Raw genomic sequence first — 57671 nt, forward strand, 5'->3', positions numbered from 1 at the left:
CGCTTTTAAACTTATTACGCCCCAAAGTATAGATATATCAGGTAATGCTATACCAGTACCTGGCTATACGTTGCCAAATCAAGCTTTTAAGTGCCCAAATGCAATAGGTTCAGGTGAAGCAAAGTTCAATCATTCAGAACTTGATGGCCAGTTTACCTGGGATGCTCCCTGCAGAAAGGGAGAATACATTTATGCCGTGGCTGTAGAAGAATGGCGGGATGGCATAAGGTTGAGTGAGATAACCTACGAAATGCAAATCCTGGTTTTTGATAGTGGCAATTCGTGGCTTGAATTAATTAAAACTGAGAATCAGAAGTATAGCGCGGAAGGTTACTTAATAGTCAAAGCAACTGACGAAGTTAAGTTTCAGATGGACTACAACTATATGAACCCAGATAAATACTATGTAACCGGAAAAGGGAATTATTTTACAAGCGAATTATCACATGTGCTAAATGTGCCTGTAACCTACGATATCATAAATTACTACCACGGGGCAAAAGGGACATTCTCTTTTAAACCAGATAAAAGCCTGATAAGAGATCGCCCTTATTTTGTTAATTTTTATGGAACTGATGGCAGCCACTTCTATACTAAGTCTATAGGAATTATTATTCGTGATGATCAACCCATTATAAAGCTAGAGGGACAAAACAAATACACGAAGACGGATGAAGGTTATTTTGTATTCCCGACAACCAATACAGTAAAGCTTGGCATGTTTGCTGAAAATATGGATGGTTACGTACAGGCATTAAGTGTAGAAAGTACATTGACTGCTAAAGCCGAGAAATTTAATTTTACTGTTCGGGATACGACTGATGGTAAAGTTGGGGAATTGATATTTAAGCCAATTATTTACCAAACAAGTTACACTCCACAAACTATAACGTTTAAAGCAACTTACAACCCAGCCCGCATAGCCGGAGGAGGGTCAGCCGCAGCCGGTGAGCCGATTGTTAAAGAAATGAAGCTACAGGTTATAGTTACACAACAGCAACCAACAGCTACTCCTGAAGAACTGGCTGCAGCAACTTACCTTATCTACCCGAACCCGGCGCGGGACAAGTTTACCGTTCAGGCAGAAGCACCTGCAACGCTGCACATCTATAGTTTGCAGGGCAAGCTGTTACTGGAGCAGCAATTACAACCGGGCACTACTGAGGTCAGGAAGCCAGAAAACGCAACTACTGGTTTGTACTTTTATAGTTTAACTACCCAAAGCGGGCATAAAAAAACCGGCAAACTGGTGCTGCAATAGAACCAGTTTGCCGGTTTACTCAACTATAAACTATAGTTAAAACTTTTATTTCCCGGTCATATAATTCAGGGTTAGACCAAGCAGGGTTTTAACGCCTAGCTTCATGCCGCTTTCGTCAATGTAAAAGTCCGGGGTGTGGTGGGCTGGTGCGGTGGCCGGGTCCTGGCCTTTTTTCATGCCGCCTACAAACACAAACAGCCCGGGAATCTTCTGCTGGTAATAGGCAAAGTCTTCGGCGCCGGTCATGGCGTTCATCAGCAACACATTGTCTTTGCCAGCTATAGTTTGCAGGGTTGGCAGCATTTTCTGGGTCAGGCCCGCATCGTTAAAGGTTACCGGTGCCATCTCAGCTATAGTTACTTCGGCGGTGGCGCCGGTACTTTCGGCAATTTTGGTAGCGGTCAGTTTTATCTTTTCGTGTATCTGTTTCTGCATCTCGGGGTTCAGTGAGCGGATAGTTCCTTCCAGCAGCACTTCCTCGGGAATGATGTTATTCCGGACACCACCGTGTATGCTGCCTATTGTTACAACTGCGGCATCTTCAGTCAGATCCAACTGCCGGCTAACTATAGTTTGCAGGCCATTTATGATCTGTGCCGATGCAACTATAGGATCTACTCCAGCCCAGGGGCTTGCTCCATGCACCTGTTTGCCTTTCACTTTTATCTTCAGCAGATCAGCACTCGCCATAATTCCGCCGGGTCTGTACTTCAGTTTTCCAACTTCGGTCTGGGAGTTAATATGCAACCCGAATATTACTTCCGGTTTTGGTCCTTTGCTCAGCACGCCTTCTTCCACCATCAGCGAAGCGCCGCCTTTCTCCCCTGCCGGTGCGCCTTCTTCGGCAGGCTGAAAGATAAACTTAACGGTTCCCGGCAGGTCCTTTTTCATTCCGGCCAGCACTTCGGCAGCACCCAGCAACATGGCCACGTGGGTATCGTGACCGCAGGCATGCATCACACCCACTTCCTGACCATTGTAAGTACTCTTTGCTTTGCTGGCATAAGGCAGGTTCGCACGTTCTGTTACCGGCAAACCATCCATATCGGCGCGCAGGGCAACTACTGGCCCGGGCTTTCCGCCTTTCAGCACGCCCACCACTCCGGTATGCGCTACGCTCGTCTCAACTTCAATGCCAAACCGTTTAAGTTCGGCAGCTATTTTTTCAGCGGTTTTTACTTCACGGTTGCCCAATTCGGGATGCTCATGAAAATCGCGTCGCCATTCAATTACTTTCTTTTCTGTTTTGTCGGCCATCGAGTTGGCTTTGGCCAGCAGTTTTGCATCCTGGGCGATGGCAGGCAAGGCCAGCAATCCGGCGCCAACTATAGTTAGTAAAGTTTTATGCATATGGGTAGGTTTATAGTTCTGGGTACTACGTAGAAATATAGTGATTTTATAGTTCAAAACTATAGTTGCCCATCATCACGCCAACTTAAAACCAACTTCTGCCTCGCTCTTTATCGTAGTATAAAATATGCTCCAAAAGTGGAAAGAGATTGTTCGTAAATTAAAAGAAGACATTTATACCCTGTACCTGGCTTCGCGGGACCCACGCATTCCGTTTCTGGCGAAAGTTGTGCTGGTGCTTACAGTTGCCTACGCCTTCAGTCCAATCGACCTTATTCCTGATTTTATTCCTGTGCTGGGTTATGTAGATGATCTGGTTTTGCTGCCAATGGGTATCTGGCTAACTATAAAACTAATGCCCGCAGATGTGCTGGACGAGTACAGGCAAAAAGCACGACAAATGCTGCAACAGCCCCGCCAGGTAAACTATACTATGGCTGCGATTATCGTAATTATATGGCTGCTGATCGGCTACTGGGCATACCAGGCCTTTGTTTCACGTATTAAATAAAGCGGCTAAGGCCATGCTACCTTATTAAAAACATAAAGTAAAGTATATCTTTACATCAAATTATATCTATACCTAAGATGACGGACGAGAACAAACACACTCAGAAGCTATTCTCGGAATTTACAACTGCTACGGCAGCTGCCTGGGAAGAGCGCGCCCGTAAAGATCTGCGCGATACGCCACTGGAACAACTCACCTGGCACACCTACGAAGGCCTCGACATTAAGCCCTATTATACCAAAGAAGACATACAGCAACTGCCGGCCACACAGCAGAAACCAGGCAATTACCCTTATCTGCGCGGCACAAAAACAGATGCAAACACCTGGCTTAACATACAGGAAATTAAAGTAGAAGACAATGGCAGAACGGCTATAGATAAAGCAGCTGATGCCATAGCACGCGGCGCTGACGGTGTTCACTTTATTCTTGAACAACCTGACCACTTTGATATAGTTTACCTACTGGGCAAAGTAGACCTGAACACATGTTGCATCAGCTATACCTTGCAAAACAAGCCTGAGCAGTTCCTGAACCGCCTGCAAAGCAAGCTGAGCGCCAACCAGGTTACAAGCCAACGCCTGAAGGGTTTTGTAAAGTATGACCCCATGACAGCCAAAGGCGAGCTGACAAGAGAGGAAAACAGGGCCATTTTAGAACTACTGAACCTGACCAAAGAAAGCCCTGAATTTTACGGCATCACCATCAGTGGTACTAATTTCAGCAGCATTGGGGCATCTGCAGTTCAGGAAATTGCTTATACATTGAGCGCTGCCGTAGCGTATCTGCACCGCTTAACAAATGCCGGGCAAACGGCAGAAGTAGTTTTGCAGAACATGCAGTTTCATATGGCTGCCGGCACAAATTACTTCTTCGAGATTGCCAAACTACGGGCCCTGCGCCTGCTCTGGGCAGCTATAGTGAAGGCTTATGATGCAGATCCGCAACTGGCATCCAAACTACGCATTCATAGCAGCACCTCAAGCTGGTACCAGACAACTTTAGACCCGTACGTGAACATGCTGCGCGTAACAACCGAAGCTATGTCTGCCGTAATTGCCGGTGCCGATTCGCTCACCGTTTCTCCTTTCGACAGCACATTTAAAGCGTCGGACGAGTTCTCAGAGCGTATAGCCCGCAACGTTTCCATCATTTTAAAAGAAGAAGCTTACCTAGACAAAGCCATTGACCCTGCAGCCGGCTCTTACTACCTGGAGTCGCTTACAGATCAGTTGGCAAACCAGGCCTGGAGTCTGTTTAAAGAAGTGGAAGCCAAAGGTGGTTTTGAAGAAGCATACGAGAATGGCTTTATACTTAGCTCCATTACAGAAGTAAGCCGCCGTAAATTCCGGGACATTGCAAATGGCCGCATGGTGCTGGTTGGCACAAATAAATACCCGAACCCAAAGGAGAATATAGACTTTGACCCGGAAGAACTGATCCAGAGCGAAGCTTTTGATACGACACGCGCCGCTTACCCAACAGAGGTAATGCGCATGGCTACCGAACTGCATCTGCGCAAGCGTCAGCGTCGTCCTAAAGCTATAGTTGCCATTATCGGCGATAGCGAGAAACGCCATGTAAATGCCACTTTTGCCCAGGAGCTTTTCAGTTGCGCCGGTTTCGAGACGCAGCTACAGCACTATAGTTCCGTGGAAGAGGCATCCGATAAATTACAAAGTACCGCTGCCGAAGTGTTGGTTGTGGCCTCATCAGAGTCGGCTTATGTACGCGAGTTTGGCCCGCGCATTCGGAACCACCATGCCAAGCCAACTTTAATTCTGGCCGACAACCCGCAGCACATGAAAGACGAAATGGTTGCCAATGGGTATGACGAATTTATCTTCGAGGACTGCGACATGAAGAGTATTCTCGAACTGGTTCATAAAAAACTACATGGCAACAATGGCCAGTAACCTGAGACTGCTTTACTTAACGTTGCTGCTTATGGCTACCACAACTATAGTTTCGTCGTTTACCATACCTAAAGGCGATGCCGTGCAGGAAGTAAAACAGGCACTGGAAGGACAGATTGCTGCCTGGAATAAAGGCGATCTGGAGACTGCGATGGGCTTCTACTGGAACTCACCGGAAATGCTCTGGATAAGCAAAGGCGGCACCGAAAAAGGTTATCAGGAAGTGTACGACATGTTTCTGCAGGACTTTACGGACCGCAGCAAAATGGGTGTTTATAGTTACGAGCCGCTGCACATTGAGCAGGTATCTAGAGAAGCCGTATTCTTTGTTTTCCGTTGGAAGATTGAGCTGGATGGTAAGCGCCTGATGGGTGGTGTATCGTCGCAGGTCTGGAAAAAGCTGAACGGGCGCTGGGTTGTAACCTCTGAGCACGCGAGTTAGATAAATGTCTGAATTATGAATAATGGAATAACAGAATCAGAAACAACTAATCAGTTATTCAATCATTCAGTAAATCAAAATTGAATTATGAAGCCTGACTTTTCGAAAATAGACATAAGGACATTAGCTGCAACAGGAAACGGCCACGAAGCGCCTGCTGATGCTAAGGTCTGGAAAACACCGGAGCAGATAAAGGTAAAAACCTTTTATAGTTCGGAAGATGCCGCCCACTTTGAGCACACCGATTTTGCTGCCGGCCTGCCTCCCTATTTGCGTGGCCCCTACAGCACCATGTATGTGCAAAAGCCCTGGACCATTCGCCAGTATGCCGGTTTCTCTACCGCCGAAGAATCCAACGCCTTCTATCGTCGCAACCTGGCAGGCGGGCAAAAAGGCCTTTCAGTAGCGTTTGACCTGGCTACGCACCGCGGTTACGATTCCGACCACCCGCGTGTAGTTGGTGATGTGGGCAAAGCTGGTGTGGCTATCGATTCAGTGGAAGACATGAAGATCCTTTTCGATCAGATTCCGCTGAACGAAATGTCGGTTTCTATGACGATGAACGGTGCTGTGCTGCCCATCATGGCGTTTTATATAGTTGCCGCCGAAGAACAGGGCGTAAAGCCGGAGCAACTTTCCGGAACTATCCAGAACGATATCCTGAAGGAGTTTATGGTGCGCAACACCTACATTTACCCGCCGGAGCCAAGCATGAAGATCATCGCCGATATCTTTGCTTATAGTTCTAAAAAGATGCCGCGCTTCAATTCTATTTCTATTTCGGGTTACCACATGCAGGAAGCCGGTGCTACTGCTGATATTGAACTGGCTTATACTTTGGCTGATGGTTTAGAATATGTGCGCACCGGTTTGCAGGCAGGTATGGACATTGATGATTTCGCGCCGCGTCTGTCGTTCTTCTGGGCGATCGGTATGAACCACTTTATGGAGATCGCCAAGATGCGTGCGGCCCGTATGTTATGGTCAAAACTTATCAAGCAGTTCAACCCGAAAAATCCGAAATCCTTAGCCTTAAGAACACACTGCCAGACTTCCGGCTGGAGCTTAACCGAGCAGGACCCTTTCAACAACGTAACCCGAACCTGTGTTGAAGCCTTAGCTGCTGCGCTTGGTGGAACACAAAGCCTGCACACTAACGCCCTGGATGAAGCTATTGCCCTGCCAACTGATTTCTCAGCCCGAATTGCCCGTAACACACAGATCTACCTGCAACAGGAAACCAACATTACCAAAGTAGTTGATCCGTGGGGTGGCTCCTATTACGTGGAAGCTTTAACACACGAGCTGGCTCAAAAAGCCTGGGCGCTGATTGAAGAAGTGGAAGAACTGGGTGGTATGGCAAAGGCCATTGAAACCGGTCTGCCAAAAATGCGCATCGAAGAAGCCGCAGCCCGCAAACAGGCCCGCATCGACTCCGGCAAAGACATTATAGTTGGTGTAAACAAATACAAGCCAAGCCAGATACAGGAAATCGATATCCTGGATATTGATAACACGGCCGTTCGTGAATCGCAGCTTCGCCGATTGGCAAGCGTAAAAGAAACACGCAATGCAGCCGCTGTTGCCAATGCTTTACAGGCCTTAACCAACGCTGCTGAAACCGGCGAAGGAAACTTACTGGACCTGGCAGTAGAAGCCGCACGCCACCGCGCTACGTTGGGCGAAATATCCGACGCACTGGAAAAGGTGTACGGCAGACATAAAGCAGTAATCAGAGCCATATCAGGAGTGTACTCAGCAGAAATAACCGACGACGAAAACTTCGAACGCGCTAAAAATTTAGCTGATCAGTTTGAAGAACTGGAGGGCCGCCGACCACGCATTATGGTGGCCAAAATGGGTCAGGATGGCCATGACCGCGGCTCCAAAGTAATTGCCACCTCCTTTGCCGACCTTGGCTTTGACGTGGATATAGGCCCATTATTCCAGACGCCAGCCGAAGTAGCCATGCAGGCCGCTGAAAACGACGTGCACGTGGTAGGTGTATCTTCATTGGCAGCCGGTCACAAAACCCTTGTACCACATCTGATAGAAGAACTCCGCAAACTAGACCGCGACGATATCATGGTTATAGTTGGTGGCGTTATCCCGGCTCAGGACTACGACTTCCTCTTTAAAGCCGGTGCAGCAGGTGTATTTGGCCCTGGAACTATCATCTCGGTAGCAGCTCAGAATATTCTGGAGAAGCTGATCTCCAGAGTTTAGGAGTTGGGGAGTTAGAGAGTTTAGGAATTAAAGAATTACAGAAAGCCGCAGTTGATTAAGTTCATCTGCGGCTTTTTGTTTCCTGGCGCCGGTATCCAACCGGTGACGCACAGTAGGTCGTTATCCAAATCAAAATAACTGCCAACATTAGCAGGCTATAGTTGTTGTAGGGTACAAATAGCGACTTATAATTATAACTATAGCACTCCGCAAAATAAACCTGAGTAACTTGCCAAATTAAATTACAGAGTTTCATGAAGTTAAAACACATACTTATACTTGCCGCAATTGTACTGGTAGGCTGGTTTATTTACGATTCCTTTTCGCTGCCTAGTGTAGATGACCTGGAAGGAGATTTTAAAGAAGTAGCATTTTACAGGAACGAGAACAATACCGGTCCAATCGTCAGGGTGTATGCCGTAACGGTAGCTGATACTTTATGGCAGCAAATGCGTCAGTACGGAGAGTTTATGCCCCACACCAAATATGGCAATACCAAAGTTTACTTCTTTTTAGAGGGTAGCCCCGTACCCGATAAGGTAGTTGCTGGTGATCAGAGTTTTGAAGCACAATACCAGGAATTTGCTGTAGCCAAATACGAAAAAGAGTCGATGGGGCAGGTTTCGTTTGTGCAATACCCTTTCCGCTAGTATACTTGTCGGTTTGCTTCGGGTCTGCGTAACAGGAGATTAATGTTTTATTAATTTCAGCGCAGCATGAAGCAAACCTGTTATATCCTGAAACTATACCTTTTACTGGTTTTGCCTTTTAGCCTCACCCTGCAGCCTGCTCAGGCGCAGCAACTATACTACCCTGCACAAGATCTGGGTAAGTTGTTTGAGCAGGTGCAATTACAACGTGTTTTCCCCGATTCCAAGACCTTCCCGGATTGTGTTCCGCTATCTGACCCTAAACAAATAGTACAGGCATATGAACAGCAAAAGCAGCAACCCGGCTTTGAGTTAAAGGCATTTGTACTACAGCATTTCAGGTTGCCACAACAGCCCGATACCAGCTTTACTACCAACAAAACGCATACTGTAACTGAGCACATAGAGCGCCTGTGGCCGGAACTTACCCGACAGCCGGGCGAATACTCAGGGTCGCTTATAGTATTGCCGCATGCTTATGTTGTGCCCGGAGGCCGTTTCAGAGAGATATATTACTGGGATAGCTTCTTTACTATGCTGGGCCTGCAGACGAGTGGAAAAACGGAGCTGATCCAAAACATGGTCGATAACTTTACGCACCTCATCCAAACAACAGGCCACATACCCAACGGCAACCGAACCTATTACCTCAGCCGCTCTCAGCCACCCTTTTATGCGCTTATGCTACGCGTGCTGGCCCAGCAGAAAGGACGCGGGATACTGCTAAACTATAGGTCTGCTCTTAAAAAGGAATATGCTTTCTGGATGGATGGCGCCGAAAAACTTACTGTTGCCAACCCTGCGCACCGTCGCGTGGTTTTAATGCCTGATGGGAGTATCCTCAACCGTTACTGGGACGATAATCCTCAGCCCCGCCCTGAATCATACCTGGAGGATGTAGAACTGGCAAAGAAGGCCGGAAGACAACCGGAAGAAATTTACCGCGAAATAAGAGCCGCTGCAGAATCTGGCTGGGATTTTAGTACGCGCTGGTTTGCTGACGGAAAAGATATCAGCACCATACAAACCACCAGCATTATTCCTGTAGACCTCAACGCGCTGCTATTCCACATGGAGCTGACCCTGCAGGAAATGGCCCTTTTAGCTGGTAATAAAACGGAAGCTCGCCAGTACGAAAAACTGGCCAAAGCACGCCGCGATGCCGTTCTAAAATACAACTGGAACGCTGAACACGATTTCTTCTACGACTATAACTATAAAACCAACACTACGACTAACATCCCCTCATTGGCAGCAGTTTACCCGCTCTATTTTAACATGGCAAAGCGCAAACAGGCAAAACGGGTGGCGCAAAAGATCAAAGCTGATTTTATAAGCCCGGGCGGAGTGGTAACCACACTGAACCAGAGCGGGCAGCAATGGGATGCCCCAAACGGCTGGGCACCATTGCAATGGATGACGATACAGGCACTCCGCAACTATGGCTTTACCGACGAAGCAGCCACTATAGCTACCAGTTGGGTACAGCTTAATACAGACGTTTACCAGGAAACCGGAAAGCTGATGGAGAAATATAACGTGGAAAACCTGGGCCTGCCGGCTGGTGGCGGAGAGTACCCTAACCAGGACGGTTTTGGCTGGACCAACGGCGTATTGCTCAAACTGATCTCCTTATATCCTGAACTGCAGAAAATTACAGAAGCCGAACCCGAACTTCAGCATTAACTATAGTTTAAAAGTTAGCGAATCAATCAGTTAACCATACTGTAGCATCCCTGAAACTATAACCTATCCGCCCGCTCCCGACGTACAACAGACATCATCAAACGCAATAAACTATGAAAACAGCACGCATAATATTAATGGGATTTATCTTTTGTGGGGCTACTGTGCTTCTATCTTCCTGTGGAACAAAAAATGGTGAAGGCGACGATCATGCCACTCAAAACGAGAATATCGGGAATGGTAGCACGGAAAATGATATGTCAGGCGACACCACAACTATGGGAGACACAACTACAACCATGTAGTCAAATGCCTTAACAAACACTTAACACGAAGTACTATGAACAAGAAAATATATGCAATAGCTGCCGCCTTTATCACATCCACCATGTTGCTGGCATCGTGTGGTGAGACTGGCGAAAATTCTGATATGCCCCCTGAAAGCACTACTGGCAACACACAGGAAACCGGCGTGGAAGGCTCCGGCGATATGCCCGGCACAGGTGCTGATGATTCTACGCAATATATGAACGAAGCCATAGGAGACGACAACGCTTCTTCCGGCGACAGCATTAAATAATACGATGAGTTATTAACCACAAAAAAGGACAAGCTTAATGCCTGTCCTTTTTTGTTTCTGAATCTGGCACTACGTTTGCAACTGCCACGTTATAGCAAAAACGCATACAGTTCATGATCAGATTAAAACACCTTGCTGCAGCTTTTATACTTTGCTGCACAACTATAGCCGCACAGGCACAAGGCGAGCAAAATAACTGGTACTTTGGCAAAAGTGCCGGCATCTCGTTTAATGGCGACTCGGCAGTAGCAGTAACCAATGGCAGGCTGATAACCGAAGAAGGCAGCGCCACCATTTCTGATAAGAATGGCAACCTGCTGTTTTATACCAACGGCATCACCGTCTGGAACCGCAACCATAAAGTAATGCCAAACGGCAATGGCTTGCTGGGCGGAAACTCCTCCACCCAATCGGCACTTATAGTTCCTAAGCCGGGCTCCGAAACCATCTACTACATTTTTACAACTGATATTCAGGCACAATCTGACGGACTGCGCTATAGTATAGTAGATATGAGTAAGGATGAAGGCAACGGCGACCTCGTGTTTAAAAATACCTTTATGATCGCCCCAACCACCGAAAAACTGACTGCTGTACGACACAGCAACGGCAAAGACTGGTGGGTGATCGCGCACCGCTGGAACAGCAATGCCTACATGTCTTTCCTGGTATCGGAGGAAGGTGTGGATACGATGCCGGTGATGAGCAATGTGGGCACGGTGCATGGCGGCTCTAACCGTAAAGCCATCGGGTATCTGAAACCATCTCCGGATGGTACAAGACTGGCAGCAGCCCTTTGGAACGACGACAGTAATTTTGAGCTTCTCAGGTTTGACCGCAGCACCGGTAAAGTATCTGACCCGATCCTGTTTAAAGGATTTTCGGAAGCGTATGGTATTGCTTTTTCTCCGGATGGCAGCAAACTATACGGCGGCACCAACAACAAAGCAACCGGCAAAGGCCAGATCGTGCAGTTCGACCTGAGAGCCGGCGGCCCGGAAGAGATCATGAAATCGGCAACTATAGTTGCTACTTCCGGCAGCCCAACTATAGGTGCACTACAACTTGGCCCCGATGGCAGAATTTATGCTGCCCGCAAAGACAATATACACTTGGGCGTGATCTTTAACCCGAATGCAAAAGGCAAAGCCGTGCAGTACAAAGACAATGGTTTTAAACTGGCCGGCAGGAAAAGCGACCTCGGTTTGCCCAACTTTGTGCAGGATGTAAAAAGATAAATTGCCAACTATAAAAACAGAAAGGCCAGCCTTAACCGGGCTGGCCTTTCTGTTTAACTATAAACTATAGTTTGATTAGATGATCTGAGGTTTCCCGATCTTGAAACGTAAAAAGCCCATGGCTACTGAAGCTCCCGGGTTATTTTTAGTGAACGGAGCTGTTACGTCGCGCATACCAATACCAAACTCATACACCGGCGACGTGATCGCGAAGCCAAAAGGAATGTTTAGTTTGTCGCCGGCACCTGACGATACGCCAGAGCTTAAGCGGAATACCGGAATTGGAGAAAAGTCGACACCTAAGCCCACAAAATCTGATGCGATGTTGCCTGGTGCTTTGTTAAGCGGTGCTACGTAATCTACACCAACTTCTACGCGCTGCCCTATTTTAACACCGGCACCAAAACGGAAACGGGTTGGCAGATTCACTTTCATTTCGTTTACCGGCGTAAATACCAGGGCACTGTCAACTATAGCACGGGCCATTTTACCGGCATCTTTCCAGAAATCATTGTTGTTGGCACCGTCTTCTGCCATCTGCGACAATGTAAAGCCCTTATCCTGACCTTCGAGCAGGTTTTCCGTCCATTTAATATTACCCAGGTCGGTTACGGAGGCGCTTACTTTTACAATTTTGATGATCTCGGCAGATAAACCTAAATCAACACCGTGGCCACGCCCAACCGGATTCAGCAATCCATCAGCACTATCATAGTTAAACTTCGGGTCGTCCAGGTAATCGTCGTAGTTAGCATCGAGCACCGGCGAGAAGGCATTGTAAGCTTTCACTTTGCCACCTTTCGCGCTGAACTCATATAAGCCCAAACCCTGCAGGTACTTATATCCGAAACCACCATAGATATTTACTAAAGGCAGCTCCATAATTTTGCGGCCATAGGCAAAGTTCCACTCATTTACCCACGACATTTTAATTTCAGAACCATCAAAGATCTCAGAAACAAAAAGCGTTTTGTTCGGGTCTACGTTGTCAAACATCGAGGCATCCTGACCTAAGAAAAGCAACTCCGAAAAGTTTTTATTAAAGCCTGCGTGGCCCAGCATACGCTGTCTGTTACTCACCGCAAAGCCACCAATTTTAGGCACACTCACCGAAATAGCCAGGGTATTTACATCAGCACCAAGGTTAAGCACATTGTCGCTGGTAAAGGCGCGGGCAAGCTCTATACGCTCTTCCATACCGATAGAAGTATCAGAAGCAAGCTTCATAGCACTTTTCAGGGTTTTGCGGGTAAAAGCCTGCGAACTATAGAACGCACCAAATTCGGCTACTGTAAATGAAACCAGCGATGTGCTGCGGCCTAGGTTAGCCGGGTTAATACCGATTGCCTGGTAATCGTGCACAAACGTGTTCTGCACACCGCCACGGCTCACCACCGAGTAACTGCTGCTCTCAGACTGCGCAAGCGCGGTAACCTGCCCTGTCAGCAAAGTTGCTGCAGCCAAAAGTACCTTTTTCATAAAAACGGTCAGATAATAATTAATGAATATAGATATTGAGGTTTAAAGACTGCCAAGTATTTTCTAAAACAGAAACCACTATAGCTTAAGCTCTTAACCGAGCCCGCCTTAAACACCAGCCCGCAATTTCAGTTTTTTTCCTGAATATCAGAATATAGTAACGTTAAATTATAGTGTAATAAGAATTTATACCGGGCTTCAGGCTACGGGTATGATGTACCACACATTCTGTTAACTTTGTATAGCAAGGCGGCAGCTTTAAACTATAACCTATGGCCAAACGATTTTCTGCTGATATTTATGTAAACGGTATTCTGAATGGAGACCGCGTGCTGTTGAGCCGTGCCATTACGCTGATAGAAAGTAAGCTGCCACAAGACCAGGAACTTGCCCAGGAAGTAATTGCCAGGGTATTGCCCCATTCCGGAAATGCGGTACGGATAGGAATTACAGGTGTGCCAGGCGTAGGTAAAAGTACGTTTATAGAAGCCTTTGGAAATTATGTAATTGAGCATGCCGGTAAAAAGCTAGCCGTTTTAGCCATAGACCCAACCAGCCAGCGCACCGGCGGCAGTATTTTGGGTGATAAAACCCGCATGGAATCGCTTTCTATAAATCCGAAAGCTTTTATTCGTCCTTCGCCGGCGGGCAAGTCGTTGGGAGGCGTAACCAAGAGCACTCGCGAAACTATAATTCTGTGCGAAGCGGCCGGTTTTGATGCCATTATAGTAGAAACTGTAGGTGTTGGCCAATCTGAAACTGCCGTGCATGCTATGGTTGACTTCTTTTTGCTGCTGATGCTGGCCGGCGCCGGCGATGAGTTGCAGGGTATCAAGCGAGGTATTATGGAGATGGCTGATGCCATTGCCATTACCAAAGCCGACGGCACCAACGCCAGCAAAGCCAAATCTGCCCGCGCCGAGTACCAGAACGCCCTGCACCTCTACCCCATGAGTGCCTCCGGCTGGTTACCCAAAGTATCCACCTGTTCCGCCCTGCAACAAACTGGCTTAGATATCATCTGGCAAACTATAACCGACTACCTTCAATTAACGCAGGGAAACGGTTACTTCGAAAAAAAACGCCGCGACCAAAACCTGCAATGGATGTACGAAGCGATACGCCAGGGTTTGGAAGAGAATTTCTATGCACATCAACAGGTTAAGCAGCAACTTGCAACTATAACTGACCAGGTAAAGCTAGGTCAGAAATCCGCCTTCGCTGCAGCGCATGAGTTGTTGAAGTTAGTGTAGTATATTTCCTCGTTTGTCATTTCGACGTTAGGAGAAATCTATCTTAGCTTATAGTTGAAGTTGAATGTCATTGATATAGTGCTATAGCTAACTATAGTTACAACCTGAACTAAGCCTTTTCTTTCATAGCCTACTTTAATCCTGGGAGCTCTACCAACCTATCGTTTCAATTTATCTTTGGTGCCCTCACGGCCGGGAGGCCCCGTCTTCGGGCATCGCGCGGTGTACATTCCTTTTGTTCGTTCCTCACAATGCCTGGCGGCACCAGAAATCTACAAGGCGCTCAACCCGAAGACTGTGAAATTTCTCATAGTAACCAGCATCTATAGTTTGAAAAGATAAGCTCCGAGATTTATCGTGGTTGTAGTTCCGTAGGGACAGATAAACCTGTCCTGCTCGTAGACTGGAACTATAAAACAATAGGTGCAAACTATAGCTATAGCCGAAATTCCCCTCTGGGAGGGTTAGGGGTGGTTAGACCACGGTACCTTTAAAACTATAGCCTAGAAACAAACAAAAGCTGCGCACACTCCCAGGCCTTATCCTCTAAACCTCAATCCAGACTAAAATAAAAACAGCCAGCCCATTTCTGAACCAGCCGTCTCTGTATCAATAAGTATCTTTTATCTCGCTTCTTCCAAGGTAACCTTTGCCCATTTACAAATACCTCCGAGCGGCGGGTTAAACTTGTATACACTCACCTTCACCGACTGTATAAAGGGAAACTTGTCATATACTTTGTCGATAATGCGGTGACCGAGGTGCTCCAGTAACCTTGCTGGTACTCTCATTTCTTCCAGCACCAGCGCATAGAGCACTTCATAGTTTACTGTTTCGTGCAGGTCATCAGATTCAGCGGCGCGGCGCAGGTCGGTGTTTATTGTCAGGTCAATGCCGTACTTGTTGCCGATCTTCTGCTCTTCGTCGTAAAACCCATGGAAGGCAAAGAATTCCATGCCCTCCAGTGCGATTTGCCCCATTCCTGCTTAAATTTCGTCGAAGAAAGAACTACCACCCTGCTTAACAGCTGCTCCGTTAGTAGCATAAGCGTTACGTGAAGGCTCTGTTAGCGGCGGCTGAATTTCCGGCTTGTCCGGCTGAACCGGCTTAATTTCAGGCACAGGCTTCTCAATGTCTGGCGCTGGCACACGACCCGGGTAGTCAGGCTTTATAGGCTCAACTTCAGGTGAGGGCACATTAGGCATTGGCGTTACCGGGTTCGGAATTTCAGGGTGCGGTTGGGTTACGTCTGGTGCCGGATCGCCAAGCGGATTGTATTCTTTGCCGTTATTTTTTACTGCAATCGGTGCATTAGCTGCCGTAGAGACAGGTATCTGCTGCTGTATAGTTTCGGTTGTGATATCCATATCTTTCAAGGTTTTCAGCAGCTCTGTATTATCTATGTTTACATTAGCCGCTCTTGAAAGCATACTGTTTACTGAACTCTTTGGTTTAGCTTTTGTGCGTTCTACTTTATCCAGCGCATCGTTAGCAAGGTTCTTCAGGTCACGAACGAGGGTATCCAAATAGCCTTCCATTCGCTGGTATTCCTGCTCCAGGCTCTTCACTTCTTCCTGCATCTCGCCTACCATTTTCTCGGTCTGACGGGCAGCATCCTCCAACGTCTGGCGCGCCTGGTTGCGGGCTTTGTTCAGCAGCTCATTCGCCTGAAGCTCGGCTTCACGGGCACGCAATTCAGCTGATTTGGTAGCCTGCTCCAGTATGTTGTTACCGGTGTCTTCGGCAGTTTTAAGCGTTTTGTATAGCGATGATTCCACTTCACGCAGCTTCTGGGTTTCGCGGTTGGCGGCGTCCAGCTTCATACGGAGGTCTTTATTTTCATCCATCATTTTCTCCCACTGCTGCGACAGCGTAAGCAAAAATGCGTTTACTTCATCCTTATCCAGTCCTCTAAAAGCCTTCTCAAACGTTTTCTGCCTGATATCTAACGGTGTAATCTTCATAATGCATCAAAATTTATATCCCAAACCGAAATGGTGCGGTCATCGCTACACGAAACTAACTGATTCTTGTGAGCCGACCAAAATAATTTATTAACCGATGTACCGTGGCTGGCGTTCCGAACTTTATCGATCACTTTCAGCAACTTAAAGGTTTCGGCATCCCAAACCTTCACCGATTTATCCATGCTGCAGGTGGCAAAATGTTTGCCATCAGGGCTATAGGTGATGTTGTTAATCGTATACATGTGCGCGATCACATAGCCACGCTCTTTATAGTTGTTCTGCGCTTCCCACACCCTGAGATGTGCATCACGGCCACCTGTTAACAGTAGTTCGCCATCCGGGGAGTAAACTATCGAAAACACTGAGTTGGTATGGTTCTGTAGCTCAAATTTCAGGTCCATGGTGGAGGCATCAAAAATGCGCACACTATGGTCGCTGTAGCCGGCTGCCAGTTCATTGGTTTTAGCATTGTAAGCCAGGCTGCGTACACTTTTATCCGATTTGCGAACTATAGTTTCCAACTCAAAAGTGTCAGCAGCAACTATAGCTATCCCACCGTTTTTCAGGCCAACATATACTTTATTCAGCTCAGCCACATAAGCAATGTCAAAAATAGGCACCTTTGGCAGCGGCACTGATTTAATTATAGCTTTTTGCTTTACATCAATTACGTGCAGGCCTTCGTTGTTCTGGCCAACCAGCAGCAAGTCGCGGTCCGGAATATACTTGATGGCGTACACAGAGCTTTCGGTGCGGGCGATCAGTTCGCCCTGCTCCGGGTCGTTGAAGTCCCAGCGCACGATCATGCCATCGCCGGCGGCAGAATAAAAATGCGTTTCGCTACCGGATTGTTCTAAACTATAAACACAGTCGCGGTGTCCGGTCAGGGTGGCTATTTTCTGTACTTGTACCTTGCTCGCCATTTGTGAAATCAGCGTAAGTTAAATTTTACCTAAATTTACGATTTACCCGGCAGCCCTACAAAAAGCACAGGTTATACTTTACTTATGCCCCTACTCTTTACCCGCCAGCTAAACGAGCATACTGTACTTGGAGCGTGGTCTATTACAGAACGCGCCGATGAGCTTATGCTTGCCCTGCCTCCCGGAATTTCTCCGGAACTGATGCTGGAACAGGCTCACCCGCGCCGGCAGAAAGAGTGGCTTGCCAGCAGGGTGCTCGTCTATAGTTTGCTGCAACAGTTTACTTCTGACACCCCTATACTCCAGCGCAATGAAGATGGCAGACCGGTATTCGAGCAGGCTCCTTTTCATGTTTCTATCAGCCATTCGCCGGGTTTGGCAGCAGTTATAGTTTCTGATAAATATGAAGTTGGCATAGATGTTGAATTACTAAGCCCGAAGGCGCTGCGTGTGGCCGACAAGTTTTTGAGCGACAACGAGAAGACGTATACATGTAACGAAGCTGATAAGACCTGTTTATACTGGAGCGCCAAAGAAACATTGTATAAAATGTATAGTCAACGTAAACTGTTCTTTAAAGAGAACTTATTGCTGCAACCTGATCCTGAAAGAGATAATTTGCTTTTGGGGCGTGTGCAGACCGATAATTTTTCTAAATTGTATCAGATACATTACGAAGTTTTAGAGCAACACATACTTACTTATTGCATCGATAATTCTACTAACGAACTATAAACATGAAATTTTTAGCAACTCTTGCCGCTGCCCTTTTGCTTACGGTAAGCGCATTTGCCCAGAACAACAGCTACCAGCTTGGCGATAAGGTCGCAGACTTTACGCTACAGGGGGTTGGTAACACAAAAGTATCGTTGAGCGACTTTGCCAATAGCAAAACGGTGGTGCTGGTGTTCACCAACAATACCTGCCCATATGCCAAACTTTACGAGAACCGTCTGGTAACTTTATCTAGTGCATATGCCAGCAAAGGAGTACAGTTCATCTTCGTTAACCCGGGCGTAGGCCTCGGCGAAGGCAGCGAAACGCTGGAAGATATGGCCGCTAAGAACTATAGGTTCCCGTATCTGGCTGATGAAGGGCAGAAAGTGAGCTCCCGTTTTGGTGCTACTAAAACCCCGGAAGTGTTTGTGCTGCACAACACCGGTGATAGCTTTATATTAAAGTATAAAGGTGCCGTTGATGATAACCCACAAGTTGAAAACGGTGTAAAAAACCCTTATCTGAAAAACGTAATAGATGAGGTATTGGCCAACCGCGCTGTAACTATAGCCGACAAACGCGCCACCGGTTGTTTGATCAGGAAGTACTAAACTATAGTTTGAAGAATAGAATCAGAGGCCGCTCTTAGAATATAGGAGTGGCTTTTGTATTTATAGTTTCACTCTTGCCTTCGTTACGAAACATTTTAGGGGGTAAACTATAGTTGGTCTTTTCAATTCTTGTGCTGTTTTGGATTTCTTAATCCGAAACTAAATCTGAAGCGGATTTCCTGATCCGCGATAGCAGCAAAACGGGGATTAGGAAATTCCCGGGCAGTTTACTTTTAAACTAAGAAGTTCGAAAGAGCAGGAAGTAGAATTTTAAACTATAGTTTAAAGCGGCCGGAGTCCGCAGGTAACTCACACTCGCGGGACGCGAGCGAGGGCAGTTATACTTCTTTTGCGCAGTTTACCAAAAAGAATTTAAGCGGTGGTTTACCGGGCATATTTTTCATTGGCTCCTCAATTTCTCTGAACTCAACCAATCCATATTTGCCGAATTCCTGCTTAACCGCATCTTCATCATAAAAGTACATCTGTACACCTTCGAAGATCTCAAAACGGTTTTTACTTAGCTGCCTGCCTGCGCCATAGTTCGGAGATTTTGTTGAAACGGCTACGAAAACCATATGGCCGCCCGGCTTTAATTGGTTGTAACAATCGGCAAGCAACTTTTGTCTTTCTTTTTGGTCAAGCAGATGAATAAGTGCATAACAGAAAATGCCATCGTAAACCACATCATCAAATGGCATGTCCGTTACAGAACCGTGGTGGATTTTCAGATCAGTTCCGTAATGCGCTTTGGCCAGGTCAATAGCTGTTTGAGAAATTTCTATTCCGGTTACCTGCATTCCGTTTTCACGGAACAGCTGTGCATTTCTGCCATACCCAAACCCGGGAACCAGTATATTTTTGAGCTGCTTCTCTTTGAAAAGTTCATTTGCAACTATAGCAGATTCTGCTGGCTCGAATCCCCACATCGCCTGCTTTTCTATAAAACTTGCTTCCCAGAACTCGGCCATATTCAACAGCTATAGTTATGTCGGTTTCTCGTCTGAGCCTGTAATTGCTCGTTGCTAATTCGGACTTCTTAGTCCCCGTAGGTTAGCTTTCCATTTACACGGACTAGGAAGTCCGCGACAGGCAAAGTTTCGGACAAAGATGTCCGAAACAGCGATTTCTATCCTTTTATCCTGATAGCTATAGTTCAGATGCCAATAGCACTAGGAAAACATCGTCTAGTGTTGTATTGCCGGATCATCGTCCGTGATAGCAGTGAGCAGTTTCGTTACTTCGGTAGCTTTTTCCAGGTCTTTCATCTTCTCGAAAGAGAAAGCCAGGTTGCGAAGTGCGCGCTTTACAATCTCTAGGTTTGAAGTGGGCTCATAGAAAATATCGACAGGGTTCAGGTTGAGCTGTAGTATATAGTTGTCGATGTCAGCTTTGGAAAGGATAAGCCCTTTGTTGTAGACGTTGATATAAAACTGTACCCCGTCCATTTTGTAGGTCAGAATAAACAGATTTGGCAGGTTTACACCATATACCGGGAAGCCCAGGCGCTGTGCAATTACCATATAGATAACGCAAAGCGTAAGTGGATTACCCCGTTTTGTTTCCAGGGCCAGGTGCAGCATAGAGTTTGCCGGCGAATGGAAGTTCTTGGTATTGGCTGTAAACTTCTTTTCCCGGAACAACACATTATTCAGCGACTTCACCTGGTCATAGGGATGCATGTCGTCCCGCATGTTGGTCCAGACATCAAAGTACAACTGGTCCATCGTTTTAGAGATAGAAGCAAAGTCTACATCCGGGTACATGTAGGCGTTTACCAGCCACATTCCTCTCAGCAGATCAGTTGCACCTTCCTCTTTCCACTGCTGCAGACGGCGCAGCAGTCCGTTAAACTGCATATCATGGATCAGGTCCTCTATCTTTTTCTGCAGATCGGTGTTCAGCGTTTCTTCCCACTCCTCTTCCAGTAACGGAATAGCACCTTCGCCTAATGAAATAATTTTCTTCTCCACATGCTGCGCTACCTCATAATCCGAATCATCCAACAGCGAGATAAGCGCCTTTATTTCCTTCTTTGTCACGAATATTTTAATTAGAAATGCAAAATTAGAAATTAGAAATGTTTTTGGTTCTTACGATCAGTGAAGATTTCCTCAACTCAATTTCTAATTTCTAATTCATAATTTTTAATTTCCTCAAATCACGTCTGTATCACACCCACATTATAAGGTCTTTCGATCGGGGCATGGTTGGCTGCTTCAATTCCCATAGATATCACCTTGCGGGTTTCCAGCGGATCGATGATGCCATCTACCCATAAACGAGCGGCTGCGTAATAAGGTGACAGTTCTTCGTTATACTTTGCTTTAATGCGCTCCAGCAGTTCCTGCTCCGCTTCCGGGGTAATTTCTTCGCCCTTAGATTTTAAAGCAGACACCTGTATCTGTAACAGCGTGTTTGCCGCAGCAGCACCACTCATTACCGCAAGCTGAGCTGTTGGCCACGAGTAGATCAGGCGCGGGTCATAGGCCTTGCCACACATAGCGTAGTTACCGGCACCGTAGCTGTTACCTATCAGTATCGTAATTTTAGGCACTACAGAGTTGGCCATCGCATTCACCATTTTAGCACCGTCTTTAATAATGCCGCCGTGCTCAGCTTTGCTACCCACCATAAATCCGGATACGTCCTGCAAAAACACCAGCGGAATCTTCTTCTGGTTGCAGTTCATGATAAAGCGGGCTGCTTTGTCAGCCGAGTCGGAGTAGATCACGCCGCCCATCTGCATTTCGCCTTTCTTGCTTTTTACTATTTTGCGCTGGTTGGCAACTATACCAACTGCCCAGCCATCAATGCGGCCTAACCCGCAGATCAGCGACTGGCCGTATAGTTCTTTGTAAGGCTCAAATTCCGAATTATCTACCAAACGGTTGATGATGTCCATCATATCGTAAGGCTTGGTGCGGTCAGAAGGAAGTATGCCGTAAATTTCCTGCTCATCCAGTTTCGGAGCAACAGGCTCTACTCTACTGAAGCCGGCTTTCGGGTTCTCACCCAGTTTATCGAAAATAGTTCGGATGTGATCCAGCGCTTCTTTATCGTCTTTGCATTTATAGTCTGTAACACCCGAAATCTCACAATGCGTAGTGGCACCGCCCAGTGTTTCGTTATCAATCGTCTCACCGATGGCTGATTTAACCAAATATGATCCACCCAGGAATACAGAACCAGTTCCCTCAACTATAAGGGCTTCATCGCTCATGATAGGCAGGTAAGCGCCACCAGCCACACAACTGCCCATTATAGCAGCAATCTGTACGATGCCCATCGAGCTCATCACGGCGTTGTTGCGGAACATACGGCCAAAGTGCTCTTTATCCGGGAATATCTCATTTTGCATCGGCAAAAACACACCCGCGCTATCTACCAGGTAAACGATTGGCAGTTTATTTTCTATTGATATTTCCTGGGCACGCAGGTTTTTCTTGGCAGTGATCGGGAACCAGGCGCCGGCTTTTACCGTGGCATCGTTGGCAACTATAACGCACTGCCGGCCTTTAATATACCCTATACCTGTTACCACGCCACCGCTCGGGCAACCACCTACTTCGGGGTACATACCGTCACCGGCAAAGGCTGCCACTTCCAGGAACTCAGAGTTTTCATCAACCAGGTAAGCGATGCGCTCACGGGCAGTCATTTTGCCTTTTTCGTGCTCTTTGGCAATGCGCTTTTCGCCACCGCCCAGGTATACTTTCTTTAGTTTGGATTTAAGCTGATAAGTAAGCTGCTTTAAGGAGTCTTCGTTTTTATTAAATTCGATATCCATGAAGGGTAGGGTTGTATTGAGAAACTACTTACAAAGAAAAATCCGCCCAGAAAGCGGATTTCACAAATATACAATTTTATATAGCCTTATTTCACTTTTGTGGTGTCCGTTTTCAGCGGAATTTTAACCGTGTCGGGCACTGGTTTTCTGAACTCATCAGGATTCTCGTCCTGCATATCTTTTACTTCCTCCAGCGTTATCACACGGCCCGTTGCATCGACTTTATATTTATCCTTACGGCCTATCAGCGAGAACTGTACGTAGCGTTTTGGGTAGGCCTGTATGTCGCGTAAAAGCATATTTAATGCCTCCGTAGAACGTGCCATGTTCTGGTAAAGCGCATCGTCGTTCATCAGTTTACCCATTGACCCCTCGTTAGAGTTAAGTTTAGCAACTGTTTGCTGCATCTCTACCACAGCTTTATTGGCATTATCAACCAGCTTATTTACTTCGGCCTGTTTCAGGGTATCTGTTATTTCGGCCATATTCATGGCAATGCGGTCAATGTGGCGCTGAGTTTGCAGCAACGATGTCATCAGCTTGTTGGTATTGGCTGTTATCTCGTTTATATTCTTTTGGTTGGCGCGCAGCATCTGGTTCAGTGCTTCAGTAGATGCCTGGGTATTGGCCAGTATAAGCTGCAGGTTTTGTTTTGCTTCGCTGTCGAGGAGGCGGTTTACGCGGGCCAGGGTTGTATCTACCTTATCAATTACCGGCACTGCTTTGGTTGTCAGCATATCGGCAATGCTTTTTTCGTTATAAGCAATAAGGCGCTCCCCACCTTTATACATTATTTTGCTGTTGCCCAGGTAAAGTATGATGGCCTTACTGCCTAAAAGGTCAGAACTGGCAAGTGCTGCTATAGTTGAGTCCCCTACCTGTATATCCCCCTGAACCTCGATCTCGACAAGTATATTATTATGCTCTTTCGGGAGGAGTTTCAATTTCTGCACAGACCCAATCTGCACGCCGTTCAGCATAACAGGGTTAGAAGCTGTAAGGCCGTCCACATTACTATATACAATCTGGAAGGTCCTGGTATCAGAGAACAGGTCTGCCCCTTTCAGGAACATAAACCCGAAGTATAAGATTACGAGTGCTACTATACCGAGCAGCGCTACTTTAATTTCTTTAGTTATTTTCACAAAGGGTTTTTAAGTGCTGTATTAGTTCATGGCTTCCAGCTCTTTTTTATAATCCTTGAAAGCACGATATATACCTGATGCCATATACGATTGGCCGGTCTTATCGTTAAGAAATTTTTCTTCGGTAGGATTTGTAAGAAAGCCGCACTCAATCAGTACACTTGGCATATAGGATTTCCAGAGCACCAGGAAGCCCGCCTGCTTTACGCCACGACTGTGCCGGCCTACTCTGTTTTTAAACTCATTCTCTACTTTCTGGGCAAAGCGAAGGCTGTTATCCATGTACGCGCTCTGATGTAGTGTAAACAAAATATGGCTCTGCGGAGAATTTGGATCAAAGCCACCGTAGTTCTCTTTATAGTTATCCTCGTGCAGAATTACAGAGTTTTCGCGTTTGGCAACATCAAGGTTACCTTTAGACGTATGAAGACCCATAGCGTAGGTTTCGGTACCATAAGCTGCAGCAGGTCCTGAGTTCAGGTGGATAGAAATAAAAAGGTCAGCGTTGTTTTTGTTGGCAACACCCGCACGGTCTATCAACTCTACAAAAGTATCTGTTTTGCGGGTATAAACTACTTTTACATCCGGTATATTGCTTTCGATCAGGCTACCCACCTGCAAGGCAAGACTTAATGCTACATCTGCCTCATGCGACACTTTACCATTACACCCTACATCTTTACCTCCGTGGCCGGCGTCTATAACCACTGTGCGAACTTTGTAGTCTTTGCGGTACTCCAGTTTATTGGATGAAAGCAAGAAGAATACCAGGGCTAAAACTGAAATAGTAACAATATTTCTCACAACGCTCGTTAGTTAAAAGTTAAACAATAACTTTGTACAAATTAAATAAAACTTTAGGGAAGTCTGAAGAAGTTGCGACACATTTTGATTTTTTTGCTGCTCGTGCAGCTCGCCGTACTTTCTCCTCTGCTGGCGACAGGCCAGATCATGCCTCGTACCCTGCGTTCTGCAAGTGCAAAACAAGATACGGTAAAGCAGGATTCTGTTAGACTGGCAGCCCCGCAAGGCGACATCGAGACGACAATCAAATATTCGGCCAGAGATTCCATTCAGCTGGAAGCTACCAGCAGAATTGTTCACCTGTACGGCGATGCCAAGATCAACTATGGCTCCATGTCGCTCCAGGCGGCTTACATCAAAATCGATTACGAGACCAACCTGCTTACTGCTACCTCACTTACCGACTCAACCGGTAAAGACATTGGTGTTCCGGTTTTTGTGGATGGTGCCGAATCTTATTCTGCCAAACGCATAGCCTACAACTTTAAAACCAAACGCGGCCGCATTGCTGAAGTAGTAACGCAGCAAGGCGAAGGTTTTATACACTCCGAACTCGTAAAAAAGAACGAAGCCAACGAAATTTTCGGGTTACATAATAAATATACCACTTGTAACCTGGCGCATCCGCACTTTTATATCAGTGCAGGCAAAATAAAAGCCATCCCGAACGATAAAGTCATGTCAGGCCCGTTTAACCTGGTTATTGGCGATATTCCTACCCCACTGGGTTTCCTGTTCGGGTTGTTTCCTACGCCAAAGAACAATCGCTCTTCGGGGGTTATAGTTCCGAGCTTCGGAGAGAACTCTCTGCGCGGATTTTACCTGATGAACGGCGGGTATTACCTGGCCCTGAACGATTACATAGGAGCCAGCTTAACCGGCGATGTTTACTCACTTGGCGGTTATGATCTGCGCCTGAGCGCCGACTATAGAAAACGCTATGCTTATCAGGGCTCTTTCGGAATCGACCACACCTATTTTAAGTACGATGAGGCTGACAGAGGAGGAAGCATATCTACCAATGACCTTCCGGGAATTTTACCACCATCTGAAAGAACCTATAGAGTAAGATGGATGCACAGCCCTGTAGCAAAACCTGGCAAAGGTCGCCTTACGGCCAGTGTAGATGCAAGTACCGGGCAACACAACCGTATAGCAGGCTATAACTCCACTGCCGACAGATTAGCTGCTACCTTTAACTCCAGTATCTCTTACCAGAAAAACATACAGAACTCGCCTTTCAGCTACTCTGTAAAATTAAGACAAGGCCAGACCTCAGGCGGACTGATGAACTTTATATTGCCGGATGTCAGCTTCGGTATGACCTCGGTTAGCTTATATGAGGTACTTACTAAAAATGTACCTACAGGCCGCTGGTACGAAGACTTTACATTTGGCTATAACTTTACGGCCAGCAACGAAATATCTCAGCGGATAGAAGCAGGCAGAAACAGATTTGGTGCCTCTAACAGGTTTGGAGATGTTGGTGTTATAGGCGCCAGCGCCGAGGCGGACACGATCAGCTTAAATGATTTCCAGGCTTTATGGAAAAACGGCCGCCGCTCTGCTACGCATAACTTCAACATTGGCCTGGGCAGCTATAAACTGTTCAAATACTTCAACTTATCACCTAGTGTAAGCTACAGCGAAAGATGGGTCGACAGGAAATTCACCTACTCCTACAACCCGGATTCTAACGCAGTAGATGTTGACACTACAAGATTTGGCAGGGTTTACAACTATAGTGCAGGCGCCTCTTTAAGCACCAATATTTATGGTACGGTTTACGTGCGCGGCAAGCGCGTAGAAGCGATCCGTCACATGATCAGACCATCTTTATCGTATAGTTACCAGCCTGATTTCGGGGATCCGTTCTTTGGATTTTACCAGAACCTGTACCTGGGCGAGGATACTAACGGCAGACCGATTTATCAGCAACTAAGCCGTTTTGAGTCGGGAGCACCAAGCACAGGACTGCAGAGTTTCCTGAGCTTTGGTTTACAGAACAACATTGAGATGAAGGTAAAGGCCAAGTCTGATACAACCGGCAAAACCTTTGAGAAAGTCAGCATTATAGATAACCTGGGCATACGTGGAGGTTACAATTTTGCAGCCGACTCACTTAAAATGAGTCAGATCTCTTTAAACATGAACACCCGCCTGTTCAAGATCATAAATGTAGGCTTTACATCAAACTTTAACCCTTACCAGACAGACTCGCTAGGCAGAAACATAGACCGTTACCTGTTAAGTGGACCAGGCTTTAAACCAGCCCGGCTTACCAATGCAGGCCTGCAGATAAGTGCCAACTTAAACCCACAGGCCCGCCGGTCTGATACCTCTGTACCGAGCAACCTGCCAACCCTTGGTCAGGACACCAACCCATTCGAGCCGCAGTATGTAGACTTTAAAATTCCGTGGACACTGAGCATTGACTATACAGTTAACTTCAATCGCGGTTTAGGCCGGGCCGAGAATACCATAAACAACACCCTGGGCGTAGACGGCGACCTGAACATCACAGATAAATGGAAGATCAGTTATTACGCCCATTACGACTTAGTGGAACAGCAGATTGCAAGTGCACGCCTAAACATTCACCGGGATTTGCACTGCTGGGACATGAGCATAAGCTGGACACCATTCGGGTATGTGAGAGGATATAACATAACTATAAATGCACGGTCCTCCCTGCTACGGGATCTGAAATTAACGAAGAGATCTTCTTCATCAGGAATAAACTACAGATAAACAATAACAGCCACCCTGAGTGGCTGTTATTGTTTCGGAAGTTTTATAGTTTTACAAAAAAATACGAAAGCACATGTCAGTTCAGAAAAAAACCGATGTAAAAGTGATCACCACGCACCAGTTGCAGAACATGAAGGAGCGCGGTGAAAAAATATCGATGTTAACCGCCTACGACTTTTCCATGGCTACTATTCTGGACGCCGCCGGGATTGATGTGTTGCTGGTTGGAGACTCTGCATCTAACGTAATGGCCGGACACGAAACCACCCTACCTATTACCCTGGACCAGATGATCTACCATGCGCAATCAGTGGTGCGTGGCACAAAGCGTGCTTTTGTAGTGGTAGATATGCCCTTTGGTTCTTACCAGGGCAACTCATCCGAGGCATTGCGTTCTGCTATCCGGATCATGAAAGAATCAGGAGCACACGGCATAAAGCTGGAAGGCGGCGCGGAGATAAAAGAGTCGGTAACACGCATACTGAGCGCAGGTGTACCGGTAATGGGTCACCTTGGCTTAACACCTCAGTCTATCTATAAATTTGGTACGTACACGGTACGCGCTAAAGAAGATGCTGAAGCACAGAAACTGATAGAGGATGCACATTTGCTTCAGGAGCTAGGTTGCTTTGCTATAGTTCTGGAAAAAATTCCGTCCGCGCTCGCGAAACGCGTTGCAGAATCCTTAGAGATCCCGATCATTGGTATTGGCGCTGGCCCTCATGTTGATGGCCAGGTACTGGTTGTACACGATATGCTTGGCATCAATAAGGAATTCAAACCCCGCTTCCTGCGCCGCTATGCTGACCTGCACACCATCATGACCGATGCCGTTCAGAACTATATTAAAGACGTAAAAGACCGCGACTTCCCGAACGAAAAAGAAGCATATTAATTTATAGTTAAGAGTTATGAGTTAAAAGTTTAGAGTGAGGCAACATTCTTTAAGCATAAAGTCTCCATCAGTTTTGTTGGTGATGTACATCTCTTTATGTGGCCCTATTCAGACTGATTAAACTTTTAACTCATAACTTTTAACTTTTAACTAAAGCCCATGGCTTTTTTAGACGTACTGTTTGAGGATAACCATGTGCTGGTGGTAAATAAACCTGCAGGCTTGCTGGTACATGGCGACGAAACAGGTGACATTACGCTCGCTGATCTTGCCAAAGAATACATTAAAGAGAAGTATGGTAAGCCCGGCAATGTGTTTATAGGTGTGGTTCACCGCCTCGACAGGCCGGTAAGCGGTGTGGTGCTGATGGCTAAAACGTCTAAGGCGCTTGCCCGGCTGAATGAGCTTTTCCGGAGTAAAAAAACGCGTAAAATTTACTGGGCTATAGTACTTAACCGTCCGCAACAGGAAAGCGGCACCTTAGTACACTGGCTCGTAAAAGACTCCTCTAAGAACGTAACGAAGGCGTTTGCAAAAGAGAATGCGGCAGGCCAGCGCTCGGAGTTAAACTATAAATTATTGGGTGATCATCAAGGCAAATACCTTTTAGAAGTAAACCCCATAACCGGTCGGCCTCACCAGATACGCGTACAGCTTGCCTCTATGCGCTGCCCCATAGTTGGCGACCTGAAGTACGGTGCCGCACAACCGCTACCAGATAAAAGTATTGCACTGCACGCCCGACAGCTAGAATTTGAGCACCCTACGCTTAAAACAACTATAACTGTAAGCGCTCCTTTGCCGGCAACTGCTACCTGGAAACCGTTTGCCTAATGCTACTTATCAATGAGTAAAATTTATTCCTTACTCCAACATTAATCATTCCCTCATTCTTCATTACAAAAGTATGATTCTCGTCACCTTTCTGAACTTTTATACTCCTTAGGCTATTTTGATTGTGAAACCTGTTGTAATTTTGCGGCAGTAACACAAACTATAGTTTATAGTTACCCAATTATACAATTCAATACATCTGCTTTAATGGCCATCCTGATTTTCTTTTTAGTACACTGGTACTTATCACTATTTGTACAGACGTTCTTCCTGCATCGCTATGCAGCGCATAAAATGTTTACCATGAACCCGTTCTGGGAAAAAGCATTTTACCTGCTAACATATATTGCGCAGGGCTCTTCGTTCCTGTCGCCGCGTGCTTATGCTATTTTACACCGCATGCACCACGCTTTTTCAGACACAGAACGCGACCCGCACTCTCCGCATTATTCTAACAATGCCTTTACGATGATGTGGAAGACTAAAAACATCTACAACGATGTACTGAATAACCGGGTGGAACCAGAGCGCCGTTTCGAAGGCAATTACCCAGTGTGGAATGCAATCGAAAGACTTGGTGATTCTTATTTATCCAGAATTGGCTGGGGTGTGCTTTATGTATTGTTCTACATTCAGTTTGCTGAGTTCTGGTGGATGTATTTATTGCTACCGCTTCACTTTTTGATGGGTCCGATACATGGCGCTATCGTAAACTGGAGTGGCCACAAATATGGTTACCAGAACTTCGACAACAACGACAAGTCACGTAACTCACTTTTCTTCGATTTCCTGACTGGTGGCGAGCTATTCCAGAACAATCACCACAAATTACCAAACCGCGTTAACTTCGGTGTAAAATGGTGGGAAGTAGACCCAACCTGGCCTGTTATCTGGACATTGAGTAAACTGAGCATTATAAAACTTAAGCCCGTTAAGGTGAAAGTAAAAGCATAACAAAAAAGCCCTTCGGAAACGGAGAGCTTTTTTTGTTTGTCTGAATCAGGATATTCAGGCTTGATTTATAGTTGCAGCTATAGTTTTAATGTTGCTTTACTCTTCCCGTTACATATTGCTGGCGCGGGTTTGCAACCCGTGTCTATCTATAGTGTTGAGTTTGTAACTCAACTGGCCCGACAGGGACAGGAAATGTAAAGGGCTTTTGCTATAGTTCTAAAGTTTGTATTTTACCTCATCCCAGCCCTCTCCTAAAAACAGGAGAGGGAGCTCAGTTAACATTCTACATTTTGTCATCTCGAACAGCGTGAGAGATCTGGTAGCGTTAACCCACCCCTACCCCTCCCGAGAGGGGAATTTTAGCTTTTGGTATAGTTGGGTTTATAGTTCTATAGTTAACGTATTAACACCCCTATAGTCCCCTCAGGGGACGCCTTCCCAATAGTTGTAGCTTCCAGTGTAGTTCTATAGTTACAGACCACGAGCGGACAGGTCGCGACCTGTCCCTTTGGAATTATAGCCACGATAAAACTCGAAGCTTCCCGGTTCAAACTATAGCTTCTACTATCGAACTGATTTCAGTCTTTTGGTTGAGCGCCTTTGATTTGTTGCGGTGCCGTCAGGCAATCCGAGGAACGAGGATAGCAAGAAAGCAACAGCGCGATGCCCGAAGACGAGGCCTCCCGGCCGTGAGGGCACCAAAGCCAAAGATGAAAAGATAGGTAAGTAAAGCTCCCAGCATTGGAGTGAATTTGAAACTATTGCTTGGTTCTAATTGCAACTATAGTTAGCTAAAAGCTGAGATAGCTTCCTCCTAACGTCGAAATGACAAAAGGGAACTATAGGACTCTTAAGATTCCTTGACTGACGCTCGGGATGACAAGCACGAAACTATAAAAACCAACTATAAACCTGCAACTTACACAACCATAATTCACAAAAACAACCCTTAAACTATAGTTTGATATTACCTAAACAATACTTACCTTTGCGGTTCTAAAAACTGGCGGACGGGTTCCGCCGACGTTAAAAATTATACAAAATGGCTGTTAAAATCAGACTGGCCCGCAGAGGCCGCAAAAAAGCCGCTATCTACGATATCGTAGTAGCAGACGCTCGTGCACCACGTGATGGTAAATTCATCGAGAAACTGGGTACTTACAACCCTAACACTAACCCTGCGTCTATCGACTTCTCTGACGAGAAGGCATTCCAGTGGTTGATGAACGGAGCGCAACCAACTGACACTGTAAAAGCAATGCTTTCTTACAGAGGTATCCTTTTCAAAAAACACCTTCAGATTGGTGTAAACAAAGGTGCTATCACTCAGGAAACTGCTGATGCTCGTTTCGAAGAGTGGAAGAACGCGAAAGACGCTAAAATTGCAGGTAAAGTTGAAAGCCTGGGTTCTGCTAAAGAAGCTGCTAAGAAAGCTGCTTTTGAAGCTGAAACTAAGAAGAAAGAAGCTCGTGCAGAAGCAATCCGTCAGCGTGAAGCTGCTGCGCTTGCTGCAAACACACCTGCTGCTGAAGAAGAAGCTACAGACGCACCTGAGGCATCAGCTGAAGGCGAAGCTACAACTGAAGAGCAAGCATAATTTAGTGTGCCATGAACATTGATGCTTGTTTTCAACTCGGATACATCGTTAAGACGCATGGCATAAAGGGGCAGGTTGTTGCGTTTTTTGACGTGGACTTTCCCGAAGATTACGAAGATCTGGAATCAGTTTTCCTTGAACAACAGGGAAGACTGGTTCCATTTTTTATTGATGCCATGGAGCCCCAGCAAAAAGGTCGTTTCATTATTAAGTTTGAAGATATAAATACCATAGAGCAGGCTGAAAAGCTTCGCAATACGGCTTTATACTTACCGCTTAATGAGCTGCCTGAACTGGAAGAAGGCCAGTTTTATTTCCATGACGTGATCGGCTACAAAGTAGTAGATGCACAGCACGGCGAACTTGGCACTGTAAAAGACTTTTATGATATGCCGCAGCAGCAACTAATGGCCATGGACTACAAGGACCAGGAAATGCTGATACCGGTAATGGACGAAACCATGCTGCGAGCCGACCACGAAGGCAAAATACTACACGTAAGCCTGCCGGAAGGATTGCTCGAAGTTTATACCCAACCTAGCCGCCCCGAGGATGCAGATGATGCAGACGAGGACACGGAAGAGGAGAAATAATGCGTATTGATATTATCAGCTGCCAGCCAGATCTGCTGGAAAGCCCCTTTAGCCATTCTATTCTTAGACGCGCGCAGCAAAAAGGCCTTGTAGAAATACACCTGCACGACCTGCGTAAGTATGCCATAAACAAATATGGCCAGATAGATGATTATGCTTTTGGCGGCGGTGCAGGCATGGTAATGATGATTGAGCCGATCGATAAGTGTATTTCTGAATTACAGGCTGAGCGCACTTACGACGCCATTATTTATATGACGCCGGACGGGCAGACCCTGAACCAGAATACAGTGAATCAGTTCTCGCTGCTGCAAAATATACTTATTCTCTGCGGACACTATAAAGGCGTGGATGAGCGCGTACGTCAGCGGTTTGTAACACACGAGATCAGCATTGGCGATTATGTATTGTCGGGCGGAGAATTAGGAGCTGCAGTACTGGCTGATGCCATTATCCGGATCATACCGGGTGTGCTGAACGATGAATCTTCGGCTTTGACTGACTCTTTCCAGGATGGGTTGCTGGCACCACCGGTATTTACCAGGCCAGCAGACTATAAAGGCATGAAAGTTCCCGAAATCCTTTTATCGGGAGATGGGCCTAAAATTGAACAGTGGCGCTTTGAACAAGCCATTGAACGCACCAGGCAACGCAGACCAGATCTGCTGGGTGAGTAGAATTTACTGGCAACAACACAAGTTGCTAACAGATTATAACACAACAAAAAATATTTTTCGGAGCAATTATTCTTATGTAAAAAATAATTACATATCTTTGCAGTCCGAATTCAAGAAGATACTTTAGCTTTAGAACATAGCCATGAGCGAATTAATTAAATTTATCGAGCAGGAATACACTGACAAACGCGCTTCTTTCCCTGTTTTCCAGGCAGGTGATACTATCAATATCCACGTTAAAATCCGTGAAGGTAACAAAGAGCGTGTGCAGCAGTTCCAGGGCGTTGTTATTCAGCGCAAGAACGTTAACACAAACGGCGAAACTTTTACTGTTAGAAAAATCTCTAACCAGATTGGTCTAGAGCGTATCTTCCCACTTCTTTCTCCATCTATCGAGAAAATCGAGCTTGTTAGAAAAGGTAGAGTAAGAAGAGCAAGACTTTACTATCTGAGAGGCTTGTCAGGTAAGGCTGCAAGAATCAAGGAAAGAAGATAATACCTGTTTTCACAAATTTTCCATAGTTAAAAAGGAGCTGTTCGAACAACAGCTCCTTTTTTATTTACTTCGCTTCCGGAACCAGAAATAAAAGGCTCATCTTATCCTGTTTTTATCTTTGTGCAACAAGCTGCTACACTCATGAACCGTATTACTGCCCTACTCCTGTTTCTCGCTACTATGTTGTTGTATAGCTGCCAGACAGATTATGCAACCTTACCAACTTACTCCGGGGCCAGGCAACTACAGGCTGTAATAGAAACACCTGCCGGCTCCAGCCATGTTGTGAAGTATAATCTCAAAACAAAAACTTTTGTAAACGAGAAGCTGGCCGGCCAGGATAGAATTCTACAGTTCTTGCCTTACCCCGGTAACTATGGTTTTATTCCATCCACAGAGGTAGGCGCTAACGGAAGAGGACTTAGTACTTTGGTATTGGCTGAGCGCGCTGAAAGCGGGACGGTATTGGAAGTAATACCAGTGGCTACACTTATGCTAGAGAAACTCTCCGGAGACCTATATCCTGTTATAATTGCAGTGCCTGCCCGCCCAAGTGAGCGAACTATAAAAGCAACCAACTTCAAAAGCCTGAGCATAGAATACCCTGCAGTAAAACAAATACTACAGCAGTGGTTTGTGCATCAAGCTCACCCGAACCGCATTAAGTTTGTAGGCTGGAAAGATGAACAGTTTGCAGAAAAAGAGATACAGCGCTGGATGAAGTTGTAGTTTTATTGTTGTGGTTTTAACCCACCCCCGCCCCTCCCGAGAAGGGAATTGCTGTTGTTGTAGTTGGTAGCTATAGATTTGTAGTTAGCGCTTTAACACCCCTATAGTCCCCTCAAAGGGACAATTCTTCCTTTACCATTTTCTAAGCTGTAGTTCTAGAGTTACAGCACATGATCAGGGCAGGTATACCTGCCCCTTTGAAACTATCACCACGATACATCTCGGAGCTTATCTTTTCGAACTATAGACAAGCTATAGCTATGCGAAACGTCTCAGTCTTTGGGTTGAGCGCCTTGTAGATTTGCGGTGCTGAAAGCATTGCGACGCAGGAGCAAAGCAAATGTACACCGCGCGATGCCCGAAGACGGGGCCTCCCGGCCTTGAGGGCACCAAAGCTGGATTGAAACAATAGGTCAGTAAAGCTCCCAGGATTAAAGGAAATTTGAAAGGAAAGCTTAGGTCCGACAGTAAACACTTCAACTATAAGCCGAGATAGAAACTATAAGCTGAGATAGATTTCTCGCTGTGGCTCGAAATGACAAATGAGAGCACTAAACAAAAGCCAGGACGACGACGGAATGACTATAAAACAAAAAAGCCAGTTGCAGTCATGCAACTGGCTTTGATATCAACTATAAACTACAGTTTTAAATGCTTATAGTTATCACTATTTTACTTGCTGTAACTTAGCACGAACAGTTTCTACAGCTTTCTCCATTTCCTGAACCTGCTGCTTGCTGGCTTCCTGCTTTTTAATATTATTCTGTACTTCCTGCTCCAGTTTTTTCAGGTCTTCGGCATTCTTTACAAGTTCAGCTTCCAGCTCTTTTTTACGTTGCTGATTCTTTGTGATGCTTGTCTGTATATCGTTGGCTTGCTTTACAACACGCTCCTGCTCCAGTTTGGTAGCTTTTAAAACGTCTTCGGCCTGGTTGATCTGCCTGAAGATATCTTCTTTGTAAGCTTTACGGGCGAAGGCCTGCATAAACCCCTCGGCGGCAGCATACTCTTTTGGAGTAGCAGCCTTATCTACATAAGCCACCCCCATATCCAGCGACCACCACACATAACTACCTTCCGGATCGCTGCCAACGGTAGAAATGATACGCATCGGAGAACTTGATATCGTGTCAAGCACTACCCCATCCAATGTGTAAACACCTTTGGTGTATTTCATTTTTGTTTTGCCAGACTTCTCAGTCAGCTGGTTTTTCCAGAGCTTTTCCACCAGGGCAGGATCCAGCTGCACGGTAAGCTGCTGTCCTCTCCTGTTTACACCGTTCACGGTTTGCTCTTTCTCCTCTACCCGCCCGGATTGGGCATAACTCAAACCGGCTACCATACATAGTAGCCCCAGTAGTAAAGCTTTCAGTCTCATAAATATAGGTTGGATTAAAAAATTTGTACAGTTGGAATGTAACGCTACGAAAATAACTAAATCAAATTAAAAACATCGTGCTCAACAACACTATTTAGCTAAAAATTTGATTTGCCTTTCGGTAGTACTGGCTACCTTTGCAAACTTAAAAGTAACGTATATAATTTCTGTATCTTTGGATGATAACATTTAGATACCAGGGATTGTTGGTCATACTATGAAAGTAACAGTTTGCCGGAAAGAACATTTTAATGCAGCCCACCGACTGTATAACGCCAGTTGGAGCGACGAGCAGAACGAGGCTGTTTTTGACAAATGCAGTAACCCGAATTTCCATGGCCACAATTACGAACTTATAGTGAGGCTTACCGGACCTGTAAATGCTGAGACCGGCTATGTGTATGATCTGAAGAAACTGAGCCAACTCCTGAAAAAGGAGGTAATAGACCGCTTCGACCATAAGAACCTGAACCTGGATACGGAAGAATTTAAAGAATTGAACCCTACCGCCGAAAATATCGCCATTGTGATCTGGAACCTGCTCCGACCACAGATAAGCGATGCCTACGCGCTGGGAATTACACTGTATGAAACTGAACGAAACTTTGTTGAATATAATGGATAATCAGGACCCGGAGAACGACAACGAGGCCATGGATGACCACTTAATGAGCTCACTGGAAACACCTTTGCGTCCTGATGCTTTTGATCTTTCTGATCAGGAAAAGATCAATATTATCGCTGATCATTTTAAAGAGATCATGCACACACTGGGCCTGGACCTGACAGACGACAGTCTGAAAGGCACGCCGCGCCGTGTAGCAAAAATGTATGTAAAGGAAATCTTCCATGGTTTAAACCCGGAAAACAAACCGGATATACGTCGCTTCGAGAACAAGTATAAGTACAACCGTATGCTGGTTGAGCGCGATATTACCTTGTATTCTTCCTGCGAGCATCACTTTGTACCGATCATTGGCAAAGCGCATGTTGCGTACATACCGGGGGAACATGTAATCGGCTTATCTAAGCTGAACCGCATTGTGCAGTACTATGCCCGCCGCCCGCAGGTGCAGGAGCGCATGACTATGCAGATTGCTAACGAACTAAAGCAGGCGTTACAAACAGAAGACGTAGCCGTACTGATAGAAGCCGATCACCTTTGCGTGATGAGCCGTGGTGTAAATGACGTTACCAGCAGCACCATTACCGCAGAATATAGCGGGCTGTTCCTGGAAGACAATTACCGCACCGAGTTTCTTAGCCACATCCGTAGAAGACAAGTATAACTTCAGCTTAAAATATTCTAAATTACGGAGCACACAACGAAACTATACCTGTGTTACGTATAGTGTAACTTCTATATAAAGCAGCTTTTAAAAACTGACTATGCCCGAAAAAATACTCATTACAGGTGGCTCCGGTATGATAGGCAATCGCCTTTCTGAGATGCTCATCGACCAGGGTTATGAAGTGGCACACCTAAGCAGAGACTCTAACAAGTTCTCGAAGTATAAAACGTTCCGGTGGGATGTAAAGCAGAACTACATTGATGAGAATGCCATTACCTACGCCGATTACATTATACACCTGGCAGGTGCGGGCGTAGCCGATGAAAAATGGACAGAAGAGCGTAAGAAGGAGATCTTAAGAAGTCGGGTAGATAGTGCTAACCTGCTTTATAATTGCCTTCAGAAATCAGAGCATCATGTAAAAGGCTTTATTTCGGCATCAGCCATCGGTATTTATGGCGATTCCGGCGACCAGCTGGTATCAGAAGAAAGTATCCTGGCAGATGATTTCCTGGCCGAAGTTTGTAAAGCCTGGGAAGCATCTTCGTGGCAGATAACTAATCTTGGTTTGCGAACCGTTATCCTGCGCCTAGGTATTGTGCTGAGCAACCTGGGTGGCGCCTTGCCACAACTGGCCCGGCCTGTAAAAATGATGGCAGGTGCTCCGCTGGGTTCGGGCAAACAGTACATGTCCTGGATACATATTGATGACGCCTGCCGCCTGTTTATCAGAGCTATTGAAGATACCCATTTTTCAGGTGTTTATAATGCCGTAGCGCCACACCCGGTAACAAACAAAGAGTTTACCAAAGAACTGGCCGAAGCCATGCACAAGCCGTTGGTATTACCAAAAGTGCCTGAATTTGCCCTTAACCTGATGCTTGGCCAGAAAAGCGGAGTAGTTCTCGATAGCCAGCGGGTAAGCGCCAACAAAGTGTTGCAAACCGGTTTTACCTTCGAGTATAATTACCTTGATGAGGCACTGGAATCTTTTTATGATAAGAAAATGAAGTAACTCAATACATACTTATAAAACAGAAGAGCCGGCTATAGTTGTAGCCGGCTCTTCTGTTTTATAAGTTGCCAATGGCCCTCGCTCGCGTCCCGCTAGTGTGAGATTTCATGTGGCGTCCCGCCACGTTAGTACCCGGTTTTAAACTATAGCTATAACTACAAACTATAGTTTAAAGCGGCCAGAGTCCGCAGGTAACTCACACTCGCGGGACGCGAGCGAGGGCAAGCTTCGAGTGCTGGTACTGAGCGAATCTGTAAACAGAAAGGCCAGCTACAACTATAGCTGGCCCTTCTGTTTTATAGTTTATGAGTTCTTACTGGGAACTGTCGGTGTTAGTACCGGAGTTTAACTGTTCCAGAATATCGAATAGCTCCAAGTTCGGATCGAGCATGGTAGAATCTGTCTCTACTTTGCGTGGTAATACCGTAGTGCAGTTATACTTCTTGTTGACCTTAACTGTAGGGCCCGGGAAGCGCCCCATAGTGTAGCCAAGGTCTTTGTCCTGGTAGATCTTTTCCATGTATAAACCGAATACAGGTAAGGCTGTTTTAGAACCTTCGCCCATACTGGATGTCCTGAAGTGTATGCTACGGTCTTCGCCACCAACCCAAACGCCGGTTACAAGGTCTTTGGTAACACCCATGAACCAACCATCCGAATGGTTTGACGTTGTTCCGGTCTTGCCCCCGATCTCGTTTCCTTTCCAGAGGTCGTATTCCCAAAGTGCCTGCGAAGTACCTCCTGGTTCTTCAATACCGCCTTTCAGCATGTGCATCATCAGGAAAGCAGTCTCTTCGCTCAATACCTTTTTCTGCTTTGGCACGAACTGGTGTATCAGGTTGCCATTGCGGTCTTCGATGCGGGTAATGAACATCGGCTTGGTATGGAAACCATTATTCGGGAAGGTACTGTAAGCGCCCACCATTTCGAAGATAGACACATCGCTTGGTCCTAAACCAATAGAAGGCACAGATTGTAACGGACTTGTAATGCCCAGACGGTGCGCATATTTCACTACGGTTTCCCAGCCTATTTTTTCGGTAAGCTGCACTGTAACCGAATTGACAGATTTACCCATGGCCCGGCGCAGCGTCATAGGAGCACCTGTATATTGCCAGTCGGCATTCGTTGGAGACCAGTTCTTCTTTTCCCCGTTCTCTACATAGTTTACAGTTACACGCTGATCCACAATTTTATCGCAGGGCGAATAACCATTATCTATAGCGGCTACATAAACAAATGGCTTAAAGACAGAGCCCGGCTGACGGCGCGCTTGTTTTACGTGGTCGTATTTAAAATATTTAAAGTTGATGCCGCCCACCCAGGCTTTGATATGACCGGTAAACGGATCCATGGTCATCATACCACCGTGCAGGAAACGCTTATAGTAGCGCAGCGAATCCAGCGGGCTCATAGTTACCTTTTTCTCCAGTGAATCGTTGTCCCAGGTAAACACCATCATCTCGCGTGGGGTATTTAGCTCGCGGTTAATGGCGGCCACATCGTTGCCATATTTCTTTTTGAGGCGCTGGTAGTACGACGTGCGTTTTATAGTTTCTTCAATAAAGCCCGGTATCTCTTTGTTCTGCTCATCTACCCACGGGTTTTTGCCCTGCCAGTGGCTGTTAAAGCGACGCTGCAAGGTACGCATCTGCTTTTCCATAGCTTCCTCGGCATGTTTCTGCATCCGCGAATCTATAGTTGTATAAATCTTCAGGCCATCGCGGTACAGGTCGTAACCGTTTTGTTTACACCACTCCTGCAGGTATTCAGCAACGGCGCCTCTAAAATAAGTAGCAGGCCCGTCATAATGGTTTTCTACACTATAGTCCAGCACCAGCGGAATTTTGCTCAGCGAGTCGGCAGATGCTTTGGTAATGTAGTTGTATTTGGCCATCTGCTCCAGCACCGTGTTGCGGCGGCGGGTAGCATTTACAGGGTTAAAGCGCGGGCTATAGTAGGTTGGGGCTTTTAGCAAGCCAACCAGCACAGCAGCCTGTTCTGTTTTAAGACTGTCGGCAGATACGTTGAAGAAGGTTTTAGACGCTACTTTTATACCGAAGGAGTTACTGCCAAAATCCACGGTGTTCAGGTACATGGCCAGGATCTCTTGTTTAGTATAGCGTTGCTCCAGTTTTATAGCTGTAAGCCACTCTTTTGTTTTAGAGATAACCAGGTTAAGTACCGGAATATGGCCCAGTACGCCTTTAGAGTCGTCGGTTCGGGTTTTGTAGAGGTTTTTGGCAAGCTGCTGGGTAATGGTACTGGCGCCACGGGCATCACCTGTAAAACCACCATACACTGCCGAAAGTATTGCCTGGGGATCGATACCGGAGTGTTCGTAAAAACGCACGTCTTCGGTGGCTATCAGGGCATTCAGCAGCATCGGCGACATTTTCTCGTACCCGATCGGGCTGCGGTTTTCCTTAAAGTATTTACCGATCAGCTCGCCATCAGAAGTGTATAGTTCAGATGCCTGGTCGTTACGTGGGTTTTCCAGTTTATCCAGGCTCGGCGAAGAACCAAAAAGGTAAAGCAGGTTAAACTCAACGCTTAGCAGGTACCCGACTACTATAACAAACCCGATAACAAAGGTTTTCCAGGCAAAACGGATAAAGGTGCGGTATGCCGAACGTGGGTTTGGTTTTTCTATTTTTTCTTGCTCTTTCAGCATTGTATGCAAACAGGGTTTTACCCCTAAAAATTCCAGATGGCAGCTTCTTTCGAAACTAGTGCAAATATACTTTAAGTGTGTAACAAACCTGTTAAATAACTATAAAACTTAGTAAAGTGACTTTGAACATTATTTAATAGTAACAGGCTGCCTATCTTTGCCTTTATTCTCTGGAACTATACCGTATGCATATGCCCGTACAAGAGGCTTTAGATAAAATAATCGGCCTGCCGCTTACCAAGACTACACGCACAGAGCTGGTTCAATATTTCCATTTCGGCAAAGCACATTACCGCACGCCACAAGGTTTGATTTTAGATGTAGGCGCTGTTACACTTGCCCTTAACTGCCCGTGGCAACTGGTATTACCCAACGGCGACAGCATAAAGCACAATGAGGTTTTTATACGGAAGCGCGAATCCGGCCTGCCTTCTCCTAAATTTGACTGGAAAATACCGGGTGCCAACCTGCGCGACCAGCGCCTGCAGGAACTGATAAATGCAGGCGGCGCCATGACGCCACAACGTTTTGAGCTAAGTGAAAACAATGGCTTTACCCTTTATTTTGAATATGGAGCCAGACTCATAGTTACCCCGGATACTACAAAAGAGCAGGAACTAGACTGGCAGATCTTCAGCAACACCGATGATAACTATAGTTTTATAGTTGGTCGTTAAAGGAATATAAGCCGAATGCCATGGCGCTAGCGTTCTCGCTCGTGTCGAACTATAGTTAGGCCTCTGGCTCAGCGAGTCCGGAGACCCGTACATACTCTATGGCACAAACCTGGAGATTTGTGCCAGTACAAAAATTCCAACTATAACTAAACGGCCGGATGCGCAGTATGTGCAATAAAAAGCACTTGAACATCCGGCTGCAACTTTTTGAACTGGAGGACCAGCGTTGGTTCCCACACGTGATCCGGCAGGGTATGCTGGATTTTTTGCGTTTTATGATCTCGAAAATGGGCGCTTACGAAGCTGCCCTGCCCTTACTACAGGAACTGCTAGTTAAAACCAACCAGACACACATTACAGACCTTTGCTCCGGAGCCGGCGGAGGCATAGAAACAATACAAAAAGACCTGAGCCAGCGTATGGGCCAAATGATACACGTTACGCTATCCGATCTTTACCCGAACATCAGCGCTTACCAATATCTACAGACACAATCCGGCGGAACTATAGATTTTATACCTGAGCCCGTTGATGCTACTGCCGTACCCGAAACTATAACCGGCGTACGAACTATATTTTCGTCCTTTCACCACTTTCCGCCAACTATAGCGCAGCGCATTTTACAGGATGCTGCCGACAAACGCGCTGCCATTGGCATATTTGAGGGAGCTCAGAAAAGCTGGGTAGAATTGATCCTGCTGTGGGTGGTATTTCCTATAGTTATAGTTTTAGTTACGCCGTTCATCCGGCCCTTTAAGCTTAGCAGGCTGTTTTTTACGTACATCATACCGCTTATACCTGTTGGCATAATCTGGGATGGAACCGTATCGTTGCTGCGCATTTATACACCGGCATACCTGCAACAAATGCTGCAAACTATAAAAGCTCCAAACTATACCTGGCAAACCGGCCGCGTCGGAAACAAACCCGGCAAACACGTTATTTATCTGATAGGATTTCCTGAAAGTTAGAAAGTTTGGAAGTTTGAAAGTTAAAGAGTTTAGGAGTTAATGAAGTAAGAAAGTTTAGGTGTAGAGACGCAATATTTTGCGTCTGTTACTTGTGCAGAACTAACCATTTAAAAATTTATCATAATATCCTGGTAATCCTTAAATCCTGAAAATCCTGATTCAGACAATTAACAATTCAGCAATTAACAACTAAATGAAACGCTACCGCGATGCGCTTACTTTGATGCGAATACCTTTTTCGGTGTACCTGATGCCGGTGTTCTGGTTTGCGCTTAGTGCGTTGCAGCAGGTTACTATTGGCAGGGCTATAGTTGTTTTCCTGATTCTGCACTTACTGGTTTACCCGGCAAGCAACGGTTACAACTCCTATTACGACCGGGACGAAGGCAGTATTGGTGGCCTGAAGCATCCGCCTAAAGTTAACCGAGAACTGATGCACCTGGTTTTGCTTTTTGATATGTTGGCTGTGTTACTGAGTATATTCCTATCACCGTTGTTTGCTGTGTTGGTGGCCTTATACCTGCTCATTTCCAAAGCCTATAGTTACGAGGGCATCCGGCTCAAAAAATACCCGATCATCAGTACTATAGTTGTTACCTTTTTCCAGGGGGCTTTTACGTTTGCCATGGTGCAGGTTGGTGTTGGTTTGAAACTACTAGAAGTTCTGCAATTTCCGAACTTTGGGTTTGCTATAGTTAGCACCTTGTTTCTTTGTGGTTCTTATCCGCTCACTCAAATTTACCAGCACCACGAAGACAGCCAGCGCGGCGATATAACAATAAGTTTATTACTTGGCATTACCGGCACTTACATTTTTGCAGCCATCAGTCTGTTACTCGGTACCGGGGTTTTACTTTGGTTGTACTATACCGCCGATCAGTTTCAGAATATCATTATCTTTTTAATAGCTACAGCTCCTATCCTCTACTATTTTACCAACTGGGCTATTGGCGCTACCCGTAATAATACGCTGGTAAACTATGATAATACCATGCACATGAACAAAATATCCTCCGTGTGTATCAGTATTGCTTTTATAACTATGCTGGTATTTAAAGCTATCTATCAACTATAGTTACCGCTGTTATTTGGATACAACTAAGCTGCGCAATTGCGTATAAGGGGAAAAACATCATAAGTGAAGCTGTTCTACATAATATTGGCCGGGTTGGCAGGCACTGCAGCCATGTCATCTGTCATTTTCCTGCTCTCCCTGCTAACAAAACGCATTCTTAGAATACCACTGGTATTGGGGACAATGCTACTTGGCAAAACGCACTCTAATGGTGGCCTATCGAACGGATTGTCCACCAAGCTCGTGGGCGGACTGGCGCATTACACCGTCGGGGTATTGTATGCTATTGGCTACCTGGCCCTTTGGGAGAGTGGAGTAGGAACCATTACTGCCTCCTGGGGCATGCTTATAGGTTTAGGTAACGGCATTCTCGCCATGATCATCTGGTACTTCTTTTTTATGATCCACCCAAGGCCACCACACATTAAACTGGAAAGATACCTTATCGAGATGGTATTCAGTCATGTACTTTTCGGCTTCGTAGTTACCTATGTGTATTACCACTTAACGCACGTCGAGTATCCATTCTGGCAATGAGCTATAGTTTAGGAGTTAGAGAGTTTGGGAGTTATAGAGTTAGTGAAGTAAGAAAATTGTAGAGATGCAATGCGCTATGTCTTTTCAGCTACTGAGTAATTGAAATCCTGTTAATCCATTAATCCTGAAAATCCTGATTCAGACAACAACCAACAATTTAACCTCAAACCTTCAGCAATCAGACAAAAAATAAAAACGGCCTGCAACTATAGCTGCAAGCCGTTTTCTTATAGTTGATGCTAAACTATAGTTTAGCCGTTCATCGAGATCAGGAATTCTTCGTTGCTCTTCGTACCAACCATTCTGTCTTTCAGGAACTCCATTGCTTCTACAGAGTTCATATCCGACATAAACTTGCGCAGGATCCAGATACGGTTTAATTCGTCTCTGTCCATCAGCAGGTCTTCGCGACGAGTACCCGAAGCAGGAACGTCGATAGCAGGGTAAATTCTTCTGTTGGCCAGTTTACGATCCAGCTGAAGTTCCATGTTACCGGTACCTTTAAATTCTTCGAAGATAACTTCATCCATCTTAGAACCTGTGTCGATAAGCGCAGTGGCGATGATAGTTAATGAACCACCATTCTCTACGTTACGGGCAGCACCAAAGAAACGCTTCGGCTTGTGCAATGCATTTGCATCCACACCACCCGATAAGATCTTACCAGACGACGGAACAACTGTGTTATAAGCACGAGCCAGACGCGTGATCGAATCCAGGAGAATTACCACATCATGGCCACACTCTACCATTCGCTTCGCTTTGTCCAGCACAATGCTCGATACTTTCACGTGGCGCTCCGCAGTTTCATCAAATGTTGATGCTATTACTTCCGCTTTTACACTACGTGCCATGTCAGTCACCTCTTCCGGACGTTCGTCAATCAGCAGGATCATCAGGTAAACTTCCGGGTGGTTTTCGGAAATAGCGTTGGCTATCTCTTTCAGCAACACGGTTTTACCTGTTTTAGGCTGCGCCACGATCATACCACGCTGGCCTTTACCGATAGGGGCAAAAAGGTCCAGAATACGGGTTGAAAGCTGGCTTGGCTTGGTAGTTAATTTTAAACGCTCTTCCGGGAAAAGCGGCGTTAAGTGCTGGAACGGAATACGGTCACGAATTTCTTCTGTGGTACGTCCGTTTACAGTTTCCACTTTAAGCAGGGCAAAATACTTTTCGCCTTCTTTTGGCGGGCGTATCTGGCCTTTTACAGTATCTCCTGTTTTAAGACCAAATAATTTTATCTGCGATGGTGATACATAAATATCATCCGGAGATGCTAAATAGTTATAGTGCGTTGAACGCAGGAAACCATACCCATCCTGCATCAGCTCAAGCACACCTTCGTTTAGGATTATACCATCAAACTCCTTGAAAATATTGCCCCCTGCATTTGCATTCTGCTGTTGCGGGTTGTTACGACGCTGATTATTGTCGAAGCGGTTATCTGGTCTGTTCGTTTGCTGATCGCTACGTTGCTCACGGTTATCCTGGCGTGGCTCACGCTCCGGACGTTGCTCGCGGTTATCGTTGCGGTTTTCTGAGCGCTGCTCACGGCCATCATTACGCTCACGTGGTTCGCGGTTCTGCACTTCCGTACGTTCCGGTCTTGGCTCCCGAGGCTGGTTCTCGGTTCTCTCTGCTCTTGGCTCGCGTGTTTCTGTGCGTGGCTCACCATTGGTCTGTTCCCTGTTTTCGCGGCGTGGCTGAATACGTTCACGGTCGCGTTGCGGACCATGGTCTTTAACTGGCGCTGCGGCTGGTTTTGGTGCACGTTCCGGTTGTTCGGCACGTACTACAGGTCTTCTCTCTTCCGGTGCTGGTGCAGGTGCTGGGGCTTCTTCTTCTATTGTTGCAATTTCAGGAGATGATTCGCTTGCTGGGGCAGCAGAACTGGCAACAGGTTTGATCTTTTTAGGTAATTTCTCAGGTGGGGTGATGGCTTGTTGATCCAGGATTTTGTAGATGATGTCCTGTTTGCTCAGTTTTTTGAAGTTCTGAACGCCCAGGTCCTCTGCAATTTCCTTGAGTTCTGAAAGAAGCCTATCTTTCAATTCTTCAATATTGTACATAAATGTGGTATGGTGGTTAATGTGATGCCGGAAGCGTGATGATACACGAACGCAGCGAGAGTCTTAAATTATAAATCAGGAAACAGAATAGATTGCGTAGAAATAGTGAGGCTCAGGAAGGGCCTGCTTCATAAATGCACTGCAATGTTATTGCAATAGCACCTAATTAACAAATATTACGCATCATTTTATGCAAAATGTTTCAGAAAACCGGTAAAAGATTTACGAATTGCCGCGTACTACGCAAAAAAGTATATTTTTGTACCAATACTTAACACTCAACTATGCTACAACTATCCGTTTTAAGAGAGCAGACAGACCTGGTAGTGGAAGGCCTCAACAAGAAAAACTACAAAAATGCAGCCGCAGAAGTTGCCGCTTTACTAGACCTTGACCAGCGTCGCCGGCAGGTACAGAGCGAGCACGACGAGCTGCAGGCCCGGTCTAACAGCATCTCCAAAGAGATCGGAATTCTGATGAAGAACGGCGAACGCGAGAAAGCCGAATCTTATAAAGCACAAACTACTGAATTAAAGCAGCAGGCCAAAACCCTCGCCGACCAGTTAACTACACTGGAAGATGAATTGCAGGCCGCTTTGTACAAGTTACCGAACCTGCCTCACGTAAGTGTTCCTGTTGGTAGAACAGCAGAAGATAACGAAGTAGTTCTACAACACGGCGAAATTCCAACATTGCATGCTGGTGCGCAGCCTCACTGGGAGCTTATTCAGAAGTACGATATCATTGATTTCGACCTTGGCAATAAGATTACGGGTGCTGGTTTCCCGGTTTATAAAAAGCATGGTGCCCGTTTGCAGCGTGCACTTATCAACTTCTTTTTAGATGAAGCCCTGAAAGCTGGTTATACTGAGATACAGCCTCCAATTCTGGTTAATGAAGCATCGGGCTACGGCACCGGCCAGTTACCGGACAAGGACGGCCAGATGTACCACGCCACGGAAGATAACTATTACCTTATACCGACGGCTGAGGTACCGATAACAAACATTTACCGCGACGTAATTGTACCGGCTGACCAGTTGCCAATTAAAAATGCAGGCCATACACCGTGTTTCAGAAGAGAAGCTGGCTCGTGGGGTGCTGATGTACGCGGATTGAACCGTTTACACCAGTTTGACAAGGTAGAAATTGTACAGATTACGCTGCCTGAGAAGTCTTATGAAACGCTGGAAGAAATGAGCAGCTACATTCAGGGCTTGTTGCAGAAACTGGAGTTACCTTACCGTGTGCTGCGCTTATGCGGTGGCGATATGGGCTTCACGTCTGCTCTTACTTATGATATGGAAGTTTATTCTACAGCACAGGGCCGCTGGCTGGAAGTAAGTTCTGCCTCTAACTTCGAAACGTATCAGGCTAACCGCTTGAAACTGCGTTATAAAAATGAAGCTGGCAAAACACAGTTGCTGCATACCTTAAATGGTAGTGCCCTTGCCCTGCCGCGTATAGTTGCCGCTATTTTAGAGAATAACCAGACACCAGATGGTATCAACATGCCAAAAGTGCTGCACCCATATTTAGGGTTTGAGAAAATTGGGTAAAACTTGAAGATGAAACATTTGTAAAGTGTAAAAGCCGCTGATGACCTCAGCGGCTTTTATTTTATAGTTGGTTAGACGCAAAATATTGCGTCTCTACAATTAGACATAATGCTCTTTCGGACTTCCTAGTCCGGAAGCACTCTGCTGGGGACATCCTTGTCCCTGTATTACTAACAACGCGGACGTGGACGTCCGCAGCAGATGGGTTTCGGACACAGATGTCCGAAACAGCTAGTCATGTAAAATTAAATTTAACTGCCAAACTGCTCCTGGTATGCCTGGTAGTGGTTTTGGAGTTTATATTTTTTGAGCTCTCCATCTTTTGCAGCTTTTATAGTTTCTTCGGTTATAGTTTGCTGCTGCAGCAGGTTCATCAGTAGATTGTCATTCTCAGTTAAACCTTCCTGTAGAGTCAGGGCTTCGTATTGTTGTAAAAATTCCGGGTTCAGACTCAGTTTATTCTTGTTTATAGATACCACCTCAGCCGCTACCAGTTTTAGCAGGTTTTCTTCCACTTCCTTTAATGTAAATATAGTACCGTCTAAGGCATCGGCCATCAATAGCACTTCCTGCAAAGGTGCGCTGCCATCACCTCCAGTCGCTAAAAGTAAGGCTTCTAAAAATTGCGTGTCGGTTTGCTGCCAGTTATAGTTCTTCATCGTCTTATAGTTCTCTGTTCGCAAAATCAACTATAGCCTGCTCGTCAATATCGCGCATGCATTTAAAGTGGCCGAGCGGGCACTCTGATCTCCCGAATTTGGTACATGGCCGACATGGCAATTCCACTCCTGCTTCGTAATGTTTGGTAACCTGGTATGGTTGCACGCCTAAAAGCTCCGGTACGGTGCTTCCCCAGATCGTTACCAGTTCTTTATCAAACGCTTCAGAGATATGCGTTAGCCCAGTATCAAAACCAATTACTTTAGCCGCCTGCTTCACCACATACACCGATTCGTTCATGTTCAGTTTTCCGCAGGCATTGTACACTTTCGCCCCGGCAGCTTTTGCTATAATGGTACCGTTCTCCTCCACGTCCTTGCCACCCAGTAGCACTACCGGTTTATTTAATGAGTTGCAGATGCTGATCACCTGTTCATTGGGCATACGTTTTGTAAAATGCGTGGCTCCAATAATAAAAGCTACATAATCTTGCTGGTGAGTTTCTGGTAAAAGTGTATTTAAACTATAGTCGCCGGGCAGGAAATAGTCTACTGGTTTCTGATCATTCACAACACCCAGGAACTTTACCGTTTCCAGGTAGCGGTCAACAAGGTGAGTTGGTTTGACAGTGTTAAGCTTAAACTTTAGCGCCAGAATTTTGCGGATGCGCTGCTTTTTGAACGTAGAGAATTTTACGCCCAGTTTATACTTTACCAGCACCGAGCGCAGACTGTTGTGCAGGTCTATCACGTAATCAAACTGCTCAGCTTTTAACTCTTGAATGGTGTCGTTCAGCTTATCTTTCAGCAGATGCAGTTTATCTACATAGGGATTATTGTCCAGAATAAACCGGAAACCGGGTTTCGTTAGAAAATGGATTTCTGCACCCGGCACCTGTAGCTTCAGGCAACGAACTACGGGCGTGGTGTAAATAATATCTCCGATTGAGCTGAACCGGATAATCAGTATTTTAAGCTTCTCTTTTTGCAATGGAGCTGTTTAGTTTTATAATTTAAGCCTCTTGTATCTTCACTCAAGATTCTTTCAGAATGACAAAAAAGGCTAGTACTATAGTTTGGTCTTTTTACAGTTTGTCATCTCGACGTCAGGAGAGATCTATCTGGAATTCCGACCAGATTTCTCGCTGCACTTGAAATGACATTGTAAATCTATCATGGCGCGAGCGTCTTCGCTCGTGACTTGCTATAGCGGTGCCTCTGGCCCCTTTTAAATTCTTATATTGTCTTTGTTATTACATCAAATGGGCGGGACGCCCAACTATAGTTCGACACGAGCGAAGACGCTCGCGCCATAGTTACTTAGATGATCCAACAATCAACAATTAAATCCCTGCCTTCCGCTTGTTAAAGTAGGCTTCCACTTCATCCGCCGACTTCGCATTAAAGGTCATCTCTTTCGTTAATCCGCCTTTTCTACCAACCAACACACCGTACTTCATATCGTCGTAGCCGCTGGTGTGGTGGGCATCAGGGTTTATGCTGAGCATCACACCTTTTTCCAGAGCATACTGTACGTGGCGCCAGTCCAGGTCTAAACGCCAGGGGTTGGAATTTATCTCGATGATGACGTTGTTAGCAGCACAGGCATCAATTACCATTTTGTGGTTGATCGGGTAACCTTCGCGGCGCAGCAGCAGCCTGCCGGTTGGGTGGCCCAGCATGGTTGTGTATGGGTTCTCAATAGCTGTGATCAGGCGTTGTGTAGCCTTTTTCTCATCCATGTTCAGCACACTATGCACACTGGCAACTATAAAATCAAACGTCTTCAGGATATCTTCTTCATAGTCCAGGGAGCCATCTGTCAGAATATCCGACTCAATGCCTTTAAATATTTTGAAAGGAGCTAGTTTCTGGTTCAGCTCGTCGATTTCTTTTTGTTGGCGCAATACATCGCCTTCGCGCAGGCCACCTGCATACGACGCGGTTTTGCTGTGATCCGAAATACCTAAATACTGGTAGCCCATGTCGCGGCAGAAGGTGGCCATTTGCTCCAGTGTATGAGCGCCATCAGAGTACGTACTATGGTTATGTAAAATTCCTTTCAGATCGGAGAGCTCGAGCAGTTTTGGCAACTTGTTATCCATGGCCAGTTGCAGCTCATTGGTGCCTTCGCGTAGTTCCGGAACTACGTAAGCCATACCGGCTGCGTGGTACACGTCCTCCTCGGTTTTATGGTTCTCTTCGCGCAGCACACTAAGCATACATTTACCGGCAGCAAAAACCTGGGTTAAATGCGCCTCTGAAGCAGAACGCAACACCACTTCGTTTGCAAAGCAGGCATCGTCCACCAGTCTTATTTCAGTGGCCATGCCGTTCAAACTATAGTTGCCGCGCCAGATGCGTGGGCCGGAATTCTTAACATCCTGCTCCAGTACATCTATTTTGCCAAGTTTTTCGCAGGCTTCTTTAAAGGTGTCTGTACCAACTACAAACTGCAGGCTTTCCACAATTTCCATGCGGCGACGCACATCTCCCACCACTTCTACTTTAGCATCAGGCAGGGCTTGCTTTATAGTTTGCAGCAGTTCTTCAGCGCTTGGCTCAGCTTCGGCATACAGCAATTTACCACGGTTTTGCTGCGTAAAAAGCAGCGCCTGTTTTATATTTTCCTGGGTTTTAGCGCCAAAGCCTTTCAGTTTGCTCAGTTTGTCCTGCTCGCAGGCATCCAGCAATTCTTCCACGGTTTCGGTGCCCAGCTCTTTCCAGATGGTGCGTACTTTTTTAGGACCGATGCCTTTTATGCGCAACATCTCTACTACACCCGGCGGTGTGGCCGCCAGCATCTGGTACAGTTCAGCAAAAGAACCGGTCTGGTTTATTTCGATAATTTTAGCGGCAATGCCTTTGCCTACACCTTGTATACTTTCCAGCGTGGCCTGGCTCATGCCTGCCAGTGGTTCTTCAACCAATTCCAGCGTAGCGGCGCCATTTACATAAGAGCGTACCTTAAACGGGTTCTCGTCGTGCAGCTCCATTAGTTCGGCAGCCAGCTTAAACAGTCGTATAATCTTTTTATTTTCCACGGCGCTATATCGTATAGTTACAAAGATAGGAAAACAGCCCGAACCATACTTGTAGTCGTTTTATATTCATTTGCTTCTATATAAAGGCAGAAATTCCTATCTTGTCTTATAAAACATGCTGCTGTCGCAGCTTTCCATACTTATGAAATACGCTTCGCTGCTTTGTTTGGTGTGCCTGCTGTTGCTGGCTAACACCTGTAAAAAATCTACTAAGCTTGAACAACAACTTGTTGGTAAAACCTGGCTGCATGCTTTTGAAGAAGACCAGGAAGAAATAACCACTTACAGGCCTAATACCTACGACTTTGCTCCATCGCGCGGCCGTACTGGGTTTATGCTTGAGAAAGGTGGTATCCTGAAGAATTATGCCATTGCCCCTGCCGACGGACTGGAAGAGCAGCCAGGCACCTGGCAGTTTCTGGGTAACGACAAGATCCTGATAACTATAAAACCGGTTGGGCAGCCACAGCAGCAGTATATGATCGAGGTCGTGTCGCTGGAGAATGAGGTGCTAAAAGTAAAACGCGAAGAAGTTACCGGAGACCCGCTTAAATAATATGTTCAGCTACCGAAAATTAAGTGCCCGCACCCGTACCATTATTTTAGTAACCCTGCTGGGCATTCTTACAATTCTTATAGTTACCGAACCCAGAGGCGACGTTTTTAACTTTATAAAAGGCTTCCTGAACGGAATACTGATCGTGATGTTTTTGGGAGAAGTGATGCTTTACTTTATGAATAAAAAGAAGTGACGTTAATCTCCAACCGAAAAGAAAATCAGGCAACCACATGCTAAACTACGAGAAGATATCTAAGCTAAACCGGACCATAATCGGTACAATGCTGCTGTTGGTATTTATGGCGTTGGTTATGGCAGATGCGTACGCCAGCTTTTTCGGGGGAATCATTTTCGGGGCATTAATGCTTCAGTTATATTTCGAAGGCCGCATGTTCCTGAGAGCGCAGCGAAAACGCAATACCTAAACTATAAATCAAAACACTTTTACACTTACAAAAATCAAATGCATTACTGGTTAGTAAAATCGGAGCCTGAAACATATTCGTGGGCAGACTTAGTGAGAGACGGGCGCATCTGCTGGGATGGCGTTAGAAATTACCAGGCACGTAACAACCTGCAGCAAATGCAACCCGGCGACATGGTATTGTTTTATCACAGCGTATCCGAGAAAGCTATAGTTGGCATTGCCAAAGTAGATAAAGCCGCTTACCCTGACCCAACTGCCGACGACCCGAAATGGATGGCGGTAGACCTGGTGCCTTTCCGGGATTTTAGAGACCCTGTAACACTAGAACAAATAAAACAGGATAAACGCCTGGAGAATATAGCTCTGCTGCGCCAGTCGCGGTTATCAGTTATGCCGCTTAAAGCCGAGGAATTTGATGTACTGCTTGCCCTTGGCAACTAGCTATAGCACTGTAATTTAATTTTAAGGGCAGCAGAACAACGATTGGCGGCTAAAACAAGTACAAAGACTTAGCCGCCAATCTTATACTTTTCCTGTAGTACGCTATACTATACTTAGCTATATGTACAAAGTATGTCTGTTACTTCTGCTTATAGTTGTGCTTGTTGTTTCGCCCCTGCTTGCACAAAAACCAACCCAGCCAAACCGCCTGGAGCTGGAACTGGATATCTATAAAACCGATGTGCAGGTACTGGCCACACCCGACAGCAGCCTGCTCGTATTAACAAAAACAGATGGCAACTGGACCAATCCTCCTACATTCGGGTTCACAAAATATAACCACCAACTGCAGCCAGCCTGGGATAAGAAGATCACCCTGAACCCTATCAGCAGGTACATCACCCATTTCTCAGAAAAGGCTTATAGTTATATTGCATTTACCGGCGAGAGCAACGATGATTTTCAGTTTGTAAAGCTTAACCTTACAGATGGTGACTATGCCACAAAGGAATATAAGATAGAAGCCATCGACTCTATTTATGTGTTTAAAGTATTGTCAGGAAATTATTTTATAGTTGCCCGATCCCGCAAAACCGGCACGCCTACCCTGTTGCACCTTAACGAATCCTCCGGAGATATTAAGCCGCTCCCTGCTGTATACGGCACCGAATCTACTTTTTCGGATATCCTGGTACATCCGGAGTCGCAACAGGTTAGCGTGGTCATGTCAGAGTCGAACGGAAAAATATCCCGCTTGCAGACAAAGATCTTTAGCGCCGATGGTACGCTGCTCAATAATTATTTCATACATCCAACGCATGAGAAAAGGCCGGTAACAGCAGAAATAACGCCCGGCGATTCTACTTCCAGGTTACTCATTGGTAACTATAGCACGCGCAACCTCCGCTACGCCTCAGGTATTTTTACAGTTCCGGTTACTGCTAACTCTTCAGATTCGCGCTACTATAGTTTTCTGCAGCTAAAGAACTTTTTCAGGTATATGAAGCCGAAGCGGGAAAAGCGCATGCGGCAGCGGGAAGAACAAAAAGAACAAGCCGGAAAAGACTCGGGTGCGCAATACAGGCTACTGTTTCATGATGTTTATCCTACCCTCAATGGCTATATTATAAGTGCTGAAGTTTACACAACCGACTCGCGCGGTGGTAATTTCAATCGTATTTATGGACCTACAGGCTATCTGGTAAGCACACCAACCGTCTATAGACGCACCATGGCCCTGGCTATGGGATTCGATAAAGACGGGATTTTGCTCTGGGATAACAGCTTTCCGTTACAAAATATGGAAACCCGGACGCTACAGCAAAGCGTGGAGGTTACCACAAGCCCAACAGGTACTGTTGTGATCGCTTATCCTGATGAAGACGATATTTTTTATAAGGTAATGGAGCAGGATAATTACGTTGAAGAAGATGCTGAACTGAAATTACAGCCCGGCGATGCCAACAGCAAAATTGTATCTACAAGCATGGCCGGCCTTATAAAGTGGTACGGACTAAACTTTGCGGCTTTTGGCTGGCACCGCGTAAAACCTGCAAACGCCGATAGCCGGATGGTATTCTATATCAACAAGATCTCCTTTTAATGCTTAATTGCTTAATGATTCTATAGTTGAAACTATAGTTTAAACATATCCTTAAGCTCATTTGCCGTTCGGGCAGATTTTTCATAGCCTTAGACTTCTATTAAACGATTATCGATCAAACATTCGAGATTGGAGCAATTAACAACCAGCAATCAACAATTTAACCTTCCAACCATTTAGCAATTAAAAAGAACTCTTCTATATTTGCAGCTATACTTCCGGTTATGCAGAAAAGACTTATTGTAAACCAACAGTTACTCGATATCATGGTGATGCGCCTGTGCCATCAGCTCATCGAGAACCATGGCGACTTTTCTGATTCTGTTATACTTGGGCTGCAACCACGCGGCAAATACGTAGCAGAACGCATACAAACCACCCTGGCCACCATACTCGGCAAACAAATTCCAACCGGCTACCTCGACACCACGTTCCATCGCGACGATTTCCGACGCCGTGAAACGCCGCTTACTGCCAACGCTACTAAAGTCGATTTCCTGATTGAAGGTAAAAAAGTAATTCTGGTAGACGATGTGCTGTATACAGGCCGCTCGGTAAGGGCTGCTTTGGATGCCATGATTGCTTATGGCCGGCCGGCGAATGTGGAATTGCTTGTTTTAATAGACCGGCTTTACACCCGCCATTTGCCTATCGAAGCCACGTATGTTGGCCGGCAGGTAAACTCGTTGCAAAGTCAGCGGGTGTTGGTTGACTGGCAAGCGCAACAAGCCCCGGAAGATGCCATATGGCTTATCACTAAAACCGAAGACTAAAATCTTACCATGCAAGAGCTCAGCGTCCGGCACCTGTTAGGCATCAAAGACATCACTCCGCAAGATATTCAGCTCATTTTTGAGACCGCGGATAATTTTAAGGATGTACTGAACAGGCCGATTAAAAAAGTGCCTTCGCTGCGCGATATTACCATTGCCAACGTTTTCTTCGAGAACTCTACCCGCACGCGCTTATCTTTTGAACTGGCCGAAAAACGTCTTTCTGCCGATGTGATTAACTTTAGCAGCAGCAGCAGTTCAGTTAAAAAAGGTGAAACTTTGCTGGATACGGTTAACAACATCCTGGCCATGAAAGTGGACATGATCGTGATGCGCCACTCCAGCCCTGGGGCGCCGCACTTCCTGAGCCGCCACATAAACGCCAATATCGTAAACGCCGGCGACGGCACCCACGAGCACCCAACACAAGCACTTTTAGACACTTTCTCTATCCGTGAAAAGTATGGCGAAGTAGCTGGTAAAAAAGTAGTGATCATCGGGGATATTCTGCACTCGCGTGTAGCTTTATCCAACATCTTTGCGCTACAAAAACTAGGTGCCGAGGTTATGGTCTGCGGCCCGATTACGTTGTTGCCGAAGTATATCAAAGAGCTGGGCGTAAAAGTAGAGCTGGATGTGAGGAAAGCTTTGGAATGGTGCGATGTTGCCAACGTGCTCCGAATTCAGCTGGAGCGCCAGCAAATGAAGTATTTCCCATCGCTACGAGAATATACTTTATACTATGGCATCGACAAGAAAATGCTTGACAGCCTGGATAAGGAAATAACCTTAATGCACCCTGGCCCGATAAACCGTGGCGTAGAACTTAGCTCCGACGCTGCCGATTCACATCATTCAATTATACTGAATCAGGTAGAGAATGGTGTTGCGATCAGAATGGCGGTGTTGTATCTGCTTGCTTCTAAAACTGCGTAGTAGGTTTCTTTTCTTTCTCGGCATCCCAAGCGTAGATCGAGGGTTCTTAATCATCCTATAGTTCCCCTCTTTGTCATTTCGAACATAGTGAGAAATCTATCTCAGCTTTTAGCCTGATTCTTTACTTCTCCAACTAAGCCTTTTCTTTCATTGCTTCTTTAATCCTGGGAGCTCTAGGCACCTATAGTTCTATAGTTAGCTTTTGTGCCCTCACGGCCGGGAGGCCCCGTCTTCGGGCATCGCGCTGCGCGAATCTCTTTTGCTCCTATCGTCGCAATGGCTTCGCCACCAAATATTCACAAGGCGCTCCACCCAAAGACTGAGAAGTTTCGCATAGGTATAGTTTCTATAGTTTGAACTGGTAAGCTTCAAGATTTATCGTGGTAGTAGTTTCAAAGGGACAGGTAAACCTGTCCTGCTCATAAGCTGTAACTATAGAACTACAACCAAAACTATAACTATGGCCGAATTCCCCTCTCGGGAGGGGCAGGGGTGGGTTAACACTGTAACTATAGAACCTATCCTTAACCCCAACCAACCCAAATTATTTTTACTTTGCAATAAAAACTATAAATGGCGGAGATACAGATACTTCATGTACCAGGCTTAGGTAACTCGGGGCCGGAGCATTGGCAAACATATTGGCAGCAAAGTGACCCAACGAGCCTTCGCGTGCAGCAGTCTGACTGGGATAAGCCGGTGTGCAAAGATTGGGTAGAAGAATTACAACGCGTGATAGCCGGAATACAGGGAAAAGAAATTGTATTAGTTGCGCACAGCCTGGGCTGCATGAGCGTGGCGCATTGGGCTCAGAAATATACAGCTAATATTAAAGCAGCTTTTTTAGTTGCACCGCCAGAAGTAGAGCTAGATGTAGAGCTAAAAGAAGTACTGGATTTTGCACCATTCCCTATAGCAAAGCTTCCTTTTAGATCTATGCTGGTGGCAAGTACAGATGATGATTACTTGACGATTGAGAGGGCAGAATACCTGGCTAAGCTCTGGGGTAGTGAGTTTGTAAATGTGGGTGCAAAAGGTCATATCAACTCCTACTCCAACATCGGCGACTGGCCCGAAGGGAAGGCGCTTCTTGCAAGATTATTGGCGTAAGCTAAACTATAGCTCGACCCTAACTTTAGATCAAAAGCATAAAAAAAGCGCCCCGACTTATGCCGGGGCGCTTTTTAAATTGACGCTAATCTATTCTAATTTATTATTCCATGTCCAGTTTCATATCCGGCGTGTTAAGCTCGAAGCCGACACGTCGGTTTTTAGCTCTGGCGCTTTCAGTTCTGCGTTTAGACAGTCGCTCGTTAACTTTTACAAGTGGCTGTGTTTCGCCATAACCGCGAGTTACTAATCTGTCAGGGTTCTGTACACCACGCTCGATCAGGTAATCTTTAACAGCCTGCGCTCTACGCTCAGACAGTGCCTGGTTGTACTCTGCAGAACCAATGAAGTCAGCGTGACCTTTGATCAGCAGTACATGGTCAGGGTATTTCTCAAGTACTACTACAATGCTATCAAGCAGTTGCTTGTAACCTTCCTGTACACGTGCCTGGTCAAATTCGAAGCGAACTTTTTCTTCCAGTAATTTCAGCGTAGCAGCATCCAGTTCTGGGCAACCACCTTTATCAGCTGGGCCGGCAGAGTTAGGGCAAACATCTTCGTTATCCGGAACACCGTCACCGTCAGAGTCTACTGGGCAACCATCTGGGCCAGTCTGTACGCCAGCTGGAGTGTCAGGGCACTTATCATCTTTATCAGCTACACCATCACCATCAGCATCTGGGCAACCTTGTGTAGCAGCAGTACCAGCTTCATCAGGGCACTGGTCGTCTTTATCAGCTACGCCGTCACCGTCTTTATCAGGGCAACCTTGCAGGTTAGCTACACCAGCTTCT

General features: G+C 46.0%; 55 protein-coding genes (2 of these 55 cut by a window edge). 38 read left to right on the top strand and 17 right to left on the bottom strand.

Annotated elements, in window-relative coordinates; genetic code table 11:
* On the top strand, positions 1-1261 hold the 3' portion of the coding sequence (locus tag KYK27_RS18495) for a T9SS type A sorting domain-containing protein (protein WP_199108448.1). 272 nt of this gene lie to the left of the window's left edge; 1261 of the gene's 1533 nt are visible here — the last part of the coding sequence; its start codon lies off the left edge, out of view; it ends in the stop codon at positions 1259-1261.
* A 45-nt stretch (positions 1262-1306) separates the two neighbouring features.
* Here the strand turns inward: KYK27_RS18495 and KYK27_RS02340 are convergent, their stop codons facing one another.
* Positions 1307-2611, bottom strand: coding sequence for an amidohydrolase (locus KYK27_RS02340; protein ID WP_199108449.1), 1305 nt, complete (start codon positions 2609-2611; stop codon positions 1307-1309).
* Positions 2612-2738: 127 nt separating this feature from the next.
* Here KYK27_RS02340 and KYK27_RS02345 point away from each other — a divergent pair, with 127 nt between their 5' ends.
* From KYK27_RS02345 to KYK27_RS02385, 9 genes are all read left to right on the top strand, one after another.
* Positions 2739-3122, top strand: coding sequence for a YkvA family protein (locus KYK27_RS02345; protein WP_199108450.1), 384 nt, complete (start codon positions 2739-2741; stop codon positions 3120-3122).
* Between the two features lie 77 nt (positions 3123-3199).
* Entirely contained in the window at positions 3200-5038 is a 1839-nt protein-coding gene (locus KYK27_RS02350; RefSeq protein WP_199108451.1) for a methylmalonyl-CoA mutase subunit beta, read from the top strand.
* Positions 5019-5480 (top strand): YybH family protein, encoded by a 462-nt coding sequence (locus KYK27_RS02355; protein ID WP_233150215.1) that lies wholly within the window; start codon positions 5019-5021, stop codon positions 5478-5480. The genes KYK27_RS02350 and KYK27_RS02355 overlap by 20 nt, the downstream gene beginning before the upstream one ends.
* An 87-nt stretch (positions 5481-5567) precedes the next feature.
* Complete coding sequence (gene scpA, locus KYK27_RS02360; RefSeq protein WP_199108452.1) at positions 5568-7706, top strand: methylmalonyl-CoA mutase; 2139 nt, start codon at positions 5568-5570, stop codon at positions 7704-7706.
* A gap of 254 nt (positions 7707-7960) precedes the next feature.
* Positions 7961-8356: a hypothetical protein gene (locus KYK27_RS02365; protein ID WP_199108453.1), complete on the top strand. Its 396-nt coding sequence runs from the start codon at positions 7961-7963 to the stop codon at positions 8354-8356.
* A 66-nt stretch (positions 8357-8422) separates the two neighbouring features.
* Positions 8423-10042, top strand: a complete 1620-nt coding sequence (gene treF, locus KYK27_RS02370; protein WP_199108454.1) for an alpha,alpha-trehalase TreF — start codon at positions 8423-8425, stop codon at positions 10040-10042.
* A gap of 137 nt (positions 10043-10179) precedes the next feature.
* Positions 10180-10347: a hypothetical protein gene (locus KYK27_RS02375; RefSeq protein ID WP_219337344.1), complete on the top strand. Its 168-nt coding sequence runs from the start codon at positions 10180-10182 to the stop codon at positions 10345-10347.
* 35 nt (positions 10348-10382) lie between these two features.
* Complete coding sequence (locus KYK27_RS02380) at positions 10383-10622, top strand: hypothetical protein (protein ID WP_199108456.1); 240 nt, start codon at positions 10383-10385, stop codon at positions 10620-10622.
* Positions 10623-10735: 113 nt separating this feature from the next.
* On the top strand, positions 10736-11860 hold the full coding sequence (locus tag KYK27_RS02385) for a hypothetical protein (RefSeq protein ID WP_199108457.1): 1125 nt from the start codon (positions 10736-10738) through the stop codon (positions 11858-11860).
* A 75-nt stretch (positions 11861-11935) separates the two neighbouring features.
* Here the strand turns inward: KYK27_RS02385 and KYK27_RS02390 are convergent, their stop codons facing one another.
* Positions 11936-13339, bottom strand: coding sequence for a DUF5723 family protein (locus KYK27_RS02390; protein ID WP_199108458.1), 1404 nt, complete (start codon positions 13337-13339; stop codon positions 11936-11938).
* Positions 13340-13611: 272 nt separating this feature from the next.
* On the opposite strand from KYK27_RS02390, the gene meaB reads away from it, so the two are divergent.
* Positions 13612-14592: a methylmalonyl Co-A mutase-associated GTPase MeaB gene (meaB, locus tag KYK27_RS02395; RefSeq protein WP_199108459.1), complete on the top strand. Its 981-nt coding sequence runs from the start codon at positions 13612-13614 to the stop codon at positions 14590-14592.
* A gap of 623 nt (positions 14593-15215) precedes the next feature.
* Here the strand turns inward: meaB and folB are convergent.
* The 3 genes from folB to KYK27_RS02410 are packed head-to-tail and all read right to left on the bottom strand — an operon-like array spanning position 15216 to position 17482.
* The gene (gene folB / locus KYK27_RS02400) at positions 15216-15572 is read right to left on the bottom strand and encodes a dihydroneopterin aldolase (RefSeq protein WP_199108460.1); all 357 of its coding nucleotides are present in this window, start codon (positions 15570-15572) and stop codon (positions 15216-15218) included.
* Positions 15573-15578: 6 nt separating this feature from the next.
* Positions 15579-16556 (bottom strand): DivIVA domain-containing protein, encoded by a 978-nt coding sequence (locus KYK27_RS02405; protein WP_199108461.1) that lies wholly within the window; start codon positions 16554-16556, stop codon positions 15579-15581.
* Positions 16553-17482, bottom strand: a complete 930-nt coding sequence (locus KYK27_RS02410) for a WD40 repeat domain-containing protein (RefSeq protein ID WP_199108462.1) — start codon at positions 17480-17482, stop codon at positions 16553-16555. The genes KYK27_RS02405 and KYK27_RS02410 overlap by 4 nt, the downstream gene beginning before the upstream one ends.
* An 84-nt stretch (positions 17483-17566) precedes the next feature.
* Here KYK27_RS02410 and KYK27_RS02415 point away from each other — a divergent pair, with 84 nt between their 5' ends.
* On the top strand, positions 17567-18217 hold the full coding sequence (locus KYK27_RS02415; protein WP_199108463.1) for a 4'-phosphopantetheinyl transferase superfamily protein: 651 nt from the start codon (positions 17567-17569) through the stop codon (positions 18215-18217).
* A 2-nt stretch (positions 18218-18219) separates the two neighbouring features.
* Positions 18220-18810 (top strand): thioredoxin family protein, encoded by a 591-nt coding sequence (locus KYK27_RS02420; RefSeq protein WP_199108464.1) that lies wholly within the window; start codon positions 18220-18222, stop codon positions 18808-18810.
* 338 nt (positions 18811-19148) lie between these two features.
* Here the strand turns inward: KYK27_RS02420 and KYK27_RS02425 are convergent, their stop codons facing one another.
* The 5 genes from KYK27_RS02425 to KYK27_RS02445 form a co-directional block, all read right to left on the bottom strand.
* Positions 19149-19781 (bottom strand): class I SAM-dependent methyltransferase, encoded by a 633-nt coding sequence (locus KYK27_RS02425; protein ID WP_199108465.1) that lies wholly within the window; start codon positions 19779-19781, stop codon positions 19149-19151.
* 216 nt (positions 19782-19997) lie between these two features.
* Positions 19998-20852: a transglutaminase-like domain-containing protein gene (locus KYK27_RS02430; protein ID WP_199108466.1), complete on the bottom strand. Its 855-nt coding sequence runs from the start codon at positions 20850-20852 to the stop codon at positions 19998-20000.
* Between the two features lie 119 nt (positions 20853-20971).
* The gene (locus tag KYK27_RS02435) at positions 20972-22600 is read right to left on the bottom strand and encodes an acyl-CoA carboxylase subunit beta (RefSeq protein WP_199108467.1); all 1629 of its coding nucleotides are present in this window, start codon (positions 22598-22600) and stop codon (positions 20972-20974) included.
* Positions 22601-22686: 86 nt separating this feature from the next.
* A complete protein-coding gene (locus tag KYK27_RS02440) occupies positions 22687-23745 on the bottom strand; it encodes an MlaD family protein (RefSeq protein ID WP_199108468.1) in 1059 nt (352 codons plus the stop codon).
* A gap of 21 nt (positions 23746-23766) precedes the next feature.
* Entirely contained in the window at positions 23767-24549 is a 783-nt protein-coding gene (locus KYK27_RS02445; RefSeq protein WP_199108469.1) for an N-acetylmuramoyl-L-alanine amidase, read from the bottom strand.
* A gap of 102 nt (positions 24550-24651) precedes the next feature.
* On the opposite strand from KYK27_RS02445, the gene KYK27_RS02450 reads away from it, so the two are divergent.
* The 9 genes from KYK27_RS02450 to KYK27_RS02490 all read left to right on the top strand — a co-directional run bounded on the left by KYK27_RS02450 (position 24652) and on the right by KYK27_RS02490 (position 34075).
* Entirely contained in the window at positions 24652-27300 is a 2649-nt protein-coding gene (locus tag KYK27_RS02450) for a putative LPS assembly protein LptD (RefSeq protein ID WP_199108470.1), read from the top strand.
* Between the two features lie 73 nt (positions 27301-27373).
* Positions 27374-28195 carry a 3-methyl-2-oxobutanoate hydroxymethyltransferase gene (gene panB, locus KYK27_RS02455; protein ID WP_199108471.1) on the top strand — a complete coding sequence of 274 codons (822 nt, stop codon included), beginning with the start codon at positions 27374-27376 and terminating at the stop codon, positions 28193-28195.
* A gap of 159 nt (positions 28196-28354) precedes the next feature.
* Complete coding sequence (locus KYK27_RS02460; RefSeq protein WP_199108472.1) at positions 28355-29029, top strand: RluA family pseudouridine synthase; 675 nt, start codon at positions 28355-28357, stop codon at positions 29027-29029.
* 207 nt (positions 29030-29236) lie between these two features.
* On the top strand, positions 29237-29983 hold the full coding sequence (locus tag KYK27_RS02465; RefSeq protein WP_199108473.1) for an acyl-CoA desaturase: 747 nt from the start codon (positions 29237-29239) through the stop codon (positions 29981-29983).
* Between the two features lie 1042 nt (positions 29984-31025).
* Positions 31026-31580, top strand: coding sequence for a 30S ribosomal protein S16 (locus tag KYK27_RS02470; RefSeq protein WP_199108474.1), 555 nt, complete (start codon positions 31026-31028; stop codon positions 31578-31580).
* 11 nt (positions 31581-31591) lie between these two features.
* Entirely contained in the window at positions 31592-32173 is a 582-nt protein-coding gene (gene rimM, locus KYK27_RS02475) for a ribosome maturation factor RimM (protein WP_199108475.1), read from the top strand.
* Positions 32173-32850, top strand: coding sequence for a tRNA (guanosine(37)-N1)-methyltransferase TrmD (gene trmD / locus KYK27_RS02480; protein WP_199108476.1), 678 nt, complete (start codon positions 32173-32175; stop codon positions 32848-32850). Before rimM ends, trmD begins: the two co-directional genes overlap by 1 nt.
* 142 nt (positions 32851-32992) lie before the next feature.
* Positions 32993-33346, top strand: a complete 354-nt coding sequence (gene rplS / locus KYK27_RS02485) for a 50S ribosomal protein L19 (protein WP_162427546.1) — start codon at positions 32993-32995, stop codon at positions 33344-33346.
* Between the two features lie 141 nt (positions 33347-33487).
* Positions 33488-34075: an inorganic diphosphatase gene (locus tag KYK27_RS02490; protein ID WP_199108477.1), complete on the top strand. Its 588-nt coding sequence runs from the start codon at positions 33488-33490 to the stop codon at positions 34073-34075.
* 667 nt (positions 34076-34742) lie between these two features.
* On the opposite strand, the gene KYK27_RS02495 is transcribed toward KYK27_RS02490, so the two are convergent.
* Positions 34743-35453, bottom strand: coding sequence for a DNA repair ATPase (locus tag KYK27_RS02495; RefSeq protein ID WP_199108478.1), 711 nt, complete (start codon positions 35451-35453; stop codon positions 34743-34745).
* A 217-nt stretch (positions 35454-35670) separates the two neighbouring features.
* Between KYK27_RS02495 and KYK27_RS02500 the strand changes: the two genes are divergently transcribed.
* The 3 genes from KYK27_RS02500 (at position 35671) to KYK27_RS02510 (ending at position 37760) form a co-directional block, all read left to right on the top strand.
* On the top strand, positions 35671-36078 hold the full coding sequence (locus KYK27_RS02500) for a 6-pyruvoyl trahydropterin synthase family protein (RefSeq protein ID WP_199108479.1): 408 nt from the start codon (positions 35671-35673) through the stop codon (positions 36076-36078).
* The gene (folE, locus tag KYK27_RS02505; protein WP_246594250.1) at positions 36041-36742 is read left to right on the top strand and encodes a GTP cyclohydrolase I FolE; all 702 of its coding nucleotides are present in this window, start codon (positions 36041-36043) and stop codon (positions 36740-36742) included. The genes KYK27_RS02500 and folE overlap by 38 nt, the downstream gene beginning before the upstream one ends.
* Before the next feature lie 100 nt (positions 36743-36842).
* Complete coding sequence (locus KYK27_RS02510; protein WP_199108481.1) at positions 36843-37760, top strand: TIGR01777 family oxidoreductase; 918 nt, start codon at positions 36843-36845, stop codon at positions 37758-37760.
* Positions 37761-38073: 313 nt separating this feature from the next.
* Here the strand turns inward: KYK27_RS02510 and KYK27_RS02515 are convergent, their stop codons facing one another.
* Positions 38074-40434 carry a penicillin-binding protein 1A gene (locus KYK27_RS02515; protein ID WP_199108482.1) on the bottom strand — a complete coding sequence of 787 codons (2361 nt, stop codon included), beginning with the start codon at positions 40432-40434 and terminating at the stop codon, positions 38074-38076.
* 191 nt (positions 40435-40625) lie between these two features.
* Here KYK27_RS02515 and KYK27_RS02520 point away from each other — a divergent pair, with 191 nt between their 5' ends.
* From KYK27_RS02520 to KYK27_RS02535, 4 genes are all read left to right on the top strand, one after another.
* Entirely contained in the window at positions 40626-41111 is a 486-nt protein-coding gene (locus KYK27_RS02520) for a hypothetical protein (protein ID WP_233150216.1), read from the top strand.
* A gap of 167 nt (positions 41112-41278) precedes the next feature.
* Entirely contained in the window at positions 41279-42082 is an 804-nt protein-coding gene (locus KYK27_RS02525; protein WP_219337345.1) for a class I SAM-dependent methyltransferase, read from the top strand.
* A gap of 193 nt (positions 42083-42275) precedes the next feature.
* Positions 42276-43157, top strand: coding sequence for a UbiA family prenyltransferase (locus tag KYK27_RS02530; protein ID WP_199108485.1), 882 nt, complete (start codon positions 42276-42278; stop codon positions 43155-43157).
* A 63-nt stretch (positions 43158-43220) separates the two neighbouring features.
* Positions 43221-43694, top strand: a complete 474-nt coding sequence (locus KYK27_RS02535; RefSeq protein WP_199108486.1) for a hypothetical protein — start codon at positions 43221-43223, stop codon at positions 43692-43694.
* Between the two features lie 251 nt (positions 43695-43945).
* Here KYK27_RS02535 and rho read toward each other — a convergent pair whose 3' ends face one another.
* Positions 43946-45766, bottom strand: a complete 1821-nt coding sequence (gene rho / locus KYK27_RS02540; RefSeq protein ID WP_199108487.1) for a transcription termination factor Rho — start codon at positions 45764-45766, stop codon at positions 43946-43948.
* A 284-nt stretch (positions 45767-46050) separates the two neighbouring features.
* On the opposite strand from rho, the gene serS reads away from it, so the two are divergent.
* Positions 46051-47325, top strand: coding sequence for a serine--tRNA ligase (serS, locus tag KYK27_RS02545; protein WP_199108488.1), 1275 nt, complete (start codon positions 46051-46053; stop codon positions 47323-47325).
* Between the two features lie 251 nt (positions 47326-47576).
* On the opposite strand, the gene KYK27_RS02550 is transcribed toward serS, so the two are convergent.
* The 3 genes from KYK27_RS02550 to polX form a co-directional block, all read right to left on the bottom strand.
* On the bottom strand, positions 47577-47984 hold the full coding sequence (locus KYK27_RS02550; RefSeq protein ID WP_199108489.1) for a hypothetical protein: 408 nt from the start codon (positions 47982-47984) through the stop codon (positions 47577-47579).
* A 4-nt stretch (positions 47985-47988) separates the two neighbouring features.
* A complete protein-coding gene (locus tag KYK27_RS02555; protein ID WP_199108490.1) occupies positions 47989-48975 on the bottom strand; it encodes a glycosyltransferase family 9 protein in 987 nt (328 codons plus the stop codon).
* A gap of 352 nt (positions 48976-49327) precedes the next feature.
* The gene (gene polX, locus KYK27_RS02560; RefSeq protein WP_199108491.1) at positions 49328-51028 is read right to left on the bottom strand and encodes a DNA polymerase/3'-5' exonuclease PolX; all 1701 of its coding nucleotides are present in this window, start codon (positions 51026-51028) and stop codon (positions 49328-49330) included.
* Between the two features lie 115 nt (positions 51029-51143).
* Here polX and KYK27_RS02565 point away from each other — a divergent pair, with 115 nt between their 5' ends.
* The 8 genes from KYK27_RS02565 (at position 51144) to KYK27_RS02600 (ending at position 56877) form a co-directional block, all read left to right on the top strand.
* On the top strand, positions 51144-51584 hold the full coding sequence (locus tag KYK27_RS02565) for a hypothetical protein (protein WP_233150217.1): 441 nt from the start codon (positions 51144-51146) through the stop codon (positions 51582-51584).
* Position 51585: 1 nt separating this feature from the next.
* On the top strand, positions 51586-51780 hold the full coding sequence (locus tag KYK27_RS02570; RefSeq protein ID WP_199108492.1) for a hypothetical protein: 195 nt from the start codon (positions 51586-51588) through the stop codon (positions 51778-51780).
* Between the two features lie 37 nt (positions 51781-51817).
* On the top strand, positions 51818-52012 hold the full coding sequence (locus tag KYK27_RS02575) for a hypothetical protein (RefSeq protein ID WP_199108493.1): 195 nt from the start codon (positions 51818-51820) through the stop codon (positions 52010-52012).
* A 38-nt stretch (positions 52013-52050) separates the two neighbouring features.
* Positions 52051-52455, top strand: a complete 405-nt coding sequence (locus KYK27_RS02580; RefSeq protein ID WP_199108494.1) for an EVE domain-containing protein — start codon at positions 52051-52053, stop codon at positions 52453-52455.
* A gap of 121 nt (positions 52456-52576) precedes the next feature.
* Positions 52577-54058, top strand: a complete 1482-nt coding sequence (locus tag KYK27_RS02585; protein ID WP_199108495.1) for a hypothetical protein — start codon at positions 52577-52579, stop codon at positions 54056-54058.
* Between the two features lie 224 nt (positions 54059-54282).
* Entirely contained in the window at positions 54283-54831 is a 549-nt protein-coding gene (gene pyrR / locus KYK27_RS02590; protein ID WP_199108496.1) for a bifunctional pyr operon transcriptional regulator/uracil phosphoribosyltransferase PyrR, read from the top strand.
* A gap of 9 nt (positions 54832-54840) precedes the next feature.
* Entirely contained in the window at positions 54841-55767 is a 927-nt protein-coding gene (locus KYK27_RS02595; RefSeq protein ID WP_199108497.1) for an aspartate carbamoyltransferase catalytic subunit, read from the top strand.
* A 573-nt stretch (positions 55768-56340) separates the two neighbouring features.
* Positions 56341-56877 carry an RBBP9/YdeN family alpha/beta hydrolase gene (locus tag KYK27_RS02600; RefSeq protein ID WP_199108498.1) on the top strand — a complete coding sequence of 179 codons (537 nt, stop codon included), beginning with the start codon at positions 56341-56343 and terminating at the stop codon, positions 56875-56877.
* Between the two features lie 103 nt (positions 56878-56980).
* Here the strand turns inward: KYK27_RS02600 and KYK27_RS18500 are convergent, their stop codons facing one another.
* Positions 56981-57671, bottom strand: partial view of an OmpA family protein gene (locus tag KYK27_RS18500; protein ID WP_199108499.1) — the end only. The gene runs 764 nt beyond the window's last position; the window shows 691 of its 1455 coding nt (coding positions 765-1455); its start codon lies off the right edge, out of view; it ends in the stop codon at positions 56981-56983.

It is taken from the genome of Pontibacter populi (genome assembly GCF_019336435.1).
In the GTDB taxonomy this organism is placed as follows: domain Bacteria; phylum Bacteroidota; class Bacteroidia; order Cytophagales; family Hymenobacteraceae; genus Pontibacter; species Pontibacter humidus.

Bases quoted from the DNA above. Each gene is read 5' to 3' on its own strand.
- trmD (WP_199108476.1), top strand. From the start codon at position 32,173: ATGCGTATTGATATTATCAGCTGCCAGCCAGATCTGCTGGAAAGCCCC.
- KYK27_RS02510 (WP_199108481.1), top strand. From the start codon at position 36,843: ATGCCCGAAAAAATACTCATTACAGGTGGCTCCGGTATGATAGGCAAT.
- serS (WP_199108488.1), top strand. From the start codon at position 46,051: ATGCTACAACTATCCGTTTTAAGAGAGCAGACAGACCTGGTAGTGGAA.
- KYK27_RS02420 (WP_199108464.1), top strand. From the start codon at position 18,220: ATGAAATTTTTAGCAACTCTTGCCGCTGCCCTTTTGCTTACGGTAAGC.
- KYK27_RS02490 (WP_199108477.1), top strand. From the start codon at position 33,488: ATGAACCGTATTACTGCCCTACTCCTGTTTCTCGCTACTATGTTGTTG.
- rho (WP_199108487.1), bottom strand. From the start codon at position 45,766: ATGTACAATATTGAAGAATTGAAAGATAGGCTTCTTTCAGAACTCAAG.
- KYK27_RS02595 (WP_199108497.1), top strand. From the start codon at position 54,841: ATGCAAGAGCTCAGCGTCCGGCACCTGTTAGGCATCAAAGACATCACT.
- KYK27_RS02460 (WP_199108472.1), top strand. From the start codon at position 28,355: ATGGCTTTTTTAGACGTACTGTTTGAGGATAACCATGTGCTGGTGGTA.
- KYK27_RS02375 (WP_219337344.1), top strand. From the start codon at position 10,180: ATGGGATTTATCTTTTGTGGGGCTACTGTGCTTCTATCTTCCTGTGGA.
- KYK27_RS02520 (WP_233150216.1), top strand. From the start codon at position 40,626: ATGCCCGTACAAGAGGCTTTAGATAAAATAATCGGCCTGCCGCTTACC.
- KYK27_RS02435 (WP_199108467.1), bottom strand. From the start codon at position 22,600: ATGGATATCGAATTTAATAAAAACGAAGACTCCTTAAAGCAGCTTACT.
- treF (WP_199108454.1), top strand. From the start codon at position 8,423: ATGAAGCAAACCTGTTATATCCTGAAACTATACCTTTTACTGGTTTTG.
- KYK27_RS02525 (WP_219337345.1), top strand. From the start codon at position 41,279: ATGTGCAATAAAAAGCACTTGAACATCCGGCTGCAACTTTTTGAACTG.
- KYK27_RS02350 (WP_199108451.1), top strand. From the start codon at position 3,200: ATGACGGACGAGAACAAACACACTCAGAAGCTATTCTCGGAATTTACA.
- KYK27_RS02415 (WP_199108463.1), top strand. From the start codon at position 17,567: ATGCCCCTACTCTTTACCCGCCAGCTAAACGAGCATACTGTACTTGGA.
- KYK27_RS02575 (WP_199108493.1), top strand. From the start codon at position 51,818: ATGCTAAACTACGAGAAGATATCTAAGCTAAACCGGACCATAATCGGT.
- KYK27_RS02585 (WP_199108495.1), top strand. From the start codon at position 52,577: ATGTACAAAGTATGTCTGTTACTTCTGCTTATAGTTGTGCTTGTTGTT.
- rimM (WP_199108475.1), top strand. From the start codon at position 31,592: ATGAACATTGATGCTTGTTTTCAACTCGGATACATCGTTAAGACGCAT.
- KYK27_RS02600 (WP_199108498.1), top strand. From the start codon at position 56,341: ATGGCGGAGATACAGATACTTCATGTACCAGGCTTAGGTAACTCGGGG.
- KYK27_RS02365 (WP_199108453.1), top strand. From the start codon at position 7,961: ATGAAGTTAAAACACATACTTATACTTGCCGCAATTGTACTGGTAGGC.
- KYK27_RS02580 (WP_199108494.1), top strand. From the start codon at position 52,051: ATGCATTACTGGTTAGTAAAATCGGAGCCTGAAACATATTCGTGGGCA.
- KYK27_RS02550 (WP_199108489.1), bottom strand. From the start codon at position 47,984: ATGAAGAACTATAACTGGCAGCAAACCGACACGCAATTTTTAGAAGCC.
- KYK27_RS02380 (WP_199108456.1), top strand. From the start codon at position 10,383: ATGAACAAGAAAATATATGCAATAGCTGCCGCCTTTATCACATCCACC.
- KYK27_RS02405 (WP_199108461.1), bottom strand. From the start codon at position 16,556: ATGAAGATTACACCGTTAGATATCAGGCAGAAAACGTTTGAGAAGGCT.
- folE (WP_246594250.1), top strand. From the start codon at position 36,041: ATGAAACTGAACGAAACTTTGTTGAATATAATGGATAATCAGGACCCG.
- KYK27_RS02515 (WP_199108482.1), bottom strand. From the start codon at position 40,434: ATGCTGAAAGAGCAAGAAAAAATAGAAAAACCAAACCCACGTTCGGCA.
- KYK27_RS02530 (WP_199108485.1), top strand. From the start codon at position 42,276: ATGAAACGCTACCGCGATGCGCTTACTTTGATGCGAATACCTTTTTCG.
- meaB (WP_199108459.1), top strand. From the start codon at position 13,612: ATGGCCAAACGATTTTCTGCTGATATTTATGTAAACGGTATTCTGAAT.
- KYK27_RS02390 (WP_199108458.1), bottom strand. From the start codon at position 13,339: ATGAAAAAGGTACTTTTGGCTGCAGCAACTTTGCTGACAGGGCAGGTT.
- KYK27_RS02425 (WP_199108465.1), bottom strand. From the start codon at position 19,781: ATGGCCGAGTTCTGGGAAGCAAGTTTTATAGAAAAGCAGGCGATGTGG.
- KYK27_RS02565 (WP_233150217.1), top strand. From the start codon at position 51,144: ATGCTGCTGTCGCAGCTTTCCATACTTATGAAATACGCTTCGCTGCTT.
- folB (WP_199108460.1), bottom strand. From the start codon at position 15,572: ATGGGGCAAATCGCACTGGAGGGCATGGAATTCTTTGCCTTCCATGGG.
- KYK27_RS02385 (WP_199108457.1), top strand. From the start codon at position 10,736: ATGATCAGATTAAAACACCTTGCTGCAGCTTTTATACTTTGCTGCACA.
- KYK27_RS02495 (WP_199108478.1), bottom strand. From the start codon at position 35,453: ATGAGACTGAAAGCTTTACTACTGGGGCTACTATGTATGGTAGCCGGT.
- KYK27_RS02500 (WP_199108479.1), top strand. From the start codon at position 35,671: ATGAAAGTAACAGTTTGCCGGAAAGAACATTTTAATGCAGCCCACCGA.
- panB (WP_199108471.1), top strand. From the start codon at position 27,374: ATGTCAGTTCAGAAAAAAACCGATGTAAAAGTGATCACCACGCACCAG.
- KYK27_RS02570 (WP_199108492.1), top strand. From the start codon at position 51,586: ATGTTCAGCTACCGAAAATTAAGTGCCCGCACCCGTACCATTATTTTA.
- pyrR (WP_199108496.1), top strand. From the start codon at position 54,283: ATGCAGAAAAGACTTATTGTAAACCAACAGTTACTCGATATCATGGTG.
- KYK27_RS02410 (WP_199108462.1), bottom strand. From the start codon at position 17,482: ATGGCGAGCAAGGTACAAGTACAGAAAATAGCCACCCTGACCGGACAC.
- KYK27_RS02470 (WP_199108474.1), top strand. From the start codon at position 31,026: ATGGCTGTTAAAATCAGACTGGCCCGCAGAGGCCGCAAAAAAGCCGCT.
- KYK27_RS02355 (WP_233150215.1), top strand. From the start codon at position 5,019: ATGGCAACAATGGCCAGTAACCTGAGACTGCTTTACTTAACGTTGCTG.
- rplS (WP_162427546.1), top strand. From the start codon at position 32,993: ATGAGCGAATTAATTAAATTTATCGAGCAGGAATACACTGACAAACGC.
- KYK27_RS02345 (WP_199108450.1), top strand. From the start codon at position 2,739: ATGCTCCAAAAGTGGAAAGAGATTGTTCGTAAATTAAAAGAAGACATT.
- KYK27_RS02340 (WP_199108449.1), bottom strand. From the start codon at position 2,611: ATGCATAAAACTTTACTAACTATAGTTGGCGCCGGATTGCTGGCCTTG.
- KYK27_RS02465 (WP_199108473.1), top strand. From the start codon at position 29,237: ATGGCCATCCTGATTTTCTTTTTAGTACACTGGTACTTATCACTATTT.
- scpA (WP_199108452.1), top strand. From the start codon at position 5,568: ATGAAGCCTGACTTTTCGAAAATAGACATAAGGACATTAGCTGCAACA.